Annotated in this window: 41 protein-coding genes, 1 tRNA gene and 1 pseudogene; 23 read left to right on the plus strand and 20 right to left on the minus strand. The window is 66.6% G+C overall.

The window, feature by feature from the left end; genetic code table 11:
* Both MTR62_RS07790 and rsmD read left to right on the plus strand, forming a co-directional pair.
* Positions 1–1,400: pseudouridine synthase (locus tag MTR62_RS07790; protein WP_244018681.1), on the plus strand; the 1,400-nt coding region annotated here is incomplete at its 5' end.
* Positions 1,397–1,966 carry a 16S rRNA (guanine(966)-N(2))-methyltransferase RsmD gene (gene rsmD / locus MTR62_RS07795; protein ID WP_244018683.1) on the plus strand — a complete coding sequence of 190 codons (570 nt, stop codon included), beginning with the start codon at positions 1,397–1,399 and terminating at the stop codon, positions 1,964–1,966. The genes MTR62_RS07790 and rsmD, both read left to right, overlap by 4 nt.
* An 855-nt stretch (positions 1,967–2,821) precedes the next feature.
* On the opposite strand, the gene MTR62_RS07800 is transcribed toward rsmD, so the two are convergent.
* Together MTR62_RS07800 and MTR62_RS07805 are read right to left on the minus strand one after the other, a co-directional pair.
* Positions 2,822–3,262 carry an ester cyclase gene (locus tag MTR62_RS07800; protein ID WP_244018685.1) on the minus strand — a complete coding sequence of 147 codons (441 nt, stop codon included), beginning with the start codon at positions 3,260–3,262 and terminating at the stop codon, positions 2,822–2,824.
* Positions 3,259–3,897, minus strand: a complete 639-nt coding sequence (locus MTR62_RS07805) for a DUF2239 family protein (RefSeq protein ID WP_327194389.1) — start codon at positions 3,895–3,897, stop codon at positions 3,259–3,261. Before MTR62_RS07805 ends, MTR62_RS07800 begins: the two co-directional genes overlap by 4 nt.
* An 87-nt stretch (positions 3,898–3,984) precedes the next feature.
* Here MTR62_RS07805 and MTR62_RS07810 point away from each other — a divergent pair, with 87 nt between their 5' ends.
* The gene (locus tag MTR62_RS07810) at positions 3,985–4,374 is read left to right on the plus strand and encodes a GIY-YIG nuclease family protein (RefSeq protein ID WP_244018689.1); all 390 of its coding nucleotides are present in this window, start codon (positions 3,985–3,987) and stop codon (positions 4,372–4,374) included.
* 252 nt (positions 4,375–4,626) lie between these two features.
* Here MTR62_RS07810 and MTR62_RS07815 read toward each other — a convergent pair whose 3' ends face one another.
* The 3 genes from MTR62_RS07815 to MTR62_RS07825 form a co-directional block, all read right to left on the minus strand.
* Positions 4,627–5,139, minus strand: a complete 513-nt coding sequence (locus MTR62_RS07815) for a hypothetical protein (protein WP_244018691.1) — start codon at positions 5,137–5,139, stop codon at positions 4,627–4,629.
* Between the two features lie 289 nt (positions 5,140–5,428).
* A complete protein-coding gene (locus MTR62_RS07820) occupies positions 5,429–6,397 on the minus strand; it encodes a caspase family protein (protein WP_244018692.1) in 969 nt (322 codons plus the stop codon).
* Positions 6,398–6,673: 276 nt separating this feature from the next.
* The gene (locus MTR62_RS07825) at positions 6,674–6,943 is read right to left on the minus strand and encodes a hypothetical protein (RefSeq protein WP_244018694.1); all 270 of its coding nucleotides are present in this window, start codon (positions 6,941–6,943) and stop codon (positions 6,674–6,676) included.
* 239 nt (positions 6,944–7,182) lie between these two features.
* On the opposite strand from MTR62_RS07825, the gene MTR62_RS07830 reads away from it, so the two are divergent.
* Both MTR62_RS07830 and MTR62_RS07835 read left to right on the plus strand, forming a co-directional pair.
* Positions 7,183–9,480 (plus strand): ATP-dependent helicase, encoded by a 2,298-nt coding sequence (locus MTR62_RS07830; RefSeq protein WP_244018696.1) that lies wholly within the window; start codon positions 7,183–7,185, stop codon positions 9,478–9,480.
* A gap of 171 nt (positions 9,481–9,651) precedes the next feature.
* Positions 9,652–10,122 (plus strand): MarR family winged helix-turn-helix transcriptional regulator, encoded by a 471-nt coding sequence (locus MTR62_RS07835; protein ID WP_244018698.1) that lies wholly within the window; start codon positions 9,652–9,654, stop codon positions 10,120–10,122.
* A gap of 62 nt (positions 10,123–10,184) precedes the next feature.
* On the opposite strand, the gene MTR62_RS07840 is transcribed toward MTR62_RS07835, so the two are convergent.
* Entirely contained in the window at positions 10,185–11,636 is a 1,452-nt protein-coding gene (locus MTR62_RS07840) for a DEAD/DEAH box helicase (protein WP_244018700.1), read from the minus strand.
* Between the two features lie 190 nt (positions 11,637–11,826).
* Positions 11,827–12,468 (minus strand): hypothetical protein, encoded by a 642-nt coding sequence (locus tag MTR62_RS07845; protein WP_244018701.1) that lies wholly within the window; start codon positions 12,466–12,468, stop codon positions 11,827–11,829.
* A gap of 268 nt (positions 12,469–12,736) precedes the next feature.
* Here MTR62_RS07845 and MTR62_RS07850 point away from each other — a divergent pair, with 268 nt between their 5' ends.
* Positions 12,737–14,179, plus strand: a complete 1,443-nt coding sequence (locus MTR62_RS07850; protein WP_244018703.1) for an FAD-binding oxidoreductase — start codon at positions 12,737–12,739, stop codon at positions 14,177–14,179.
* Between the two features lie 96 nt (positions 14,180–14,275).
* On the plus strand, positions 14,276–15,064 hold the full coding sequence (locus MTR62_RS07855) for a SapC family protein (RefSeq protein WP_244018705.1): 789 nt from the start codon (positions 14,276–14,278) through the stop codon (positions 15,062–15,064).
* 386 nt (positions 15,065–15,450) lie between these two features.
* On the opposite strand, the gene MTR62_RS07860 is transcribed toward MTR62_RS07855, so the two are convergent.
* Complete coding sequence (locus MTR62_RS07860) at positions 15,451–16,410, minus strand: N-formylglutamate amidohydrolase (protein ID WP_244018707.1); 960 nt, start codon at positions 16,408–16,410, stop codon at positions 15,451–15,453.
* Positions 16,411–16,568: 158 nt separating this feature from the next.
* Between MTR62_RS07860 and cpdR the strand changes: the two genes are divergently transcribed.
* From cpdR to MTR62_RS07900, 8 genes are all read left to right on the plus strand, one after another.
* On the plus strand, positions 16,569–16,943 hold the full coding sequence (gene cpdR / locus MTR62_RS07865; RefSeq protein WP_244018709.1) for a cell cycle two-component system response regulator CpdR: 375 nt from the start codon (positions 16,569–16,571) through the stop codon (positions 16,941–16,943).
* Positions 16,944–17,041: 98 nt separating this feature from the next.
* Positions 17,042–17,116, plus strand: a tRNA-Val gene (locus MTR62_RS07870).
* A 566-nt stretch (positions 17,117–17,682) separates the two neighbouring features.
* Positions 17,683–18,912: an NADP-dependent isocitrate dehydrogenase gene (locus tag MTR62_RS07875; protein WP_244018711.1), complete on the plus strand. Its 1,230-nt coding sequence runs from the start codon at positions 17,683–17,685 to the stop codon at positions 18,910–18,912.
* A 374-nt stretch (positions 18,913–19,286) separates the two neighbouring features.
* Positions 19,287–20,171 carry a PAS domain-containing protein gene (locus tag MTR62_RS07880; protein WP_244018713.1) on the plus strand — a complete coding sequence of 295 codons (885 nt, stop codon included), beginning with the start codon at positions 19,287–19,289 and terminating at the stop codon, positions 20,169–20,171.
* A gap of 294 nt (positions 20,172–20,465) precedes the next feature.
* Positions 20,466–20,957, plus strand: coding sequence for a TadE/TadG family type IV pilus assembly protein (locus MTR62_RS07885; protein ID WP_244018715.1), 492 nt, complete (start codon positions 20,466–20,468; stop codon positions 20,955–20,957).
* A gap of 19 nt (positions 20,958–20,976) precedes the next feature.
* The gene (locus MTR62_RS07890) at positions 20,977–22,644 is read left to right on the plus strand and encodes a pilus assembly protein TadG-related protein (RefSeq protein WP_244018717.1); all 1,668 of its coding nucleotides are present in this window, start codon (positions 20,977–20,979) and stop codon (positions 22,642–22,644) included.
* Positions 22,645–22,760: 116 nt separating this feature from the next.
* Complete coding sequence (locus tag MTR62_RS07895) at positions 22,761–23,831, plus strand: PA0069 family radical SAM protein (protein WP_244018719.1); 1,071 nt, start codon at positions 22,761–22,763, stop codon at positions 23,829–23,831.
* Between the two features lie 588 nt (positions 23,832–24,419).
* Positions 24,420–24,704 (plus strand): hypothetical protein, encoded by a 285-nt coding sequence (locus MTR62_RS07900; protein ID WP_244018721.1) that lies wholly within the window; start codon positions 24,420–24,422, stop codon positions 24,702–24,704.
* 89 nt (positions 24,705–24,793) lie between these two features.
* On the opposite strand, the gene dnaE is transcribed toward MTR62_RS07900, so the two are convergent.
* Positions 24,794–28,396, minus strand: coding sequence for a DNA polymerase III subunit alpha (gene dnaE / locus MTR62_RS07905; protein WP_244018722.1), 3,603 nt, complete (start codon positions 28,394–28,396; stop codon positions 24,794–24,796).
* A gap of 461 nt (positions 28,397–28,857) precedes the next feature.
* Here dnaE and MTR62_RS07910 point away from each other — a divergent pair, with 461 nt between their 5' ends.
* Positions 28,858–30,156 (plus strand): GGDEF domain-containing protein, encoded by a 1,299-nt coding sequence (locus MTR62_RS07910; protein WP_244018724.1) that lies wholly within the window; start codon positions 28,858–28,860, stop codon positions 30,154–30,156.
* A gap of 249 nt (positions 30,157–30,405) precedes the next feature.
* On the opposite strand, the gene MTR62_RS07915 is transcribed toward MTR62_RS07910, so the two are convergent.
* The 4 genes from MTR62_RS07915 to MTR62_RS07930 form a co-directional block, all read right to left on the minus strand.
* Positions 30,406–30,894, minus strand: a complete 489-nt coding sequence (locus tag MTR62_RS07915; RefSeq protein ID WP_244018726.1) for a glutathione peroxidase — start codon at positions 30,892–30,894, stop codon at positions 30,406–30,408.
* Positions 30,887–31,171 (minus strand): hypothetical protein, encoded by a 285-nt coding sequence (locus tag MTR62_RS07920; RefSeq protein WP_244018729.1) that lies wholly within the window; start codon positions 31,169–31,171, stop codon positions 30,887–30,889. Before MTR62_RS07920 ends, MTR62_RS07915 begins: the two co-directional genes overlap by 8 nt.
* 130 nt (positions 31,172–31,301) lie before the next feature.
* Positions 31,302–32,018, minus strand: a complete 717-nt coding sequence (locus tag MTR62_RS07925) for an ABC transporter ATP-binding protein (RefSeq protein WP_244018731.1) — start codon at positions 32,016–32,018, stop codon at positions 31,302–31,304.
* Positions 32,011–33,252: a lipoprotein-releasing ABC transporter permease subunit gene (locus MTR62_RS07930; protein WP_244018733.1), complete on the minus strand. Its 1,242-nt coding sequence runs from the start codon at positions 33,250–33,252 to the stop codon at positions 32,011–32,013. Before MTR62_RS07930 ends, MTR62_RS07925 begins: the two co-directional genes overlap by 8 nt.
* A 409-nt stretch (positions 33,253–33,661) precedes the next feature.
* Here MTR62_RS07930 and purF point away from each other — a divergent pair, with 409 nt between their 5' ends.
* From purF to MTR62_RS07945, 3 genes are all read left to right on the plus strand, one after another.
* On the plus strand, positions 33,662–35,110 hold the full coding sequence (gene purF / locus MTR62_RS07935; RefSeq protein WP_244018735.1) for an amidophosphoribosyltransferase: 1,449 nt from the start codon (positions 33,662–33,664) through the stop codon (positions 35,108–35,110).
* Positions 35,107–35,853, plus strand: coding sequence for an SDR family NAD(P)-dependent oxidoreductase (locus tag MTR62_RS07940; RefSeq protein WP_244018737.1), 747 nt, complete (start codon positions 35,107–35,109; stop codon positions 35,851–35,853). Before purF ends, MTR62_RS07940 begins: the two co-directional genes overlap by 4 nt.
* 93 nt (positions 35,854–35,946) lie before the next feature.
* Positions 35,947–36,297, plus strand: a complete 351-nt coding sequence (locus MTR62_RS07945) for a PilZ domain-containing protein (RefSeq protein WP_244018740.1) — start codon at positions 35,947–35,949, stop codon at positions 36,295–36,297.
* Here the strand turns inward: MTR62_RS07945 and MTR62_RS07950 are convergent, their stop codons facing one another.
* Complete coding sequence (locus MTR62_RS07950) at positions 36,298–37,695, minus strand: cryptochrome/photolyase family protein (RefSeq protein WP_244018742.1); 1,398 nt, start codon at positions 37,693–37,695, stop codon at positions 36,298–36,300.
* A gap of 42 nt (positions 37,696–37,737) precedes the next feature.
* On the opposite strand from MTR62_RS07950, the gene MTR62_RS07955 reads away from it, so the two are divergent.
* Positions 37,738–38,433 carry a phosphatase PAP2 family protein gene (locus tag MTR62_RS07955; RefSeq protein WP_244018744.1) on the plus strand — a complete coding sequence of 232 codons (696 nt, stop codon included), beginning with the start codon at positions 37,738–37,740 and terminating at the stop codon, positions 38,431–38,433.
* Here the strand turns inward: MTR62_RS07955 and MTR62_RS07960 are convergent.
* The gene (locus tag MTR62_RS07960; protein WP_244018746.1) at positions 38,387–39,364 is read right to left on the minus strand and encodes a metal-dependent hydrolase; all 978 of its coding nucleotides are present in this window, start codon (positions 39,362–39,364) and stop codon (positions 38,387–38,389) included. The two genes, MTR62_RS07955 and MTR62_RS07960, sit on opposite strands and share 47 nt — an antisense overlap.
* 254 nt (positions 39,365–39,618) lie before the next feature.
* On the opposite strand from MTR62_RS07960, the gene MTR62_RS07965 reads away from it, so the two are divergent.
* On the plus strand, positions 39,619–40,101 hold the full coding sequence (locus MTR62_RS07965) for an RNA pyrophosphohydrolase (protein ID WP_244018748.1): 483 nt from the start codon (positions 39,619–39,621) through the stop codon (positions 40,099–40,101).
* Between the two features lie 84 nt (positions 40,102–40,185).
* Here MTR62_RS07965 and MTR62_RS07970 read toward each other — a convergent pair whose 3' ends face one another.
* The 4 genes from MTR62_RS07970 to MTR62_RS07985 all read right to left on the minus strand — a co-directional run bounded on the left by MTR62_RS07970 (position 40,186) and on the right by MTR62_RS07985 (position 45,130).
* A complete protein-coding gene (locus MTR62_RS07970) occupies positions 40,186–40,695 on the minus strand; it encodes a tetratricopeptide repeat protein (protein ID WP_244018750.1) in 510 nt (169 codons plus the stop codon).
* Between the two features lie 49 nt (positions 40,696–40,744).
* On the minus strand, positions 40,745–41,917 hold the full coding sequence (locus MTR62_RS07975) for an RsmB/NOP family class I SAM-dependent RNA methyltransferase (protein WP_244018752.1): 1,173 nt from the start codon (positions 41,915–41,917) through the stop codon (positions 40,745–40,747).
* A 20-nt stretch (positions 41,918–41,937) separates the two neighbouring features.
* Positions 41,938–43,395, minus strand: a complete 1,458-nt coding sequence (guaB, locus tag MTR62_RS07980) for an IMP dehydrogenase (RefSeq protein ID WP_244018755.1) — start codon at positions 43,393–43,395, stop codon at positions 41,938–41,940.
* Positions 43,396–43,540: 145 nt separating this feature from the next.
* The gene (locus MTR62_RS07985) at positions 43,541–45,130 is read right to left on the minus strand and encodes a M28 family peptidase (protein WP_244018757.1); all 1,590 of its coding nucleotides are present in this window, start codon (positions 45,128–45,130) and stop codon (positions 43,541–43,543) included.
* A gap of 310 nt (positions 45,131–45,440) precedes the next feature.
* Here MTR62_RS07985 and ypfJ point away from each other — a divergent pair, with 310 nt between their 5' ends.
* The gene (ypfJ, locus tag MTR62_RS07990; protein ID WP_244018759.1) at positions 45,441–46,352 is read left to right on the plus strand and encodes a KPN_02809 family neutral zinc metallopeptidase; all 912 of its coding nucleotides are present in this window, start codon (positions 45,441–45,443) and stop codon (positions 46,350–46,352) included.
* 65 nt (positions 46,353–46,417) lie between these two features.
* On the plus strand, positions 46,418–47,140 hold the full coding sequence (locus MTR62_RS07995; protein ID WP_244018761.1) for a hypothetical protein: 723 nt from the start codon (positions 46,418–46,420) through the stop codon (positions 47,138–47,140).
* 96 nt (positions 47,141–47,236) lie between these two features.
* Here MTR62_RS07995 and MTR62_RS08000 read toward each other — a convergent pair.
* Positions 47,237–47,684, minus strand: a pseudogene (locus tag MTR62_RS08000) (M56 family metallopeptidase); the annotation flags it as partial.

Genomic DNA, 47,684 nt, shown 5'->3' on the forward strand with positions numbered 1-47,684 from the left:
GCTCGGCACACCGGCGCGACGATGCACGCCCTGACACCCGGCGCGATGGCCCGCGGTCAGGGCCGCGCCCGGACGAGCGCACCGGACAGGCCCGCCGCGACGAGACGCGCGGCAACTACCGCCCCGACGATCGGCGCAACAATCACCGCAACGATCACCGCCGAGACGATGCGCGCCCATCGCCCCGTGGTGATGAGCGACGCGAACGAGCGTTTGGCCGCGAGGACCGGCGCAGCGACCGACACAGCAACGACCGGCATCAGAACGCCCGACATCCCGACGACCGGCACCGGGACGCCAGGCCCTATGGCGACAGGCGCCGCGAGGATGCGCGCCCGGCTCCCCGCCGCGATGACGCCCGCCGTGAAGACACGCGCCGCGACGGTGTCCGAAGTGCCGAACGCCGCCCCGCACCGCGCCGCGACGAACGCCCCGCGCCTTCCTGGCGCAACGAACGCCCCGCGCCGTCCCGGCGTGACGAACCGCGTGGCGGTTCGGGCCCCTTCGCCGAACGTCGCGGCGGGGTCGGTTCGCGCCCGCGCAGCTTCGGCAAGCCCAAACCGTCCGGCCCCACGCCCAAGGACCCCACCCTGCCCGCACGCGAAGGCGAACGCATCGCCAAGCTGCTCGCCCGCGCGGGTGTCGCTAGCCGCCGCGAGGCCGAACGCCTGATCGCCGAAGGGCGCGTCAAGCAGGGCGAGACGGTGATCGACACCCCCTCGACCGTGCTGACCTCGCTCCAGGGCGTCACGGTTGACGGCAATCCGGTCAAGGAAGCCGAGGCCACCCGCCTGTTCGCCTTCCACAAGCCCGCCGGGCTCATCACCGCCGAGCGCGATCCAGCCGGTCGCCCGACGATCTACACCGCGCTGCGCAACGCCCTTCCGGCAAACGCGGGCCGCGTGATGCCGGTCGGCCGCCTCGACTTCAACACCGAGGGCCTGCTGCTGCTGACCAACGACGGCGAGTTCAAGCGCGCGCTCGAACTGCCCTCCTCTGGTATTCCGCGCACCTATCGCGCGCGCGCCTTCGGGGACATCACGCAAGAACAGCTCGAAAGCCTGATCGAGGGCGTCGAGATCGACGGCATCCGCTACGGCAAGATCAACGCCAACATGGAGCGCGGCGTCGGCCACAACCGCTGGATCGAAATGACGCTGAGCGAAGGCAAGAACCGCGAAGTGCGCCGCGTGCTCGAACACTTCGGGCTCAAGGTCAGCCGCCTGATCCGCATCGGCTACGGCCCCTTCGCGCTCGACGACCTGCCCAAGGGCGCCGCGATCGAGATCGAAACGCGCCATGTCGAGCATTTCCGCCGCGAGATCGAGCGTCAGAACAGCCGCAGCCAGCCCCGATCGGACGGGCGTGGCGAGGCCCGTCCGGACGGAAGCGAAGCATGAAGCCCGCGAATACCCGCACGGGCCTGCGCATCGTCGCGGGCGAATGGCGCGGGCGCAAGCTGCTCACGCCCGAGGGTGACGCGACCCGCCCCACCGCCGACCGCACGCGCGAGACGCTGTTCTCGATGCTGGCAAGCCGGCTCGGCTCGTTCGAGGGCCTGCGCGTTGCCGACCTGTTCGCAGGTTCGGGCGCGCTCGGGCTCGAGGCGCTCTCGCGCGGAGCGGCGCATTGCCTCTTCGTTGATCAGGACGCCAGCGCGATCCGCGCGATCCGGGGCAATATCGCCAACCTCAAGGCCCAGGATCGCTGCGACGTGCGCGCGGCCTCGGCGCTGGCGCTGGGCACCGCGCGCGAGGCGCTTGACCTGGTCATGCTCGACCCGCCCTACGAGACCGGCGCGGGCGCGGTCGCGGCGGACAAGCTGGCGCGGCTGGGCTGGATCAACGAGGCCACCTGGGTCTCGATCGAAACCGCGCGCAGCGAAGGCGTGAGCCTGCGTGGCTTCGAGCTCGAAGCCACGCGCGATGTCGGCAAGGCCCGCCTCCACATCCTGCGCCTCGCCTGACGGGACAGCACCCCGAACAGCGCCCTCGGCAGGGGACTGGCGAGCGATTGCCCGCCCCCCGCCCTCGGCAACGCCGCTGCACACAAGACCCGAGCCGTAGGGGAAGGCCAGCGCCATGACCTGCACCTCGCCCCTGTTTCCGTAACAGCAACCAAGCCGCCCGCACCGCGCACGGGAGAGCTTCGTCCATGGAACCGCAAACGCGCAGGCCGATCACACCCGGCGACGTGCTTATGCAGGACGGATGCGCAGAACAGCCGTCCTGCCTTTACTCTTCATCCTGTGCGGGTGCGTGACCGAACAACGCCGACCTGATTTGCGGTTCGGGTGTAGCGGCGATCTGGCGGTGGTCGGGCGCATCAGGACGCTCGACGAGGCGGTCGTTCAAACTCCGCCCCTCGCTGGAGCGGTCGACCAGTTTTCATCAGATCGATCGCTCCAGGCTTTTGTTTTAGCGCATTTTCTGAACCGTCAGGTGTTTCCACCTGACTGGAAAATGCTCATGTTTTAGCGCATTTTCTGAACCGTCAGGTGTTTCCACCTGACTGGAAAATGCTCTGGCTGGCGCAGCACCTTCCAGCTTGCGGTTCAGATCAAGCGGGTGGTTCGAGGTAGCGAACGCAGGCGCGTGGTCTGGGCCAGAGCCATCGCGCACGCGGGAATTCGGGACGATCGTGACTTTCTGATCGTTCTCACCCCCGATGGGAATGGCGGCTATTGGTTGGCGACCGCGTCTCCCCGGCGAAACCATCCCCCACGCAGCCGCTCCTGTTCGTAAAGCGCGCGCCGGCTCGAGGACAACAGCCGGCAGCCCGGTCCCGCGCGGCTTCGAGGCGAACAGGGCCGCCCGGCGGCCTATCCACCTTGCGCACCCGCCGCCCTCTGCAACTGCCGCAAGACGCCAAGCCGGTCCGCGATTTGCCAATGGCCGGTCAATCGGTCCCTCGCGTCGAACGCGTAAAGGCTGGCCCCCGTCATCGTTATGCGCGCGCCGCTTGACGCAAAACCGGCGATCGCGCCCGAGTGGGTCGCGCTCCAGCTCCAGAACAGCGCGACGCGGTCGTGTTCCTCACTCGCATGGAGGATGGTGAAACGCTGGTCGGGGCATGGTGCCCGCGAAGTCTCAAGCCGCTCGATGAAGCCGTGCACGTCCAGCGTTCGGCCTTCCCACGGATCGCCCGGATCGCTGTGGATGGTGTAGGCGGGAGCGAGGTAATCGTCCACGGCGGCGCTGTCGCCTTCGTTCCACACCCGTTCGATGAAGGCGCGCAGGCGCACGATTCGTGCGCTGGTCATGGCGCTGGCACCGCGGCATCGAGCAGGTTCAAAAGATAAGCGCGCACGTCGTGCGGCCAAGTGGAGATGGCCTGCTCCAGCCCCGCCCGGTTCCCCGCGAAAAGCTGGCGCGAGGCATCCTCGAAATGCGCGAAATCGCCCGCGATCGCAGCCATGAAGCGGTAGGCGCGCTCACGCACCGCCCGTTCGTCGGTGCGCCCGGCATCGGCCTTGCGCGCAGCAGCGACCAGGCGGCGCAGCGCCTGCGAGGCGCCGCCCGGCTGGCGGGCCAGCCACTCCCAATGATCGGGCAAAAGCGTCACCTCGCGCGCGATCACGCCAAGCCGTGGACGGCCTCTGCGGCGCGGCGCGGCGTCTTTTCCGGCGCGACCCGCCACCTCGCCCGCATGAGCGTCCCCCGCATGAGCCTCTATACTGCGACCCTCGACACCATGGATTTCGGCCAGGCCAAGCCGCCAGTCGAGATCGACCGGCCGCCCGCTCGCATCCTCGAACACGAGCACCCCCGCCTCGCGCCCGCGCAGCGCAGCAACCAATTCTTGGCGCGTTCCCCGTGCCACCCGGCGGGTTTCGAAAAAGGCGGTGCAGATAGCGGGGGCGCTCGAAGGCATGGTACGTTCAGTCCTGTTCGGCATATTTTTACCCGGATATATTGCATGTGACTCCAAGTCAATTTATCCGGGTAAAAATATGCAACCATCGCGACGCGAGGAGTCACGGACATGAACAAGGATGATCGCAAGGCCGCCCTGGCGCGCTATCGCGACAGCGCACCGGCGATCGGCATTTACGCCCTGCGCGCGGACCGCCAGCCCGACGACACGGCCAGCGCGCGCATGCCCCAGGACACAACTGCGGGCACTCCCCCCGCGATCTGGATCGGCCGTGCCCGCGATCTGCGGGCTATCGAGAACCGGGTGACATTCACCCTACGCCTTGGCAAGTGCCCCCATGCCTCGCTTCAGACGGCCTGGTTGAAGCTGGGAGCGGCGGCCATCCGCTTCGAGATCCTCGAAGAGCTCGACCGCGAAAAACTGGGCCCGGCGCTTGAGCGCACGCTCAAGGAGCGGCACGAATACTGGATTGCCCATCTCGGCGCAGTCCGCATCTGATCCGAAGGCCGTTCGCCAGACGACCATACGATTTACACAGCGTGCCATCGCCTGCGCGTACACCGTCAGATGCCTAATCGCGCCGTTCCAAAGCCCATCGAACCCGCCTCGGCACAACGCACGACACGACCGCAACCGCCCCCAGACTGTTTGAAAGTTCGGCTACGGCAAACCTTGCCCCACAGCCCCAGGCCCGGCAGCGATCCGGAGCGGGCCCTGGCAAGCCAAGCTATCGGGTTCCCTGGTTCAAGGTCAACAACCCGCCAGCCGACAGTATTCACCCTGAAGGTAAGTCCGATCGGACTGGTCGCGGCTTTCGGCCTCACGATAAGCGGCAAAGTGGTCCCCATCGGGATTCGAGGCGGCGTGTTCGGCGCGCATAGCCTGGAAAAATCCTTTCTGTTCTTGCGGCGTAAAGACCGGATTGCCACCGACCTGATCGGTATAGAGCCGCGACAGTTCCTGCTGGTGCGCAGCCATGGCGTGCCGGAATCCGAGCATCGTCCCGGCGTAGAAGGCATCGAGCGCACTGGTGCAGGCGTTGACCGCCTCGACCTGCTGAAGGGTATCGGGTTGCGTGCGAAAATCCTCGCGGCACGGCGGGTATGCGCTCGCCGAGAAACCGGGCGCGACCGGCATTTCGGGCAAGGCCGCCCCCTTGCGCAGACGGGTGAGTTCGTCCATCGAGAGCCCTCCGGTTGCGTTGGCCGTGCGCGCTGCGGCGAGAGCGGGCGCGGCGCGGTCCTCCGACGTAGCATCCGTCACTGCGGTCCATTCCGATCTCGCGGCCGGGGTCAGGCGCGGCAGCGACGTCGAAGCAAGGCTCGCCGAGCCAACGTCGTCCGCAATCGCCTCGTTCGCGGGATGGGCAGCCGGTTCCAGACCATTCCGAAGCGCGCCAGCGGGCCCCGCGCCAGGCGCCGGGGCACCCGATGAAGCCAATGGAAGCGGCCTTTCCGCGCCCCCGACTGCCATGGCGCTCGTCGGCCCCGACGAATTCACCAAGGGCGCCATAACCGTATCGGCCGGTTCGCGCTCGAGCGCGGCGATCGCGCTACGCGCCATGTTCGCAAAGAGACCATCGGGAAACTGGCGCAGGAAGGTGCGGTAGCCCGAAAGCGAGTTCGAGGCCGCAGCCCCCCTGCCAGGCGAGCGCTTCATAGGCCGTCCGGTCATTTCCGGCGCTCGCATTACCGCCCTCCTGCGCGCCGCGGGCCGCGCCAGCGCCCGATGCACCTGCGAGCCCATCGTCTTGGCGCGGCACCGCCACAGCCGGCTGCGGCGCGGCAAGGTAGACCGGGGTCCCGGTCATGCTTGCGCTCACGAAGGGGCGTTGCTTGCCTCCGGTGCTTGCCAGCACGTCATCGCGGATCGCCCCGCCCAGGAGTTGCAGCGCGAGCCCCGGTTCGACCAGACGCCGCGCCAGAGAGGCCGCGAACGGCGAATTGCCGTCGCGCCCGTCGAGCGCGACCTGACCCGGTTGCGCCGCGTAGATGATGAGGACATCGTCGACCTCGACTTGCGCCATGCCGCTGCCGACCGCGCGCACGCCGCGCCTCCAGGAGTTGCCGAAGGGGTTGTTGCGGCAGGAATCGAGCACCAGCATCCGCGTGCGTGCGCCGCTGAGCGCTTCGAGCAGGCGGTCGAAGCGGTCGAAATTGATCGCCTCGTAAGGCAGGTCGAATTCGGTTTCCAGCGTGGCGTCGATCGGGATCAGCCAGTTGCGCCCCTGCCCTTCGATCGCGTGACCGGCGTGGTAGATCATCGCGACTTGCGCCCCGTTGGCCTTGAGCCGAAACTCGCGCAGCGTCTTCTGGAATTCCTCGTTGGTCTGGTCGAGCGCCAGCGTCACCGCAAATCCCGCGTTCTGCGCCGAACGGGCGATCAGGCGCGAATCGTTGGCCGGATTGTCGAGCGCGGTCGTGTGCGCATAACGCGCGTTGCCGATGATCAGCGCCACCTTGCCCACCTGCGCCCGGGCCCCCTCGGGCAACGCGGCGAAGACAAGCATCGCAAGGGCCATAAAAACGTTCAGACCCGGCCCGCCCGACCGGCTTTCCTGCGCAGCGCGTTTTGCCATTCACCCCTGATGCAGCCGCCCGCCGCCCTGCTGTCATGCCCCCAAGTTTCTACGCAACTTTACGTCTGACTACCGCGCGAAGCGGATCGGGACCGGCCCAAACTCGCGCCATCTCCGTTCACTTTGGAACCACTGTCTGCCCGCCCGAAACGGCGAAAGGGGCGCCGCTCGCACGACGCCCCCTCCTCTCCTGCCTACAGACCATCCTCCAGGGCGGGCTCAGCGCCGGTGCATCTCGCTGGCCGGTTCACCCGGCCAGGTCTCCAGCGCACGGTTGCCCCAGTTCAGTCCGGCCGCACGCGGATTTATGCAATCGTCCATGCGATCACCGCGACACACATCGTAGACCCGGCCGTCCACACGCACCTTCTCGGCGTGGCCGCGCGCGTCCTTCTGGACCACGTCGGCGCGCGGCGCCTGTGCCATCGCGGGCGTGGCAAAGGGGGCGGCCATAACCGCGACGGAAATCGCAATTGCAATATTCTTCATGGGCTTACTCCATAGTTCTAACGTGTTCTCACAGGCGTGAGAACTTCGGATGCCCCACCAACGCAACCCGAGGGGATCGCGCCCAAAAGACACGCGCCGCACCGCCCGCCAGGACCGGATCGGGTCCTTTGGGCACAAGCGCCTCTTTCACCCCAACGACGCACAAGGTGGGGAAATTGTTCCGGGACGGATCGCGAGCCGCCTTGCACGATGCGCCCGCGTTCCCTAGATGTTCACGGGTGACCGATACCCGATCCCTCCCGTCCGACCTGGACTCAAACCCGCTCATCGCCGGCCTCAACGCGCCGCAGCGCGACGCCGTGCTGACGACCGAAGGCCCGGTCCTGATGCTGGCAGGCGCGGGAACCGGAAAGACCTCCGCGCTCACCCGGCGCCTCGCCTGGCTGGTCCATTCGCGGCGCGCCTGGCCAAGCGAAATCCTGTGCGTGACCTTCACCAACAAGGCCGCGCGCGAGATGCGCGAACGTGTCGCCCAGCTCATCGGCCCGGCGGTCGAGGGAATGCCCTGGCTCGGCACCTTCCACGCGATCGCCGCCAAGATGCTGCGCCGCCACGCCGAGCTGGTCGGGCTGGAAGCGAACTACACGATCATCGACACCGACGATCAGCTGCGCCTCATCAAGCAGCTGATCCAGGCCGAAGGGGTGGATGACAAGCGCTGGCCGGCCAAGCAGCTTGCCGGGTGCATCGACCGTTGGAAGAACCGCGGGCTCAACCCCGGCGATCTCGACGCGGGCGAGAACGAGGCTTACGCCAACGGCAAGGGGCGGCATTTCTACGCGCTCTACCAGGAACGGCTCAAAGCGGTGAACGCCTGCGATTTCGGCGATCTCCTCCTCCACATGCTCAACATCCTGCGCCAGCACCGCGACGTGCTCGAGCAGTACCAGCAGCGCTTCAAATACGTCATGGTGGACGAGTATCAGGACACCAACCAGGTCCAGTACCTGTGGCTGCGGTTGATCGCCCAAGCGCGCCGCAACATCTGCGTGGTGGGTGACGACGACCAGTCGATCTATTCCTGGCGCGGCGCCGAAGTCGCCAATATCCTCCGGTTCGAAAAGGACTTTCCCGGCGCCAAGGTGATCCGGCTCGAACAGAACTACCGCTCCACCCCGCAGATCCTCTCGGCCGCATCGGGGCTCATCAACGAGAATTCGCAGCGCCTTGGCAAGACCTTGTGGACCGAGCGCCACGCGGGCGACAAGGTTCACATCATCGGCGTGTGGGACGCCCCCGAGGAAGCGCGCCGGGTGAGCGACGAGATCGAACGGCTTGAACGCGAGGGCGCCCCGCTCGACCAGATCGCGATCCTCGTGCGCGCGCAGTACCAGACCCGCGAGTTCGAGGACCGCTTCATCTCGATCGGCATGAAATACCGCATCGTGGGCGGTTTCCGCTTCTACGAACGCGCCGAAATCCGCGACGCACTGGCCTATCTGCGGGTGATCGCCCAGCCCGCCGACGATCTGGCGTTCGAGCGGATCTACAACACCCCCAAGCGCGGCCTCGGCGCCAAGGCGCTCGAGAAGCTGCACCAGCTCGCCCGTCGGCAGGGCACCCCCCTGTCGAAAGCCGCGATCGAAATCGTCGACACCGACGAACTGCCCGCGCGCGCGCGCAACACCCTGCTCTCGCTGATGCGCGATTTTGCCCGCTGGCGCGACCTCGACCAGACCGAAGGCCCGGCCGAGCTGATGCGCACCGTGCTTGACGAAAGCGGCTACACCGACGCTCTCCAGGCCGAAAAGACGCCCGAAGCCAACGGGCGGCAGGAAAACCTCGTCGAACTCGCCCGCGCGATGGAGGAATACGCCAGCCTTGGCGATTTCCTCGAACACGTCAGCCTGGTGATGGACAACGACGCCGCCGACACCGAGGAAAAGGTCACCATCATGACCATGCACGCGGCCAAGGGGCTCGAATTCGACAATGTGTTCCTGCCCGGCTGGGAGGACGGCGTGTTCCCCTCGCAGCGTGCGCTCGACGAAGGCGGGCTCGCCAGCCTCGAGGAAGAGCGCCGTCTCGCCTACGTCGCGATCACCCGCGCCAAGCGCAAATGCACCATCCTGCACGCCGCCAACCGGCGGATATACGGGCAGTGGACCAGTTCGATCCCCTCGCGCTTCGTCGCCGAGCTGCCCGATGCCGACGTCGAGAGCGAGACCACGCTGACCGGCGGCGCCTCGCTGTGGCGCGCCCAGTGGTCCGAACACGCCGATCCCTTTGCCGACGCGGCGCGCAACCAGCCCTCGCGCATCGTAACCCGAGGTCCGGGCTGGCAACGCGCCGCCGCGCGCGAATTCGATGCCTCCCCGCGCCGGGTCGCCGAAAGCACGCGCAGCGCGGCCAGCTTTGCCAGCAAGCCGCGCACCGACCTTGCCGTGGGCGCGCGCGTTTTCCACGAGAAGTTCGGCTACGGCACCGTCGCGGCGCAGGAAGGCAACAAGCTTGAAATCGAATTCGAACAGGCTGGCGCGAAGCGCGTGCTCGACAGTTTCGTGAAGCCCGCCTGACGCTGAACCTGCGATAGAAGGGCGCGATTCAAGGGATTTGCCATCCCTTGACCCGGCATACTGTCGGCCTTTGCCCCTGCCGGCCACCGTGGGTCACGGCGGCAAGGGTGCGCAGTTAGGTAGGTTCACGGAATGACGGTCAGGCCTAACTTGCGCTAATCATAGCCTTCGATGGATATGGATAGCGGGCTATACACATCGCTCCAGCGTGGACGTACGGCCGGGTTTCTGACCAGTTGGGCCGCCCGGCTCTACACCCGTGAAATGGACGCCCATCTGGCGCAGGCCGGAATTGGTGCTGCGTGCCTGCCGGTCCTGCTCGCGCTGGCCCCGCGCGGGGAAGAACCGGCTCCGGCGCTGACCCAGCGCGATCTTGCGCGGATCGCCTGTGTCGAACAGCCCACCATGGCCAACACGCTGGGCCGCATGGAACGCGATGGCTGGATCACCCGCACGGCGCATCCCGGCGACAGGCGCGCCGCGCTCGTCCGACTGACCCCGCAGGCCTGCGCGCACGTCCCCGCGCTCGAACACGCCGCCTCGGCGATCAACGCGCGCGCGCTCGCCGGACTGACGATGACCGAGACCGTCCAGCTGCGCGACCTCATGCTGCGCGTGATCGCCAATCTCGACGCAAGCTAGCCCCAACGACAGACGGCCAGCGCTTGCACGCTGGCCGTTCGAATGTCTGCGATCGCGAGCGCTCAGGCGATGGCCGAAACGCTCAGGAATTCGGGGACCGGACCGTTCCAGCCCTGATCGCCGCCCGCCGTTTCGTAGCGATCGCTGGTTTCGCGGTGCGCCGTGCGGCCGCGCCCGGTACGCTCGGGTTCGCGGACTTCGGGGCGCGGCGCCTTGGGAGCGGGACGCTCAGCCTGGGTCGGCCTGGCGTCCACCGGCTTCTTCGCCTCGACCGGACGCGCGGCTTCGACCTTCCCGGTTTCCGAACGCGCCGGGCGCTTGCGCCGCTTGGCGGGAGCCGCAGCCTTTGCCGACACCGGCGCTTCCTCGCGCGTGTCGTCCAGCGCCTCGCCGCCGTCGCTTGCCAGGCGATAGACCGGGATCTTGCCGCCGGTCAGCTTTTCGACGTTCTCGATCGCCTCGGCATCCTCGGGCGTGATCAGCGTGAAGGCACGGCCGGTCGCGCCGCCACGGCCGGTACGGCCGATGCGGTGGACGTAATCGTCCGGGTGCCAGGGGGTATCGAAGTTGAAGACGTGGCTCACGCCCTTCACGTCGAGACCGCGCGCGGCGACGTCGGAGGCGACCAGGATGTTGATCGCACCGCTCTTGAAGCGCTCAAGCTCGGCAATGCGCGAGGACTGGTCCATGTCGCCGTGAATCTCGCCCGCCTTGAAATCGTAGCGCTTGAGGCTCTTGGCCAGTTCGCGCACGGTCGTCTTACGGTTGCAGAAGATGATCGCGGTCGACACGTTGTCGGTACGCAGCAGCTCACGCAGAGCCTCACGCTTCTTGCGCGCGGAAACCTGGAGCTTGAACTGCTCGATGTTGGTGTTGGTCGAGGCGGGACGCGCGACTTCGATGTACTTGGGGTTCGACAGGAAGCGATCCGCCAGCTTCTTGATGACCGGCGGCATCGTTGCCGAGAACAACAGAGTCTGGCGGTTGGTCGGCAGTTTCGAACAAATCGTCTCGATATCCGGGATGAAGCCCATGTCGAGCATCCGGTCCGCTTCGTCGATGACCAGCAGTTCGCAGCCCGTGAGCAGGATCTTGCCCCGCTCGAACAGGTCCATCAGGCGCCCCGGCGTCGCGATCAGCACGTCCACGCCTTCCTGCAGCGCCTTGACCTGATCGCCCATCTGCACGCCGCCGATCAGCAGCGCCATGCGCAGATCGTGGTTCTTGCCGTACTTTTCGAAGTTTTCGGCGACCTGGGCGGCCAGCTCGCGCGTCGGTTCGAGGATAAGCGAACGCGGCATGAGCGCGCGGCGGCGACCATGCGCCAGCACATCGATCATCGGGAGAACGAAGCTGGCGGTCTTGCCCGTTCCGGTCTGCGCGATGCCGATGAGGTCCTTCATCATGAGGACCGGGGGGATGGCCTGGGCCTGGATAGGTGTCGGCTCAGTGTAGCCCGCGGCCTCGACCGCTTGCAGCAATTCGTCAGACAGGCCGAGATCGGCAAAGCTCATAAACGCTCAGGTTTCCGGAAATTTTCGGGACAGTTACAAAGGCGAGTACGGCACGCCCCGAAATTTCGGGACTTCCCGCAGCATCGCGATAGCGGCCCCCTAGTCCCATAGCACCACAAAAGTCAAGGAAATCCGCAGATGTGCCCGAGCTGCCGCGCGATGATGCGCCCGCCAGCCGGGCACAGTGGCCCTAGCGATGGCCCTCAACCAGTTCGCGCAGGCGGGTGAGATGGCAACGCATACCGCTGCGCGATTGCAGGCGATCGCGATTCACGCAGACTTTTCCGTCGCTCGAATGCGACAGATAGAAGCCCGAATAGAAGTCGCGCGCCTGGCAGGCCCCCTCGAGTTCGGCGACTACGACCCGCCGGTCGCGCGTAAACAGCAAAAGGCGATTGCCCTGTCCGGGCTGGACCCCGGCGATCGCCTCGGCCGCGATGCAGCTCCCGAACGGGCGCTCCTTGAAATGAGCCGGTCCATCGCGGCCGGGCATGTCGGCGGGCATGTCACGCGGCATTTCCATCGGCGCGCGCGGAGTGATCCGGATCGTCATGCGCTGTTCGATGCGGATCTGCCAGGAATCCTGCGGCTCGGCCATCGAGAAGCGCATCGCGAGGAAGGGAGTATCGTCCCAGGCATCGTCGCCCGCATCGGGCCACAACCCCGGCGAGGCAGGCTGATCCGAGCCTGCATCGAGCGACAAGCCGTCCACCCCGTCATCGCCCTGCGCCACCAGTTGCCCACCCGCACCAACGCCTTGCCCCGGCTGCGCGGCCGGGACCGCTGGCATCAGAAGCACCAGCGGAAAGAGCAGGACGGAGGCTAAACTCATTGCAAGCAGTGTTCCCTGAACGCGGCTGGACCGCTGTCTTGACGCTAGCGGCGGCGCTTTAACGGCCGCTGAACCTCCTCCTTGGCGCATGTTTGCCACCGCCGTTGACGCTGTAAAGACCCTAAAACAGCATAACCGATGCAACCTTGCGCCGCCCGACCGAGCGGCCAGCCCTCGCCCCGCCCACACACAGTCGAGCCCCGCCTGCCCCGCCCCCCGCACTTGCCCGATGCATATGCCCGGCGCCTGTGCCATAGCCGGGCGCACGATGCGCTCCCCCGACCTTTTCCTCGACCACGCCCACACCCTGCTCGGCCGCCGTGGCCTGACCCGCGATGCGCAAGACCTTGCCCCGTGGAGCACCGACTGGCGCGGGCGCTTCCACGGCCGACCACTCGCGCTCGCCGCGCCGCCCGACACCGCCACGCTCAGCGCCCTCGTCGCGCTGTGCCACGAGCACCGCATCGCGCTTGTCCCGCAAGGCGGCAACAGCGGCATGTCGGGCGGCGCGACGCCCGATGCGAGCGGCGCCCAGCTCCTCCTCTCGCTGCGCCGGATGAACGCCATCCGCACGCTCGACCTCGCCGAGCGGCGCGTCACCTGCGAGGCCGGGGTCATCCTCCAGACACTGCACGAAGCGGCCGAGGCGCAAGGCCTGCGCTTCCCCCTGACACTGGGCGGCAAGGGCTCGGCCACGGTGGGCGGGCTGATCGCGACCAACGCCGGGGGAACGCAAGTGCTGCGCCACGGAACCATGCGCGCACTGGTCCTCGGGATCGAGGCGGTGCTGGCGGACGGGCGCATCTACAGCGCCCTCACGCCGCTGCGCAAAGACAACCGCGGCTTCGACCTCAAGCAACTGTTCATCGGCGCCGAGGGCGTAAACGGCATCGTCACGGCGGCCACACTCCAACTTGTCCCCGCCGTGGCCGAGCGTGTCGTTGCCTGGGTCGGTGTAACCTCACTGACCCAGGCGCGGCACCTGCTCCAGGCCTGCGAGGATGCGCTGGGGCCCGGCGTGGAAGGCTTCGAAGTCCTGCCCCAGTCCTGCCTCGACCATGTGCTCGAGCATCTGCCGGGATCGCGCGCGCCACTTGCCGATCGGCACGCCTGGCACGCGCTGATCGAATTCGCACGGCCTGCCACCGCGTCCAGCGCGCACGAAACGCCGCCCACGCCCTTGCGCGATGCGGTGGAGCAGGCGCTGGCAACCGCACTCGAAGACGGCCTGATCGAGGACGCCGTGCTGGCCGCCAGCGAGACCCAGGCCGAGGCGTTCTGGCGCCTTCGCGAATCGATCTCGCCCGCCGAGCGCGCCCGCGGCCCTGCCGTCCAGCACGACATTTCGGTTCCGGTCGAATCCATGCCCGCCTTCATCGCGCAAGCCGCGCCGCAGCTCGAACGCGAATGGCCCGGCACCCACGCACTGGCGTTCGGGCACCTGGGCGATGGCAACGTCCATTTCCACGTCGTAGCCCCGCCCGGCGTCGCCCCCGAGGCGTGGTATGCAAACGATGCCAAGGCGATCAGCCGGCGCGTTCACGATCTCGTAACCGAATGGGGCGGCTCCATTTCCGCCGAACACGGGATCGGCCAGCTCAAGCGCGACGAACTCGCCCGACTGGGCGATCCGGTCGCGCTCGACCTGCTGCGCGCGGTGAAGCACGCGCTCGACCCGCTAGGGCTGCTCAATCCGGGCAAATTGCTTTAACATTAACGAGCAGGTCCCATCGGCTTGCACCACTGCGCGCAAGCCACTAAAGCCACCGGCTGATCTGTTTTAACCTCGATCGCGGAGAGTAACGCAATGGCCACTGCGCCAAAGAATCCTTCCCTTCCCTTGTTTTACAAGGACCTTGTTCCGCTCAATTCGCAGCAGCATGCAGCTTGGAAGACGCGTTCGACCGACAAGGCAACCTGGCTTGCCGGGGTCAATTCGATCCCCCTGACCGTCGAGGAATTCCCCCAGGCCCAGCGCCACTTCCCGATCATCTTCACCAGTGGCGACAAGCCGATCCCGCTTGCGCTGATGGGCATGAACGAGGGCGTGAACGTCTTCGTCGAGGACGATGGCACGGTGACCAACCCGGTTTACATCCCCGCCTACGCGCGCCGCTACCCCTTCATGCTCGCGCGCCTGCGCCCCGACAGCGAAGAGCTCTCGCTCTGCGTCGATCCGAGCAGCGAGCTGGTCGGTGAGATCGAGGAAGGCGAGAACCTGTTCGACGGCACCGAGCCGAGCGAAACCACCAAGAACATGCTCAAGTTCTGCGAGAACTTCGAGATGGCCGGCACCAAGACCGGCAACTTCATGGAAGAGCTCAAGAAGCACAACCTGCTGATGGACGGCGAACTGAACATCGACATCGGTGGCGGCCAGCCGTTCAACTACCGCGGCTTCCAGATGGTCGACGAGAGCAAGCTGCGCGAAGTGCGCGGTGACGTCCTGCGCCAGTGGAACCAGAACGGCCTGCTCGCTCTGATCTACGCCCACTTGTTCTCGCTTGAACTCGTGCGCGACATTTTCGGGCGCCAGATGGCGCAGGGCAAGGGTCCGCAGGCCCCGGCCATGCAGCCCGCCGCCGGAAACGCCTGACCGGCCTTTCCCGTCCCCCGCGCGGTCCGCGAGAGAATCGCCGCGCCGGGGACGGGGCATCGGCCCCGCGGGCCCGCTTTTGCTGCACACGTTCATGACAAAAATGTCACACGGATGAACGATAGCGAAACAAACCGCGTTTTTGGCTGGACAACAGCCATATTTTTTGCCCAGAATAATCGCTTGCACTTGGCTCAAGGTTCGCTATCTTAGAGAAGCAAGGTCGGCGCTGCCCTCATGGCCCAACCTTGCTGGTGCGCTTATAGCGCACCTCCTCCCTGAACCTTGGCCACCTCGCGCATCGCGCGAGGTGGTTTTTTTAGGCCCAGCGGCGCCAGGCACCCGCCATCCGTTTGAATTGGGACGCTTTACCCCAAAGCGCAGGACTACTGCGCGGCGAGCGGCCAGTCGCCACCCCGGCGCGCATCGGCCAGCTCGGCGACCACGCCAGCCAAAGACCGCACCAGCCCGGCGAGATCCTCCACCAGCGGCTCCAGCCCCTCCCCCGGCTCACGCAAGTGCGAATCGAGATAGCAGGTGCGATCAATCTCGATCTGCATCGCGTGCACCCCGTCGCGCGGGCGGGCGTGACGGTCGAGCCCGTAACCCCCGGCATAAGGCCGATTGTGCGACGCCTCACGCCCCATCCGGGCAAGCTGCACGAATGTCGCGCCCACGACGCTGCCATGGCAGCTTGCCCCGAAACGATCCCCCACCACGATCTGCACCGGCTCACGCCCCACCCGCGCGCCGAGCGGCGGCATCGAATGCAGGTCGATCAGCAGGGCCGCCCCCCAGCGCGCGCGCAGGACCTCGAGCCGGTGCGCAAGCGCGGCGTGATACGGCGCATGAATACCCTCGATCCGCGCCTCGACCTCGTGCGCCTCGTAGCGCCGGCGCCACAGCTCCCCAACGCCGGGAAGCCGGCGCGGGATGAGCCCCAGACCCGACCGCGCGCGCGGCGAAAGCCCCTGGCGCGCCGCCGCCTCGAGCGGACGGCCCTCGCGCACGACCATGCCCCAGTCGACATCCTCGGGCGCGCGGTTGAGATCGATCATCGCGCGCGGCGCATGGGCAACCAGCAGATCGGCCCCGGTGGCGCGGGCCAGGCCGCGCCCGACGAGATCGACGAAGCGATCCTCGAGCCGAACGCTCGATTCCGCGCAGGCGCGAAGATCCTCCAGCACGGCACCGGGATAGGCGCGCCCCGCATGGGGGACGGCAATCAGGATCGGCAGCGCCGACGGCTCCCGAACGGTCATCGTGAAAGCTGGCTGCCCCGGCGCGCCGGGAATGCTCCCGCCCGAGAACGAAGACGAATCGGACAGGTCTGGAGAAGGAACCATGGATCGTACGCTGCCGCCTTCACGCAGCCGTGTCAAAGCGTCCCGATCCTGGTCAGCGCGCAATGCGGGCAAGAATGTTAACCCGAGCCGCGCTATGGCGATTCACCCGGTCACCGCGAAGCGGTCAAATGCAAACTAGAGCTGGAAAATAGAAGGCGATGATCCGCATCCTCCTTGCCGAAGACGATTCTGCCATGCGCACCTACCTCGCCCGCGCCCTCGAGCGCGCGGGATACGAAGTGGTTGCCGTCGATCGCGGAACCGAGGCGCTCCCACACCTCAAGACCGAAACGTTCGACCTGCTCCTCTCGGACATCGTCATGCCCGAAATGGACGGCATCGAGCTGGCGCAGCGCTGCGCTGAAGTGGCCCCCTCGACCAAGGTCATGTTCATCACCGGCTTCGCCGCCGTCTCCTTGCGCGCCAGCCGTGAGGCGCCGCACGCCAAGGTCCTCTCCAAGCCCTTCCATCTGCGTGATATCGTTATGGAAGTTCAGCGTCTTTTTGGCCTTAGCGAGCACATTCAACTTTAATGTGCGATTTTTGAAAAAAGCCTCTTGCGCACAATCCCGACCGAGGCTAGAGGGCCAGTCCTCCGGACGGGAAGCCGCTTCGGAGGCTCGAATGGAATGGGCGTATAGCTCAGTGGTAGAGCACTATGTTGACATCGTAGGGGTCGCAAGTTCAATCCTTGCTACGCCCACCATTCCGAAAAACCCGCTGGTCTTCGACCGGCGGGTTTTTTCCTTTTGGGCCACCGCCATTGCCCTGCCCACCGCGTGATCCGCATGCAATCACGGCACTTCACGATGCTTGCACCGCAAGGAAAGTGGCGCGCCCCGAATACCAGCCCCGCGCCTGCCCGACGGGATGCACCGCAGGACAGGCACGGCGCAGCGCAGCGCCCCGTACCGCCCCGCCCCGCCCCGACAGGCTCGCAGGCGTGCCGCGACCGACAGGCCTCCCGCGCGGTTTTCCGCTGCGCCGCGCACCCTTGGCGGCAAACCCCGCCCCGCGCCGCAACCATGCGCCCCGAACCTCGCGTGCCGCGCCAGTCCCGGCGAACAGCGCCGCTCCCGCACGCACCGATGCGAATGCGATGACACCGATGGCAGCGACAGGCACCAAAGTCTTTTCAATAACGCTTCGCATTAGCTTTCCATTACTCGGAGTAAAGGAAAGCCGCGCAAACCCGCCTTGCTATGCGTCCCCTCTCTGCCTAAGAGACGGCCAAATTCTCACCCACCTTCACCCCAGGGGAGCTTTTCTCGAATGGCAAAAATCAAGGTAACGAACCCCATCGTCGAGATGGACGGCGATGAAATGACCCGGATCATCTGGGAGTGGATCCGCGAGCGCCTGATCCTCCCCTACCTCGACATTGATCTGAAGTACTACGACCTGTCGGTCACCAAGCGTGACGAGACCAACGACCAGATCACCGTCGACGCCGCCAACGCGACCAAGCAGTACGGCGTGGCCGTCAAGTGCGCGACGATCACCCCCGACGAAGCGCGCGTCGAGGAATTCAGCCTCAAGAAGATGTGGAAGTCGCCCAACGGCACGATCCGCAACATCCTGGGCGGCGTGGTGTTCCGTGAGCCGATCGTCATCAGCAACGTCCCCCGCCTGGTTCCGGGCTGGACCGATCCGATCGTGGTCGGCCGTCACGCCTTCGGCGACCAGTACAAGGCGACCGACACGCTGATCCCTGGCCCCGGCAAGCTGCGCCTGGTGTTCGACGGCGACAACGGCGAGAAGATCGATCTCGACGTGTTCGACTTCCCGGCGCCCGGCGTCGCGATGGCGATGTACAACCTCGACGAATCGATCCGCGACTTCGCGCGCGCCTCGTTCAACTATGGCCTCAACCTGGGCTGGCCGGTGTTCCTGTCGACCAAGAACACCATCCTGAAGGCCTATGACGGCCGCTTCAAGGACCTGTTCCAGGAAGTCTACGACACCGAAGGCTTCGCCGAGAAGTTCAAGGCTGCGGGCATCCACTACGAACACCGCCTGATCGACGACATGGTCGCCTCGGCGCTCAAGTGGTCGGGCAAGTTCGTCTGGGCCTGCAAGAACTACGACGGTGACGTGCAGTCCGACACCGTGGCCCAGGGCTACGGCTCGCTCGGCCTGATGACCTCGGTCCTGCTCGCGCCCGACGGCAAGACCGTCGAGGCCGAAGCCGCCCACGGCACGGTGACCCGTCACTACCGCCAGCACCAGCAGGGCAAGGCAACCTCGACCAACCCGATCGCCTCGATCTTCGCCTGGACGCGTGGCCTCGCCTACCGCGGTAAGTTCGACAACACCCCCGACGTCGTGGCCTTCGCCGAAACGCTCGAGAAGGTGTGCATCGAGACCGTCGAGAGCGGCAAGATGACCAAGGACCTCGCGCTGCTCATCGGCCCGGAACAGAGCTGGATGACCACCGAGCAGTTCTTCGAGGCGATCGTCGAGAACCTGGAATCCAAGATGAAGGAACAGGGCCTCGGCTAAGCCGTAGCCCGGTCTTCGATCGGATCAGAAACGGGGCGGACTGGAGCACCAGTCCGCCCCGTTTTGCTGTCACGCGCCCGTGCCCGCACCTGCGAATCCCCCCTTAAGTATACAAACGGCAAATCCGGGCGACCTGTTGGACCTTGGTCGCAGAGCACCCCGGCACGCAGATTTTCGTCCACACCGCCGCACTAATCTGTTATGCTCACTATGAAGAACATCTCTTCGGGCCCGCAAAAAAGACAGCGATAGCCGCACTGCACCGCAACAATCGACGCGGTCGGAAATCGGAATACAGGTGTGGACCACGCAGGGGCCTGGGCGATCGCGCGGATTGTTCCAGCCCCTCCGGAAGGAAGAGAGGGCATGCGCAAATGGGATACGTCTCCGCTGCCGAGTTCGTGCGCAAGTTTGCGCGCTTTCGTGACGAGGCACACGATTCGCCGGTCTTCATCACCCACCACGGTCGCGAGACGCACGTCCTGTGCCCGATCGACGTGTGGAACAACATAGGGTCGGGACAGCCCGGCAAGGCCGCAGGAAAACGCAACGATTCGGCCAACTTCGCCCTCGCGGACTGGATCGATGACGGCATCATCGCGTGCGACGAGGCGATGAACGTCGTCTTTGCCAACCGCAACGCCCACGCGCTGGTGCGGGCCAAGCCCGGATCGCTGGTCGGCCTTGCGCTGACCGAAGCGCTGCCCGCGGTCGCCGGGAGCCTGCTCGAGGTCCAGGCCCGCCAGAGCCTCGTCCACGGGCACCCCAACATGGCCGACATTCCCTCGCCCTTCATCGACGGAGCCTGGCTGCGCTTCCAGTCCTTCCTGCTCGACGACCGGCTGGTGATCCGCCTCCACGACATCACCCAGGAAGTCGAGCGGCACTTCAAGGCCAACGTCAAGGAAGCGATTCTCCAGGCGCTCGACGCGCATGGCGGCATTTCCTACGTGCGCGTCTCGCTGCGCGGTACGATCGACCGGGTCGATACGCCGTTCTGCCGCCTGCTCGACCTGCCCGAGGAACGCCTCATCGGCGTCACCCTGACCGACCTTATCGCGGTTTCCGACAAGGTGGCGTTCCGCGATACGCTCGAACGCGTCCTGCGCGGCGAGGACGCGCAGCCGGTCTCGACCCACTTCCTGACCAACCGGGGCGATTTCGTCGGCGTGCGCATGGCGCTGGTCCGCCTCCAGGGCGTCTATGGCTGTGAAGGTGCGATAGCGGTGCTGACCGAAGAGCGCTCGGCTTCGGCCTGACATCCCCTGCGGCCCACGCGTTCGGCCTTCGCACCGAGAACGCCCCTGTCCGGCCATGCCCCCACTGGCGCAGGCTCCGCGCGCAAGAACCTTGCGCAAAAGTTACCCTTCACCCCCGCATGTCTGCGATACCAGGCTTTAATCGACATTAACCACCACAACAAAATTATGTTTTAAAAGAATTTTCTCAAATTCGCCCGCTGGGGGAATTGCGTAATTGCGTGCACGAGGCGTGCAGAATTTCCTTTGCTCCGGACTGCCATCCTTCTGACAAGGAAGGGAGAACCGGAAATCATGAGCACACAAGGAAACGCGACGGCCACCATCCAGGCCCCGCAGCAGGGCGCGGTCCAGACCCGAGCGCGCGGCGCATGGTGCGTCCTGCGCACACTTGCCGGCAACCGCAGCGGAGCGGTCCTCGTCGAAGCCGCGCTGGCCTTGCCCGTCCTCATTTCGCTGCTGCTCGGCGTCGTCACCTACGGTGCCTGGTTCATGTCCGCGCATTCGCTGCAACAGGTCGCCAACGAAGCCGCGCGCGCCTCGGTCGCCGGGCTCGACGCAACCGAGCGGCGCCAGATCGTCGACGCCACGATTGCCAAGAGCGTGCTGAGCGCCGGCACCATCGAGCCCGACCTCCTGAACGTCGAGACCGGCATTGATGGAGCGTACTACCGCGTCACGCTGTCATACGACGTCGCCCATTCGACGATGTTCGCCAATTCTCTGGTGCCGCTGCCCGGAGACACGATCACCCGCGAGGCAACCGTCCAGCTCCCCGCTCTCTGACCCGAAAGGGCAAGCCGCCATGCGCGTCTTAACGCCATTTCCCATTGCAGCGATCCTTCACCGGCTCGATCGTGACACGCGCGGCGCGGTGACGGTCCTGCTCGCCGGGTCGCTGCTCATGCTGATGGGCATCGCCACCGTCTCGGTCGACCTGGGCTCGATCTACCTCGCCCAGCGCAAGCTTCAGGGCATCGCCGATGCGGCCGCCATGGCCGCAGCCCAGCAGAACACGCTCCAGCTGCGCCGCGCCGCCGCACAAGGGATCATCGACGAGAACGCCGTTGCGGATGTCTCGATCGCCGCGCTCGAAAACGGAACCTACACCCAGGACAAGGCCATCGCGGTCGACCAGCGCTTCCAGCCCGGTGGCGACGAAAGCGCGGCGCGGGTCGACCTGGTCCAGACCGTGCCGATGTTCTTCGGCCGCGCGCTGGGTTTCGAACACGCCACGGTGCGCGCGCAGGCCACCGCCGCCAAGATCGACATGGCCGCCTATTCGCTGGGCACGAGCCTTGCCTCGCTGTCGGGCGGCATCCCCAACGCGCTGCTGTCCGCGCTGATCGGCACGCAGCTCAACCTTTCCGTGCTCGACACCCAGAACCTCGCCAGCGCCCAGGTCGACCTGCTCGGCTTTGCCGACGCGGTGAAAGCCGAGGTCAACGCCAAGGACGTGACCTACGCCGAGCTGTTCGACACCCCCATCGCGCTGGGCGACGCGCTGCGCGCGCTGGCCGCCAGCGCGGGCAGCAGCCAGGCCGCCGCGGTCCTTGCCGACATGGCCGACCAGGCGCCGCTCGTCGACGTGACGCTGGGCCAGATGATCGAACTTGGCCCCTATGGCCGGCTCGACTATTCGCCGGGCAAGACCGGGGTCGAGGTGGACGCCTTCTCGCTCGCCCGGACGCTGCTCGAACTCTCGCACGGCGACAGCTTCGACATCACTTTCGCGCTCTCGGTCAGCGGCCTGTCGAACGTGACGGTCCATCTGGTGCGCGGCTATGGCGTCGCCAGGAGCCCCTGGCTGACGATCACCAGCGCACGCGATTACGTGCTGCGCACCGCGCAGGCCCGCCTCCTCGTCGCCGCGAGCGCCTCCACCGGAAACCCCTTGCTTCCCTCGCTCACGCTGCCGCTCTACGCCGAACTTGCGCAAGGCCAGGCCACCCTCGACGATATCCAGTGCACCGGCGATGCCGATAGCGACGGCGTGACACTGGGGGTTTCCCCGGCGCTGGGCACGGTGGGTATCGGCACGGCCAGCGCGGCCGACATGGCCGACCTCACCGAGCCGGTGACGCTGAGCACCGCCACGCTCGTCCAGGTCCCGCTGATCGCCAAGGTGACCGCACTTTCCCAGGTCTCGCTGGGCGGAACCACCGATCCCCAAGAGGTCCTCTTCACGCTCGCCGAGATTCGCGCCGGCACGACCAAGACGGTGGGCACCAACGACCTGACCCAGTCGCTGGCAACCTCGCTCATCAAGCAGACCAACCTTCAGGCCCAGACGCTCGGCCTCACGCTCAGCCTGAGTTCGGTGACCGCAATCGTTGGCAACACGCTCGCGGTGATTGCCCCCACGCTCGACCAGACGGTGACCAGCCTGACCCAGGCGCTGGGCATCCGCCTGGGCGCGGCCGACGTCACGGTCAACCAGGTGCGCTGCGGTATCCCGATGGTCACCGCCTGACCGCACCAGCCTTGCACGGAGCGGCGCGGTTTTACGGTTCTCCCGCGCCGCTCCATCCTCGGCCCGCGGCATCGCCCTCTTGCCGCGGGCCACTTGTTCATGTTATGTTCCAAACCATGAACGCGATCAAGGGCCGTGGATCGGTCAGCAACCAGACCAGCACCCGCTTTGCCCTGCCGTCCAGCCAGAGCGATGGCGACTGGCTGGACGAGCGCGAGCGGATCGATGGAGCGCCTCCGCGCCTGTCCACCCAGGTCACCGAACTGCACCCCAGGACCATCCTCTCCTTCAACCGATCGCCCGACATTTCCTTCGATCGCTCGATCAACGCCTACAACGGGTGCGAGCACGGCTGCATCTACTGCTTCGCGCGGCCAAGCCACGCCTGGCACGACCTGTCACCCGGACTCGATTTCGAGACCCGCCTCTTCGCCAAGCCCGATGCGCCGCGCCTGCTACGCGAAACGCTCGCCCGGCGCAGCTACCACCCCGCCCCCATCGCCATGGGCACCAACACCGACCCCTACCAGCCGATCGAGGGGCGCTACCGCATCACCCGCCAGATCCTCGAGCTGTGCCTGGAAGTGCGCCACCCGGTCACGCTGGTAACCAAGTCGGACCGCATTCTGGCCGACCTCGACCTGATCGAAGCGCTGGCACGGGACAATCTGGTGAGCGTCGGGCTGTCGATCACCAGTCTTGACCCGCGGCTTTCGCGCCTCCTCGAACCACGCGCAGCTTCACCATCCAAACGGCTGGACGCACTGGAAAAACTGTGCACCGCCGGGGTCCCCGCCCACGCCATGATCGCCCCTGTCATTCCCGCCCTCACCGATGGCGAGCTGGAGGCGATCATCGCCGCCTGCGCCGCCAGGGGCGCACGCCACGCGCAGTGGATCATGATCCGCCTGCCCCACGAAGTCGCTCCACTGTTTCGCGAATGGCTCGAAACCCACTTCCCCGAACGCGCCGGCAAGGTCATGGGCGTGATCCGCGAAATGCGCGGCGGCAAGGACAACGACCCGCGCTTCAACGAACGCTTCCGCCCGCAAAGCGCCTGGGCCGACGTCCTGCGCGCGCGCTTTCGGGTCGCCATGAAGCGGCACGCAATGGAGCCACCCTCGATCCGGCTCGACACCACCAAATTTCGCAAGCCCGCGCCCGACGGGCAGCTTTCGCTGCTTTAGATGTCTGCCTCCAGCATGGAATGGCCGGGTTTGGCAATGAAGGCGGCCGGTTTTGGTTTCCAGAGCGGATCGATGGCATCGCAGGACCTTGCCAACTTCCGCGCCTTGAGCGGCCTGGCGAAGCTGTCCTCGATCAGAGTCCGTTTGGGAAATGCCCGCAACGGGCATTTTCGTGGCGGCACCGGCCCACGCCCCCACCCACCACCTGACGGCAGTATTCTAAGGGTGGTGGGTGGGGGCGTGGGCCGGTGCCGCAAAATTCGCGTCTACGCGAATTTCCAAACAGCGCTCTCAGCGCAAAAATAGTACCGGACAATCAAGCGAGTATCGACAGACAAAGTCCATTCAGAATAAGGACTTTTTACAAGATATAGCCCCCTCCCGTCCGGTTTTTACACGGGCCGCGCGGCGAACGGCACGGCGTCAATCCAAGTCAACCGCGCACCGTCCTTGTCCCGTTCACTCCTGTCGCCTTCCCTTTGCACTTTGCCGTCCAAGGGAACCGAAGGCGTTGCTGTCCCGTTAAAAGCCCCAACACAGCAATTCGAAGGCCGCATCGAACGGCCGAGAGAGAAAGGATGCGAACCCATGGCAGACGAATACGTGACCCGCGCGCCGCAGACTGACCCCGCGAGCCAGCCCACCCACACCACCGTGATCCATGAACGCGGCTCATCCTCGGGCGGCGGCATTGCCATTGCCGTGGTCCTGCTGGTGGCGGTGCTGGGCGGCTTTTACCTGTTCAGCCAGACCACTTCGAGCGAGACGGCCAAGAACAACGCCATCGCCCGCGCGGCGGACAGCGTGGGCAGCGCGGCAAGCGATGTCGGCGACGCGGCCAAGGACGCGGCCGACAATGTGGGCAGCAACTGACCCCAAGCGATTGGCGTACCCAACGAAGAGGGGCCGGACCCGAGCGCAGGTCCGGCCCCTCTTTTCATGGCCCTGCCGCGCGCCTTTGATCAGGCCGCGCGCCGCATTCCTTCGGGTCCGCGATGGGCGTTGAGCGAAATGTTCGACAGCCCCTCGACGCTCGCCAGCTGTTCGACGAAATCACCGTCAAGCGCGAAGTCGCGGCCCAGCCGCACCTTCTGCTCCTGCCCGTTGCCCAGCTTGAGCGTCGCGATCACCTCGCCGCTGCCCTTGGCGCCTTCGCGCATGAGCAGCGCCAGTTCCTGGACCGCTTCCACCCGATCGACGTCGAGCCGCAGCAACATGCGCGCCGCTGCCGTCACTTCGGCGAGCGGGCGCGCGCCGCGCACGGTAATGCGCGGGGGCTCGTCCTCGCTCGGACTGTCGAGTTCGACGTTGAGCAGCAGGCAGGTGCTGTCCTTGCCCCACTGTACGAAGGAATCGACCATCCCCTCCTCGAAGCAGCAGGCTGAAAAGTTGCCCGACGCGTCCGAATAGTCGACCATCACGAAGTCCTTGCCGCGCTTGGTCTTTCGCTTCTGCACATTCTCGACCATCGCGGCCATGACCGCGCCGGTCTTGCCGCCACCACCGCCGCCCGCCATCAGGCTGGCGTGGGTGCGCGCGCCGTTCGACGAGGCCACCGCGCGGAATTGCTCGACCGGATGCGCGGCGAAGTAGAAGCCGAAGACCTCGCGCTCCTTGGCCATCTGGTCCATCCGGCTCCACGGCGCGACATCGACAAGGCGCAGGCCCTGCACGGCGTGGGAATCGTCCCCGAACAGGCCGCCCTGGGTCGAATTGCGCTCACGCGCGGCCATGTCCGCTTCGGCCAGCAGGGTATCGGCGTTGGCGATGACCTTGGCCCGGTTGGGCTCCAGACTGTCGAGCCCGCCCGCAGCCCCCAGGCTTTCGAGCAGGCGCCGGTTCATCGATCCGCTCGGCGCACGGCGAAACAGATCATCGAGGCTGGCGAAGGCCCCGTTGGCCTGCCGTTCGTGGACCACCGCGTCCATCGCCTTTTCGCCCACGTTGCGAATGCCCGCCAACGCGTAGCGCACCGCGAGGCTGTCGTGCGTTTCCTCGACGATGAATTCGGCTTCCGACCTGTTGATGTCGGGCGGCGCCAGCTCGATGCCGTTGCGGCGCATGTCGTCGACGAAGATCGCCAGCTTTTCGGACTGATGCATGTCGAAGCACATCGCCGCAGCGTAGAATTCGTGCGGGTAATGCGCCTTGAACCAGGCGGTGTGATAGGCCAGCAAGGCGTAAGCGGCGGCGTGCGACTTGTTGAAGCCGTAGCCGGCGAACTTGTCGATCAAGTCGAACAGCTCGTTGGCCTTGGCCGCGTCGATGTCCGACACTTCCTTGCAGCCCGCCACGAAGCGCTTGCGCTGCTGGTCCATCTCGGCCTGGACCTTCTTGCCCATCGCGCGGCGCAGAAGGTCTGCATCGCCCAGCGAGTACCCCGCGAGGATCTGCGCGGCCTGCATGACCTGTTCCTGATAGACGAAGATGCCGTACGTCTCGCCCAGGATGCCCGCCAGCTTGTCGTGCGGGTACATGATCTTTTCCAGCCCGTTCTTGCGTCGGCCGAACAGCGGGATATTGTCCATCGGGCCCGGACGGTAAAGCGAGACGAGCGCGATGATGTCGCCGAAATTGGTCGGCTTCACCGCCGCCAGCGTGCGGCGCATACCTTCCGATTCCAGCTGGAACACGCCCACCGTGTCACCACGCTTGAGCAATTCGTAGGTCGCTGCATCGTCCCAGCGCAGGCTCGACAGGTCGATCGTGATGCCACGACGCTCAAGCAGGTCGCAGGCCCGGCGCAGCACCGAAAGCGTCTTGAGGCCCAGAAAGTCGAACTTGATGAGGCCCGTGTTCTCGACATGCTTCATGTCGAACTGGGTCACCGGCATGTCCGAACGCGGATCGCGGTAGAGCGGCACCAGCTTTTCGAGCGGGCGGTCGCCGATCACCACGCCCGCCGCGTGGGTCGAGGAGTTGCGCGGCATGCCCTCAAGCTGGATCGCCAGGTCGACCAGCCGCTTCACTTCGGGGTCGGTGTCGTACTCGGCGCGAAATTCCTCGACCGCAGGCGTGAGACTGCCGTCCTTTTCCTTCTTGCCGTTGAGCGCCTGGTCGAGCGTCCACGGGTCGGTCGGGTGGTTGGGCACCATCTTGCACAGGCTGTCGACCCGGCCGTAGCCCATCTGCAGGATGCGCCCGCAGTCGCGCAGCACCGCGCGCGCCTTCATCTTACCAAAGGTGATGATCTGCGCGACGTGATCGTGGCCGTACTTCTTCTGCACGTAGCGGATCGTCTCGCCACGCCGGGTTTCGCAAAAGTCGATGTCGAAGTCAGGCATCGAGACGCGTTCGGGGTTGAGGAAGCGTTCGAACAGCAGCCCGAGCTTGAGCGGGTCGAGGTCGGTGATCGTCAAGGCCCAGGCGACCAGCGAGCCAGCGCCCGAACCACGGCCCGGCCCGACCGGAATGCCGTTGTCCTTCGACCACTTGATGAAGTCGGCAACGATCAGGAAGTAGCCGGGAAAGCCCATCCCCACGATGATGTCGACTTCGAACTTCAGCCGCTTGGCGTAATCGATGAAATCTTCGGTGACGCCCTTTTCGCGCAAGGTCTCCCACGCCGCGGTCAGTTCATCGCCTTCAAAGGCCAGCGCCTCGTCGAGTTCCTGCTCGCTGGCATCGGGCCAGTAGGGTGCAAGCCGGCGGGCCAGGCCGCGGCGCGAATCGCGCGCGAGCATCCGCGCCTCGCCTTCCTTGTCGCCCGCGAGGCTGGGCAGCAGCGGCGCACGGCGGGGCGGCACGTAGGCGCAGCGCTGCGCGACAACGAGCGTGTTGGCCATCGCCTCGGGCAAGTCGGAGAACATCTCCTCCATCACCTCGATCGGCTTGACCCAGCGCTCGGTCGAAGAGCGCGGGCGTTCCTCGGCATCGACCTGGGTCGCGTTGGCGATGCACAGCATGGCATCGTGGGCTGGGTGGAAGGTGCTTTCCGAATACTGCGCCGGGTTCGAGGCCACGAGCGGAATGGCGCGCGCATAGGCCAGTTCGATCAGCGCCTCCTCGCCCGCATCCTCGACCGGATCGCCGGTGCGGCTGATCTCGATGTAGAGGCGGTCCCCGAAGCATTCCTGCAGCACGTCGCAGTATTCGCCCGCCGCCGCGTCGCGCCCCTCGGCCAGCAGGCGCGTCAACGCGCCCTCGCCGCCACCCGACAGACAGATCAGGCCGTCGGTGTAACCGCGCAGCGAATCGAGTTCGACGTGGGGTTCGCGGTCGAGCGGACGATCGAGGTGCGAGCGACTGACGTGGCGGCACAGGTTTTCCCAGCCCGCCTCGTTCTGCGCGAACAGCGCAAGCCAGTCGATCACTCGCTCCTGCCCTTGCGCCACGGCGCCCGGCCGGATCACCGCGAGGAACGTGCCGACGACCGGCTGGATGCCCATTCCCATGCAGGCCTGCGCGAAGGTCGGCGCGCCGTAAAGACCGTTGCGATCGCAAATCGCCATGGCCGGGAACCCGCGTGACTTGGCCAGCTTGGCGGCTGCCTTGGGGTCGATCGAACCGTCCAGCATCGTGTAGCTGGAAAAAATGCGCAAAGGGACAAAAGGTGCAAAGGCCATCTCCCGGATTTAGGCACTGCGCCAAGACCGGATCAAGGGGTAGCCGCCATTCGGCAGGGGATAGCGCAGGGCCTGGCGCCCGGCGATGAGGACGCCGAACCGCCGCCTGCCTCGCCCCCCCCGGCGCGTTGCGGCGCGGTCAGCCCCAAGTGGCCGGAATTGTTGCGATAGCCGGCTCGCCATGAAATTTTTGTCGCAGCGCGCTTCACAAACGAACCGTTAAGGATCTTTGCCTAGATTCCTCCTCAAGGACGCGCGCCTGCCAGAACGCGGCATGCACTTTTGGTTAACCTGTGCTAACGACCAGAACCCAGCGAGCGCGTCCCACGACGATGCGTCTCGCCGCATCGCCTTTCGAGGGAACGAGACGACCATGCCCAAGCCCGACGTCCGCCTCGCCCTGCTCCACGTCGCTGCCGCCACCCTGGCCGCGCTGACACCATACAGGGGCTGAACCGCCGATGCCCGATATCACGACCATTGCCCTTTGCAGCACGAGCGCGGGTGCGATCCTGCTGCTCGCCATGGTCGTGTCCTGGCTCAAGGACGGGCGCCCCCGGCGCAGCTTCTGGCTGTTCATGCCCTTTGCGCTGGCCCTGCCCGCCGGGATCCTGCTGTCCTATCCCGAAGCCTTCGGCGAGGCGCCTGCGCTCGCAATCGGCTGGTTCCTGCTCACGCTGGCTTACGGCGCGGCCTGGCAGAGCGCGCGCTACGCGGCCCAGCGCCGCATCGTGATCCTGCCCACGCTGATCGCCTGCCTTGCCGGGCTGGCCATCTCGCTCACCCTGCGCAGCGCGGCGCTCCATCCCGAATGGCGCATGGCGCCGCGGGCGCTGCTGATGGCGGGCTTCTGTCTGCTGAGCGCGCGCGAATACCGCTCGATCGGCAACCGCCACTTGCCCTCGGCACAGACACTGGCCTGGATTTTCGCCGGTTTCGGCCTGTTCCACGCCCTGCGCACGCCGCTTTCGGCCGTGATCCCGGCCCCGCTGGGCTCGCTCGAACCGCAAGTCTGGTCCATTGCCGCGTTCAATTTCCAGATCGTCCTCAATGGCCTGCTGGCGAGCGTGTTCATGATGACGCTCAGCCGCGAGCGGGTTGCCATGCACCATTTCCACCTGGCGATGGTCGACCCGCTGACCGGCATCGGCAACCGTCGCGCGCTTGACCGCAGGCTTGCAGAAATCGCGCACGAACGGCAATCGGCGCGCTTTCCCGTGCCCGAGAACCTGGCCCTGGCCATTCTCGACATCGACCGGTTCAAGGCCATAAACGATCGCTACGGGCATGGCTTTGGCGACGTGGTGATTGCCGGAACCGCGAACCTGGCCTGCGATGCTGTGGGCTACCGCAACGCCTTTCGCCTGGGCGGCGAGGAATTCGCGCTGCTGATCGAAGCCGAAAGCAGCAAGGCGATCGAGTCTATCGCCGAGCGTATCCGTGCCGATTTCGCCGCGCGCACGCACACCGCGCACGACCAGTCGCATCGGGCCACGCTGAGCATCGGGCTGGCGCTGTTCGACGCCGGAACGCCAAGCGAGGACCTGCTCAAGGAAGCCGACCGCGCGCTCTATCTCGCCAAGGCGCTGGGCCGTGACCGGGTGATCCTTGCCGACGAAAGCATGATCGCGCGCCTGATGAAAACCGCACTGCACGAAATGGTGCCGCCCCCGCACGAGCCTGCGCAGCGGGCCGCCCTGTCGATCGATCCCGGCGCGCGGGACCACGCCGAGCCGCTGATCAAGCGCCGCAGCGCCTGACGCGCGCCATGACCGCCCTGCGGCGGCCGGACGCTTTCGCTCCGTTTCCCTTTAGAGCATTTTCCAGTCAGGTGGAATCACCTGACGGTTCAGAAAATGCGTTAAAACAAAAGGCTAGAGCGGTCGATCTGATGCAATCCGATCGAAAACCGCTCTAAAGAAGCTTTTCGATATCGCGCGCCAGCGCCTCGGGCTTGTCCGTCGGTGCGTAACGGCGCACGACCTTGCCGTCNCCGATCGAAAACCGCTCTAAAGAAGCTTTTCGATATCGCGCGCCAGCGCCTCGGGCTTGTCCGTCGGTGCGTAACGGCGCACGACCTTGCCGTCGCGATCGATCAGGAACTTGGTGAAGTTCCATTTGATCGCCTTGCTGCCCAGCAACCCCGGCGCCTCGGCCTTGAGCCAGGCGAACAGCGGATCGGCGTTCGCGCCGTTGACCTCAACCTTGCCCATGAGCGGGAAGGACAGGCCGAAATTGACCTCGCAGAACTGCGCGATCTCGTCGGCCGAGCCGGGCTCCTGACCGCCGAACTGGTTGCAGGGGAAGGCGATGACCTCGAACCCGCGATCGCGGTAGTCGCGCCAGAGCGCCTCGAGCCCCTTGTACTGCGGGGTGAACCCGCACTGGCTGGCCGTATTGACGACCAGCACCACCTTGCCGAGACGGTCAGCCAGGCTCACCGTCTCGCCATTGGGCAGCCTCGCCGAAAAATCGGCGATGGTGGCTGGCTCAGTCATCGGCGCGGGGGAAATCCGCACGACGGTAGAGCGCCAGGATCTCGGCGTACTTGAACTGACGGTCGCCATCCTTCTGGACCGCGTAGTCGCCACGCTTTTCCTCGGGCAGGTCCATGACGAACTCGATCAGTTCGGCCACGGTCCCCCGGCGCAGCGTCTTGAAGCGGTGGAACAGGCCACCGCCATCCTCGCAGCGGTGCAGTTCTGCCGAATCGTTCCAGGCAAAACCGGCCGGAGTGCCGTCACCGCCATGAATGGTGGAAGGAATATCGCTCATCGCGCGGGCCTTTCGTGTTCTCTCTACTGGGATTCACCGGAGATTTACGGTGCTCCGGCGTTTTGTTGTCATTTGGCGACGTCGCGCGCCAAAATCAACGCGCGAAACGATGAAAATCGCGAGTACCCGTTCACCGGGCCAGCACGCCTTCCTGCAAACGCACCACGCGGTCCATCGCGGCGGCCAGACGCTCGTTGTGGGTGGCGACGAGCGCCGCGCTGCCCTGCCCGCGCACGAGCTCCAGAAATTGGGCAAAGACCGTATCCGCCGTGGCCTCGTCGAGATTGCCGGTCGGCTCGTCGGCAAGCACCAGGCGCGGCTTGTTGGCCAGCGCGCGGGCGACCGCGACGCGTTGCTGTTCACCACCCGAAAGCTTGGAAGGGCGGTGTTCGAGCCGCTGCCCGAGCCCGAGCGCGGTGAGCAGCTCGCGCGCGCGCGCCTCGCATTCGGCGCGCGGGCGCCCGGTGATGAGCTGGGGCAGCACGACATTCTCGATCGCGTTGAAATCGGGCAGCAGGTGGTGGAACTGGTAGACGAAACCGATGTGGTCGCGGCGCACCGCGGCCCGGCGGTCCTTGCCCAGGTTGCTGGCATCGATCCCGGCGATCTCGATGCGGCCGCCGAAACCGCCTTCGAGCAGGCCGATCGCCTGCAGCATGGTCGACTTGCCGGAGCCCGATGGACCCAGCAGCGCGACGATCTCGCCCGGCTGGACGGCCAGGTCCACGCCGCGCAGCACGTCGATACGCACCCCGCCCTGTTCGAAACTGCGGGTAACGCCGCTCAGGCGCACGACCGGATCGCGCCCCGGATCGGCGGGCGCGGGAACGACGATGGGATCACTCATAACGAAGAACCTGCACGGGATCGGTGCTCGCCGCCTTGAAGGCCGGGTAGAGCGTGGCGAGGAAGCTGAGAACGAGCGAGAGCACGACGATCGAGACGATCTCGACCGGGTCGGCGCGCGCGGGCAGTTCGGTCAGGAAGCGCACCGAGGGGTCCCACAGGTTCTGCCCCGTGATCCGTTCGACCAGATGCACCATCGGCTGGCGGAAGTAGAGGAACACGAAGCCCAGCGCGAGCCCGGCCACGGTGCCCGCCGCGCCGATACAGAAGCCGGCAGTGACGAAGACCTTGAGCAGCGATTTGCGCGTCGCGCCCATGGTGCGCAGGATAGCGATGTCGCGCGTCTTGGCCCGCACCAGCATGATGAGCGAGGACAGGATGTTGAACACCGCGACCAGCACGATGATCGAGAGCACGACGAACATCGCCACCCGCTCCACCGCGAGAGCCTGGAACAGCGAGGAGTTCATCTCCTGCCAGGTGGTCACCACCGCGCGTCCTTGGAGCGCGCGCTTGAGCGGGGCGAGGATTTCGCTCACCCGGTCGGGATTGGTGGTCGTCAGTTCGATCATGCCGATCGTGTCGCCGCTCAGAAGCAGCGTCTGCGCATCGGGAATGGGCATCACCACGTAGCGTTCATCAAGGTCGTAGACGCCGATCTCGAAGATCGCCGAGACATGGTAGGCAATCTCGCGCGGGACGGTGCCGAACGGGGTCGAGCGGCCGAGCGGATTGAAGATGGTGATCGTGTCGCCCACCTGCGCCCCCAGGTTCTTGGCCAGTTCCGAGCCGAGCGCGACGTTGCGTGCGCCCGGCTTCAGCTCGGACAAGTCGCCCGACTGCACCTTGGGCGCCAGGCGCTGGATGTCCTTCTGGGTGTTGCCGCGCGCCAGGATCAGCTCGACCCGGCCGTTGAACGTGGTCGCCAGCGGCTGCTCGATCAGCGGCGAGGCGCGGGTGACTCCCGGCGTCTTCTCGATCTCCTTGAGCACCTCCTGCCAGTTGTCGAAGCGCGAGCCGTAGGCCTGAACAATGGCGTGGCCATTGAGGCTGACGATCTTGTCGAACAGCTCGGCACGAAAGCCGTTCATGACGCTCATCACGATGACCAGCGCGGCCACGCCCAGCATGACCGCGACAAGGCTGATACCGGCCACCAGCGCGATGAAGCGCTCGCCCTTGCCGGGAAGCATGTAGCGCTTGGCGATGGTCCATTCGAAAGGGGAAAGCAGCAAGCGAAGGCCCGCCTCTGGCTGAAAGTTGCACACACGACCGCCGAGACGGATCGAAACGATGCCCGGTCTAGCGTTGCCGGCCTGAACGCCGGGCAACGCCAAGCCGCGGTATGGGGAATGCCGCGCCCGGCCTTACGGGCAAGCCGCAGGGCTGGCAAGCCGGTGCACAAGCGCACACAGGGCCGCCAGGTTCCCGGCTTGCCCCAAGTCCTTGCCAGCGAGCCAGTCCACCGCCTCCCTTGCCGCGCCCCAAGCGCGTCCCAAGCGTGCCACAAGCGCCCGTCATCGCATCGTCATCTGCCCCTTTCATGGGAACAATGCGCCGGGTTCGCCGTTTGCCCCCCTTGCTTTTCGGGCCAATCCCTGCAAATGCGCGGCCAAATTGACGCTGGCGCGGGTCCAAAATTCCATGAACCTTACTCATCCCTTTCGTGACGCCGACGGGGACAAACTGCGCGAAGAGTGCGGTGTGTTTGGCGTAATCGGAGCACAGGAGGCGGCCAACATCACCGCCGCCGGGCTTCACTCCCTCCAACATCGTGGACAGGAAGCGGTCGGGATCACCTCGTTTTCGGGCAGTGAGTTCCACACGCACCGTGGCCTGGGCCATGTCGCGCAGGTGTTCAACGCCCGCACGCTGGAAACCCTGCCCGGCACCATGGCGTCTGGCCACGTGCGCTACTCGACCACCGGCGGTTCGGGCCTGCGCAACGTCCAGCCGTTGTTCGCCGATCTGGCCGCGGGCGGGTTCTCGATCGCCCACAACGGCAACATCTCGAACGCGATGACCCTGAAGCGCGACCTCGTCGCCAAGGGTTCGATCTTCCAGTCCACCTCGGACACCGAAGTCATCATCCACCTCGTCGCGACCAGCCGCTACCCCACGCTGCTCGACAAGTTCATCGATGCGCTGCGCATGGTCGAAGGCGGCTACGCGCTGATCTGCTCGACCAACGAGGGCATGATGGCCTGCCGCGACCCGCTGGGCATCCGCCCGCTGGTCATGGGCCGCCTGGGCGATGCGATTGTCTTCGCGTCCGAAACGGTCGCCTTCGATGTGATCGGGGCCGAATTCATCCGCGCGGTCGAACCGGGCGAGCTGGTGCAGGTCGACTTCAAGGGCACGGTCTCGAGCCACCGCCCGTTCGGCAGCCCCTCGCCGCGCCCGTGCATCTTCGAGCACGTCTACTTCAGCCGCCCCGATTCGGTGATGGACGGCATCTCGGTCTACGCCGCGCGCAAGCAGATCGGCGTCGAGCTGGCCAAAGAATCGCCCGCGATGGCCGACATCGTGGTTCCCGTGCCCGACAGCGGCGTTCCCGCCGCGATCGGCTACGCGCAGGAATCGGGCATCCCCTTCGAGCTGGGCATCATCCGCTCGCACTACGTGGGCCGCACCTTCATCCAGCCCGGTGATGCCGCGCGCCACGCCGACGTCAAGCGCAAGCACAACGCCAACCGCGCGCTGGTCGAAGGCAAGAAGATCATCCTCATCGACGATTCGATCGTGCGCGGCACGACCTCGATGAAGATCGTCGAGATGATGCGCGATGCGGGCGCCGCCGAAGTGCACATGCGCATCGCCAGCCCGCCGACCGAATATTCGTGCTTCTACGGCGTCGACACCCCCGAACGCTCCAAGCTGCTCGCCGCCAAGATGGACATCGCGGCGATGGCCCGGTTCATCAAGGCCGACAGCCTGGCCTTCGTCTCGATCGACGGGCTCTACCGCGCGGTGGGCGAGCCCAAGCGCAACAAGAAGTGCCCGCAGTTCTGCGACGCCTGCTTCACCGGGGACTACCCGACCAAGCTGACCGACTTCGAGCAGACGGCCTCGGGCCAGCTGAGCGCGGCGTGAGCGGCGCGGTGGACGCCAGCGCGCCCGTAGCCCGGCCTTTCGAGGGGCAGATCGCGCTCGTCACGGGTTCGAGCCGGGGCATCGGCGCGGCCACCGCAAACGCGCTTGCCGCGCAAGGCGCGCACGTCGTGCTGACCGGGCGCGACACCAAGGCGCTCGAAGCGGTCGAGGAAGCCATCTTCGAGGCCGGCGGCTCGGCCACCATCGCCCCCGTCGACCTCGTCGAGCCCGACGGCATCGCCCGGCTCGCCAGCGCGGTCTCGCAGCGCTGGGGCAAGCTCGACATCCTGGTCATCAACGCCGCCGTGCTGCCCGAGCTGACCAGCGTCGCCGACATCGACCAGCGCGTGTTCAACAAGGCGCTGACCACCAACGTGCTGGCCCCGCAGGCGCTGATCGCCAATTTCGATCCGCTGCTGCGCAAGAGCGCCGACGCCCGCGTGATCGGCCTGACGACTACCGTCGCCGCGGCCCCGCGCGCGTTCTGGGGCGCGTACGGCGCAACCAAGGCCGCGCTCGAGGTCCTGCTCGCGTGTTACGCCCAGGAAACCGAAAAAACCTCGAAGATCCGGGTGGCTATCGTTAACCCTGGCGCGACCCGCACGGCGATGCGCGCGCGCGCCTATCCCGGCGAGGATCCGGCCACGGTCAAGCCCGCCGAGGATGTCGCGACGCGCTTGGTGGCGCTGCTTGGCGAGCCTTTCGCGACTGGGCACCGCGAATCTCTTAACCAAACCCGGTAAGACGTCGCAAACCGCTCTCTGGGATTGTTTGCCTCGAATAGGCGGTCGCATGGGCCGCATTTCGTATTGCCAGCAGACCCAGGAGACCCCCAGATGACCGACACGGGGAACAAACTCTACGAGAACGCCGCTCAGGAAGATCGCAGCGCCCGGCGTGAAAAGATCTCCATTCCGGCTTCGCTGCGCGCCTCAGGCGGCAAGGGCTACCAGACGGTGGTGCGCGACATCTCGCTTTCGGGCTTTTCGGCCACCGCGATGAGCCGCATCCACCCCGGCACCTATTGCTGGCTGACGCTGCCGGGCCTGGAATCGCTGACCGCCAAGGTCATCTGGTGGGACGAGGGCCTCGTCGGCTGCGCTTTCGAAAGCCTGATCGCCCCGATCATCTTCGAGGACCTGCTCGAACGCTGGCGGATGCGCGGCTACATCGGCCCGGCAAGCTGATTACCCTTCCCCTTTGAAACGCTCCCACGCGCCCAGCGCCCGTTCACGCCCGGCGCGGTGTTCGATCAGGCGCGCGGGATAGGCCCTGGGCCGGATCATCGGCGCGGGATCGTGGATCTCACCCGAGGGCAGATCAGCCAGTTCGGGCACCCATTCGCGGATGTAGCGCGCCGCATCGAACTTCTCCGACTGGCTGAGCGGCGCCATGATCCGCACGAACATGTTCGCATCGACGCCCGATCCGGCACTCCACTGCCAGTTGACCGCGTTCGAGCCGTAATCGGCATCGACCAGCGTGTCCCAGAACCACTGCTCACCGCGCCGCCAGTCGATCAGCAGGTGCTTCACGAGGAAGCTCGCCGCGATCATCCGCACCCGGTTGTGCATCCAGCCGGTGTGCCAAAGCTGGCGCATTCCGGCATCGACAATGGGATAGCCGGTGCGCCCCTGCTGCCAGGCGACAAGGTCCGCCTCGGCCTGCGCACCGCTGCGCCAGGGAAAATCGTCAAAGCCCTCCTTGGCCGATGTCGCGCCATAGTCGGGGAACTGGAGGATGACGTTCTGCGCATAGTCGCGCCAGCCGATTTCGGAGAGGAACGTGGCGACACTGCCCCCGGCATCGGCCACCGCGTGCCACACCTGCGCGGGCGAGATCTCACCGAAATGCAGGTGCGGCGAGAGGAACGAAGTGCCCTCGATCGCGGGCAGGTTGCGCTGCCCTTCGTAGCGCGCGGCCGCCTCGACGAAGGCGGCCAGGCGCCCGGCCGCGCCCTCCTCGCCCGGCTCCCAGAAATCGCGCATCCCGCCCGCCCAGTCGGGCTTGGCGGGCAGCAGCTTCCAGTCACCAAGCGCGTCGCTCTCGGGCCAGCGTTCAGGTGCTGCCAGGGTGTGCGGGCGGCGCAGCGGCTCTGCGGGCGGCATCCGTTCGTTGAGCGCGCGCCAGAACGGGGTGAAGATCTTGTAGGCCCCGCCCGTGCCGGTCGTCACCGATCCCGGCGGCGCGAGGTAGTTGCCATGGTGAAGGTGGAGCGTCAGCGCCTTGCCGACGGCCTTTTGCGCGTTGCGCCACCACGGCTCGTAATGGTGCAGCGCGTGGACCGCGCTCGCCCCGGTCTCCCGCGCGAGCTGGGCCAGCACCTCCTCGCAGCGGCCCCGGCGCAGGATCAGCCGCGAACCCTTTTTGCGCAAGGCCGCATCCAGCGCCTCGAGCGAATGGTGCAGCCACCAGCGTGAAGCGCCGCCCATCCGGCGGTGCTTCGCGCATTCGTCGTCGAGCACATAGACCGGGATAACCGGTCCCGCGCTCGCCGCAGCGCTGAGCGCCGCCTGATCGCGCAGGCGCAGGTCGCGCCGAAACCAGACAATAACCGGGGATTGTGCAGCCAGAGAAGAGGTCATGGATTTCGCAACCGCGTTTGCTTCGTTACGTTCCCTAACCCAATGATTATTCCCGCCCAACCCGTTTCGACAGCGCCGCGCGCGATCACCATCGCCACCCTGCTGGCCTGGCTCGCACTGCTCCTTTCGGCCCTTGCGGTTCTCACCGGGGCCAGCGCCGCGTTCGACTGGAGCGCGCTGCTCGCGCTGCGCACCGCGGATGGGGGCCCACCCGGCCCGCACTGGCTCACGCCAGCCATCGCCGGCGTCACGCTGCTCGGCGCGGTGGCGGTGCGCATCGCCGTCTGGATCGGCGCCGGCCTGATCCTGCTGCGCCTGTCCCGCACGCGCGAGGCGGTCCGGCTTTCGCTGACCTTTCTCTCCGGCTGGCTACTGGTCGCACTGGTCAAGGCCAGTGTCGCCCGCCCGCGCCCGCCGGTCGACCTTCATCTCTCCCCGGCCCACGGCTTCAGCTTTCCCAGCGGGCACAGCTTCAGCGCAGCGATGATCTTCCTCAGCCTCGCGCTCACGTTCGCCCCGCTCGTTTCGCAGCCGCGCCTGCGCCGCATCCTTGTCCCGGCCGCGGTGCTGGTGAGCGCGGCCGTCGCCGCCAGTCGGATCTGGCTTGGCGTCCACTGGGCCAGCGACGCGCTGACCGGATGGCTTGCGGGTCTGGCCTGGGCGCTGACCTCGGCGCTGCTGTTCGCCCGGTTCAGCGCGCCCGGCAGCCTGCACCGGGCAGCGGCACCTCGGCCGTGACCGTAAAGCCGCGCGCCACCGGGCCTTTTGCATAACGCGCATCGCCGATCGTCACCTCAGCCGCGCAAGGCGCACGCCGCACCCGCGCGAAAGGAAGCTGCGACCAGGCGAGAAAATCGCGCAGGGCCGCCGAACTTGCCACCGCCCGGCGCACCAGCGGATCATCCATCGCATCGGCCACCGGCTCGCCATAGGAGCGCAGCGCGAAGGGATCGTGCATGGGGTCGAACACGCCCCGCGCGATCCGCCCGTCCTTGCGCCAGATCACCTCGCGCTGCCAGAACGCAAAGGGTGGCGGGCTGGCGAAGGCCCGGTCGGGATGCGCATAGGGCGGCCCAGCCTCCAGCGCCGCGAAGGCCAGCTGCGAAATCGCGATGTTGAGCGCGATGAACAGCCCACTGGCCAGCAGCGCCAGACCGGCCGGCGTCCCCACCTGCACCTTCCTGCGTGACGCCCGGCGGCGCGACAGGGTAACGCCCAGTCCGAGAAAAGCGAGCAGCCAGGGCGAGACGATGAACAGCCCATCGGTATGAAACCAGCGCGCGCTGACCGGGGAGAAAAGCTGGATCGCGTAAATGTTCTGCAAATCGAGCAAGGGATGCGTCAGCGCACCAAGATAGCACAGCGCCAGCAGCCATCCCGCGTGCATCCCAGGCATCCCTGCAAAATCACGCCCCTGGCGCCGCTGCCAGGCATCGAGCAGCCACAGCAGCCCGGCGAGCAAGGGGGGCAGCACCAGCACGCCTCCGATCAGACTATGGGTGAAACCGCGGTGCATCGCCAGCGGCGCCCAGGGCACCGCGTGCAGGAACACGTCGATGTCGGGCATGTTCGCGGCCAGGATGCACGCCGCCAGTCCCTTGCGGGTCTTGCCCTTGAGCCCGGTCTCAGCCAGCGCCCAGCCGACCAGACTGTGGGTAACGTTATCCATGGTCACCTTGGACTTAGTGGTTCGAACGGCTCCCTTATCACGGCCTGGCGCATCACGGGCAAGCCCGCAGGCCGGGCCGCCCATGCACCACGCCATCCCCGCTTGCCGATCGCTCCCTTGCGTAAAATCGGTAAATCGCACTGGCAAAGTCCGCCCGCTTGGGCCATTCTCCCCGCGATGCCCAACGCGCACGCCTTTCATGAGCCATTCCCGCGCCCGGGCCTTTTCTCATTTTACCGGAATCCAACGAGGCAATGACCGACTTTTCGAATCTTCCCTACCGCCCCTGCGTCGGGGTGATGCTGGTGAACGCCCATGGCAAGGTGTTCGTCGGCAAGCGTATCGACAACCGCGAGGGCGATTTCTGGCAGATGCCCCAAGGCGGCGTCGATGACGGCGAGGATCTCAAGGAAGCCGCCTACCGCGAACTGTGGGAGGAAACCGGCGTGGCGCAGGACAAGGTCATCCTGCTTTCGCGCACCAAGGAAGAACTTCTCTACGACCTGCCCGACGAGCTGCTGGGCAAACTGTGGAAAGGCAAGTACCGCGGCCAGCGCCAGCACTGGTTCCTCGGCCGGTTCGAGGGAGAGGATGGCGACATCGACCTCAACGCCCACGCCCCGGCCGAATTCTGCGAGTGGAAGTGGATCGATGCCGACCAGCTGCCCGAACTGATCGTGCCCTTCAAGAAGCGCGTCTACCGCTCGGTGCTCGAGGAATTCCGCGCGCTTATCTGACCGCGCTCGGCGCCTTCCAAAACGCCAAACGCCGCGCTTTCCCGAAAGGAAAAGCGCGGCGTTTGGCGTTTTGGAAGGGCCCGCTCAGTTTTCCGAAACGGCGGGCTTGGTCTTGACCGTATCGGCCGCGACCATCTGCGGCATTTCGGGACCCTTGGCGATCGCCGCCGCGACTTGCCTGGCCTGCGCGCAGTCGGCCCCGCACAGCGTCTTCAACCGGCTGAGATTGAGCCCGGCCTTCTCGGTCGCGCCCTTCTGTGCGAGCGCCACGCCTTCACCCGCAAGGGCAGAGAGATTGCGCGGATCATCCTTGAGCGCGACACGGTAGTAATGGATCGCCTTGCCCTGAAGCCCCTTGTCCCGCTCGGCATCGGCCAGCGCGACGAGCACTTCGGTGCTGCCCGGCGCCACCGCCAGCGCGGCCTCGAACGCGTCGAGCGCCTCGCTCGGGCGGCCGGCGGCAAGGCTCGCCTTGCCTTCCCCCAGCAGCGTTACCGCGCGCGGATCGAGCGGGGTGGACACTTGCGAATGCAACATGCTCGACGAGACGGCAACGGCAAGACAGACAGCAAGCGCGGCAGGCGAATAACGCATCAAGAGGTCCTTGGCTGAGGTGTGTTTCCCCGACATGCCCCGAACGCTATCACAGGCGTTGGAAGCGCGCGACGAAAAACCCGTCGGTTCCGTCATCGAACGGAGACAGGCGCCGTCCCAGGCCGCGCGGTGTTCCGGCGGGAAGATCGACCGCTTCGGCCCGCCACTCAGGGTGACGCGCAAGAAAAGCCTCCGCCTGGCTTGCCCCTTCGGCATCGAGCAGCGAGCAGGTCACGAAGACCAGCCGTCCGCCCGGGGCCACGAGGTCGACCGCGATATCGAGCAGGCGCGCCTGCGTTGCCGCGTAGCGCAGGACCTGCTTGTCGGTAAGCCGCCAGCGCGCCTCGGGGTTGCGCCGCCAGGTGCCCGTGCCCGAACACGGCGCATCGATCAGCACCGCATCGGCGGCGGCGCGAAAAGCCCCCAGAGCCTCGATCTCCCTGCCCGGATCGAGCAGCACGGTCTCGATCGGCAAGGCCCCGGCCCGCTCGGCGCGCGGAGCGAGGCGCGAGAGGCGCGCGCGATCGGTATCGCAGGCGACCAACCGCCCGCGATTGTCCATCGCCGCGGCCAGCGCCAGTGTCTTGCCGCCCGCGCCCGCGCACAGATCGATCACGGTTTCACCCGGCTGCGCGGCGACCACCTCGCAGGTGAGCTGCGATCCGGCGTCCTGCACCTCGATCGCACCGCTCTCGTAAGCCGCCGTCGCCTCGATGCGGGTGTCGGGCGGATAGCGCCAGCCATTGCGGGCAGCGACCTTTTCGCCCCCTTCGGGCAGGTCGGCTTCGCTGCCCTTGAGCGTGTTGAGGCGAATGTCGAGCGGCGCGCGCCCGAGCAGGCTGAGCGCCTGATCCGCGCCGACCCCGCTCTTGGCAAGGCGCTGCATCAGCCAATCGGGCGCGGCGCCGCCATCGGCCACCGGCTCGCCTTGTGCAATGACCGCCGGCGAATGGCGCGTACCATCGAACAGCGCGCGCAGCTCCACATCATCGCAGGCCACGCGCAACATCGCGGCGCGCCCCGAGACCGGCACCTCCCCGCAACTGCGCACCGCGCGGTAGACCAGTTCGCGCACCGCGCGGCGGTCCTTGCTGCCAGCGAACCGGCGGGCCCGAAACCAGTCCGAGACGATGCGGTCGGCCGGAGCGCCATTGGCGCGCGCGGCCGCGATGACGAGATCGAGGATCTCGATCGCGGCCTGAACACGGGCAGACGGGGTCATCGGACGGCTTCGCCCAGCCCTCAGCGCGTCGGGTAGTTGGGCGCCTCGCGGGTGATCGTCACGTCGTGGACATGGCTCTCGCGCAGGCCCGCACCGGTGATGCGGATGAACCTGGAGTTCTTGCGCAGATCCTCAATCGTGGCCGAGCCAGTGTAGCCCATCGCCGCCTTGATGCCGCCCACGAGCTGGTGGATGACGTCCTTGGCCGGCCCCTTGAACGCGACCTGACCCTCGATGCCCTCGGGCACCAGCTTCATCTGGTCCTTGATGTCGCCCTGGAAGTAGCGGTCGGCCGAACCCCGGCCCATCGCGCCCACCGAACCCATGCCGCGGTACGATTTGTAGGCGCGGCCCTGGTAGAGGAAGGTTTCGCCCGGCGCTTCGGCGGTGCCCGCCAGCATCGAGCCGACCATCACGGTCGAGGCACCCGCGGCAAGCGCCTTGGCGGCATCGCCTGAGGTGCGCAGACCGCCGTCAGCGATCACCGGCACGCCGAGCTTCTCGGCCGCTTCGGCCGCTTCCATTACCGCGGTCAGCTGAGGCACGCCCACGCCCGCGACGATGCGCGTGGTGCAGATCGAGCCCGGCCCGATGCCCACCTTGATGCAGTCGGCCCCGGCCTCGGCCAGCGCCTTGGCGGCTTCGCCGGTGGCGACGTTGCCCGCGATGACCTGAACCGCGTTCGACAGCTTCTTGACCCGCTCGACGGCGCGCGCGACATCGGCGTTGTGTCCGTGCGCGGTGTCGATCACCACCACGTCGCACTCGGCATCGATCAGCGCCTCGGTACGGGCAAAGCCCTTGTCACCCACCGTCGTCGCTGCCGCGACGCGCAGGCGCCCGGCGATGTCCTTGGTGGCATCAGGATAGGTCACCGCCTTCTCGATGTCCTTCACGGTGATGAGGCCCACGCAGCGGAACGCATCGTCGACCACCAGCAGCTTCTCGATCCGGCGGGCGTGGAGCAGGCGGCGCGCCTCGTCCTGGCTGACACCGATGGTGACGGTTGCCAGGTTCTCGTGCGTCATCAGCTCGCGCACCGGCTGCGCCGCGTTGTCGGCAAAGCGCACGTCGCGGTTGGTGAGGATGCCGACCAGCTTGCCCGAAGCCTCGACCACCGGGATGCCGCTGATCTTGTGCGCCTGCATCAGCGCCTGCGCATCGCCCAGCGTGGCATCGGGGGTGATGGTGATCGGGTTGACCACCATGCCGCTCTCGAAGCGCTTGACCTGGCGAACCGCCGCGCACTGCTCCTCGACCGTGAGGTTGCGGTGCAGCACGCCCATGCCGCCGAGCTGGGCCATGACGATCGCCATGTCCGCTTCGGTCACCGTGTCCATCGCCGAGGAGATGACGGGGATGTTGAGGCTGATCTCGCGCGTCAGCTTGGTGCGGGTATCGGCCTGGGTGGGGACGATGTCGGACTTGGCAGGACGCAGAAGTACGTCGTCGAAAGTGAGTCCGAGCTGGATATCCATGTGCGCCACCGTTGTCTTAGGGAGAATCGTGGCGGCCCATGTAACCAAGTGGTGCGCGTTGGGCTAGTGGGCTTTTCACCCTCTTTCCTGTGAGAAACGCATCATCCGGGGACAAATGCCCCCGATACCCCCCATATGTGCGATGTCACGGCGCTCCTGCAGCCGCTGCATCGTGCCTGCCTTGCGCGCCGCGCGTCTCGTCCCCCGCGTTGCGGGCATCGCCGAACCAGCGTCCGAGCGCGGTCAGCAGGTGCACGTCGTCGATCTCGCCCCCCAGTTCGAGCGGACGCGAGAGATCATCGCTCGGGCGGTGGTAGTCGGTGTCGTAAAACGCCTTCATGCGCGCCAGGTCGCCATAGGCCGTGGTCACCATGAGCGCGGGCACATCGTGCTGGAGCAAGGCCCAGCCATCCTGGCGGCGCAGGTACGCGTCGGCCTCGGGATTGTCGCGCAGGCGCAGGCGCTGCTTGCGCGCCACCGCCGCGATGTCCGCGTCGAGCCCGGTCATACCCTTGCCCAGGATCACGAACGGCGTGCCGCGCGGCGCGATCGCGTCGGAATCGATGTTGAACGCCGCGACGATCTGGTCGAGCGGGATCGGCGGGCTTTCGGCGAAGGCCTGCGCGCCGAGCAGGCCGTACTCCTCCGCCGTGGTCGACAGGAAATAGACGTCGCGATCGAGCGGCGGCCCCTTGGCCAGCGCGCGGGCGATCTCGGTCAGCGCGGCCACCCCGCTCGCGTTGTCGACCGCGCCGTTGCAGATGGTGTCCTCGGCAGGCGGTTCGGCGCAGACCCCGAAGTGATCCCAGTGTGCCACGAACAGCACCGCCCCAGCCTCGGGATGCAGGCCTGGCAACTTGCCGATGAGGTTGTGGGTGTGGATCGTCGTCGCCTTGGTCGTCGCCTCGAGCGAGACGGTGAGCGCGAGCGGCATGGGCTGGAAATCCGAAGCCGCCGCCGCGGCCTCGAGCGCGGGAAGCGAATCGGGCGTGCCCTTGAGCAGCGCGGACATGGCCTCGCGGCTGATGAAGGCCTCAAGGTCGCCGCCGGTCGAATCCTGCGCCAGAGCATAGCCCGGACGGTTGCGCCGGGCGACCACGGCCGCAAAACTGCGCGATCCGTCGAGCACGGTCAGCACCGCCGAGGCGCCCATCGCCAGCAAGTCGCTCTGCCGCTTGCCCTCGGCGGGCGCATCGCCCTTTGCGTCCTGCGCGCTCTCTTCCGCGCCATCCTGAAGCGTGTCGAGCACGACCACGACGCGGCCCGCCAGTTGCGTGCGCGACAGCGCCTCGGGGGCGAGATCGCCCACGAACAGCAGCGGCGCGTTGCGCACCAGCGCGCGCTTGCCCGACGTCAGGACGAGCACTTCGGCCAGATTGACCGCCTTTCGCGACGTGGACCGGTAAAACGTGACCGAAGAGGTTGCCGGCGCGCGCGCCAGCACCGTCACCGGGGCGAACCAGTCGTGCGCCGGATCGTTGGTGCCCGACACCAGGCCGATGTCGAACCACTGGCGACCAAGGTAGCGCAGGGTCTTGGCTTCGCCCGCCGTGCCCGGCTCGCGCCCCTCGAAATCGTCGCTGGCGAGCACCTCTATATGGTGGCGCAGCCGCGCCTCGAGCGCGGCATCGGCCTTGCGCGAGGCGGCCGCGACAGGCGTGGAACCGCCCGCCGCGCCAAGCACGACGAAGGCCGTCGCCAATCCCGGCAAGGCGCACCGAAGGGTACGGCGCATCACCGCCGCGCGCCACGCGCGCCCGCTTGCCGCTTCGTCAAACCTGCTGCCCCGGCACCGCGCGGGCACCGTCTCGACCGAATGTACCGACAATGGCGTATCAACTGCTTTCGATGTGGCTCATCCCCCGTCCGCAACGCCTCATGGCACAAGCCGTTGCCCTGTCGCAACGCCAGACTGCGCGCTGGGCGAAACTAGCCCGGCGCCCTTTCCCTTGGCGAACCAAATGGTCTACCCCTGCCCCTTGACCCGGTTCGGGTCGCACCTGGCGTGCAGCGCCATCGAAATAAAGACAAAGGGCAACGGGTACATGCGGCTCAACCGGTTCGATCCCAACAACATTCGCGTGCAGCGTGGTGGCGCTGCGGGGGGCGGTGGCGGCCTCGGCGGTGGCGGCAAGCTGGGCTGCGGCGCGATCGTGATCGTGCTGGTAGGCGCGCTGGTCTTCGGGATCGATCCTTCGCAGATGCTCGGTGTGCTGGAGAACGTGCAGCAACAGCAGGTCCCCGCCACCCAGCCAGGCCAGTCGCAGGCCGGTCAGTCCCCGGCCGGATCGAGCGACGCGGCGCAGGTCTGCAACGAGAACGCCTATTCGCTCGAGGCGTGCAACGCGCTTTCCTCGCTCAACACGACCTGGGAGCCGGTGATGCAGCAGGCGGGCATCGACTTCGAACAGCCCACGCTCAATTTCTTCACCAACCAGACCCGTTCGGGCTGCGGCGCGGCGCAAAGCGCGATGGGGCCGTTCTACTGCCCGGCCGACGAGGGCATCTACATCGACACCAGCTTCTACGACCAGCTCGCCAGGGACCTCGGCGCCAAGGGCGATTTCGCGCGCTACTACGTCATCGCGCACGAATACGGCCACCACATCCAGAACCTGATCGGCACCGAACAGCAACTGCGCAAGGCACAGGCCGCCAATCCGTCCCAAGCGAACGCCCTGCAGGTCAAGCTCGAGCTTCAGGCGGACTGCTTCGCGGGCGTCTGGGCGGGCAAGAACCGCAACCTCATCGAGCCGGGCGACATGGAGGAAGGCATGACCGCCGCCAGCGCGATCGGCGACGATACGCTGCTGCGCAACGCCGGGCAGAGCGTCAATCCCGAGAAATTCACCCACGGCACCAGCGCCCAGCGCATGGCCTGGCTCAAGCGCGGTATCGAAAGCGGGAACGCGGACGCCTGCGACACGTTCAATTCCAAGATCCGGGCAACGTCCTGACATTCGCGCGAGACCTCTGGCGGGCACGCGCCAGGCGTTGCCCGCAATTGGTAAAGGGTGTTGGAATGCAAGCTGGACTTCGCCAATCGCAGGCGCTGGGCGCGCTCGCCATCGCGGGGGCCGCGCTGCTGCTCGCGCCCCCCGCCCAGGCGCGCCAGAGCGAGCGTCCGATCACCGACAGCGACCCTTCGGCGATGGACGTTGCGAAAACCCCGGTGACCGACCTCAACCTTGCCAAGGACGACATTCCCGAGGTTCTCATCCGCGCCACGCAAAAACCCTATGACCTCACTGGGCTCGCTACCTGCCGCCGGATCGGCGCGGCGGTGAGCGAACTCGACGCGATCCTCGGGCCCGATCTCGACATCCCGCAAAAGGAGCGCGACCGCATCAGCGCCGGGCGCGTTGCCAAGTGGGTGATTTCCTCGTTCATTCCCTTCCGCGGGCTGATCCGCGAGATCTCCGGGGCCAACGATCACCAGCGCAAGGTGCGCGCGGCGATCCAGGCTGGCATGGCCCGGCGCGGGTTCCTCAAGGGGGTGGGTGCGATGCGCCACTGCTCTTACCCGGCCGCCCCCGCCACCGACGCCGACGTCGCGCGCATCCGCGCCGAACTCGACCGGGTCGAGGCCGCCGAGAAGACCAAGGGCAAGGACGACAGCAAAGCAGCGGCTGACGATCGGGCGCGGAACGAAGCCAGCCCCGACGCGAGTGGCGAAACCGGCGAAACGCACACCGCAAACGGTGTGCCCATCGTCAACCAGCCGGTGGTCCAGCGTATTCCCTGAGCCGCGCCAGCCCAAGCCGCTCGGCCCGAGCAGGCACGAAAAAGGCCGAATGGGCTGTTCCCCATCCGGCCTCTTTCACGTCAGGCGGCGCCGGCGTCAATCGCGCGTGATGCTCTGACGCGCGTGTTCGATTTCGCGGTCGACATCGGCCAACGCCGCCCGGCGCGCCTCGTCCGAAAGGCCGCTTTGCGCCGCAAGGCTCGCCCGCGCGCCCTGCAGCGCCTGAAGCGTGATCCGTGCGGTATGGCGCGGTTCGCCGGTGCAGATCACCGTGCGGCCTGCCCCGGCCGGGCTCTTCGCGCCATCGACCGGGCAGCGGCTGTCGATCACCATTTCGTGCGTGACGGACGCGCCCCCCTTGCCCGTGCGCTGGACGATGCGGATGGTCTGCACCCTGCCATCGCGTGAGACGCTCTCCTCGACCTGCGGCGCCTGCGCCATGGCGCGTGCCACCATGCGCTCGATGTCGGCGCGATCGTAACCTGCGTGCTGCACAGCCTCGGCGCGCAGCCGCGCCGCTTCGGCGCGGGCACGCACGGCTTCG

This window comes from Novosphingobium organovorum (assembly GCF_022832435.1).
GTDB lineage: Bacteria > Pseudomonadota > Alphaproteobacteria > Sphingomonadales > Sphingomonadaceae > Novosphingobium > Novosphingobium organovorum.

Excerpts from the sequence above, each read along its gene's own strand:
- rsmD (WP_244018683.1), top strand. The coding sequence starts at position 1,397 with ATGAAGCCCGCGAATACCCGCACGGGCCTGCGCATCGTCGCGGGCGAA.
- MTR62_RS07800 (WP_244018685.1), bottom strand. The coding sequence starts at position 3,262 with ATGACCAGCGCACGAATCGTGCGCCTGCGCGCCTTCATCGAACGGGTG.
- MTR62_RS07805 (WP_327194389.1), bottom strand. The coding sequence starts at position 3,897 with ATGCCGAACAGGACTGAACGTACCATGCCTTCGAGCGCCCCCGCTATC.
- MTR62_RS07810 (WP_244018689.1), top strand. The coding sequence starts at position 3,985 with ATGAACAAGGATGATCGCAAGGCCGCCCTGGCGCGCTATCGCGACAGC.
- MTR62_RS07820 (WP_244018692.1), bottom strand. The coding sequence starts at position 6,397 with ATGGCCCTTGCGATGCTTGTCTTCGCCGCGTTGCCCGAGGGGGCCCGG.
- MTR62_RS07825 (WP_244018694.1), bottom strand. The coding sequence starts at position 6,943 with ATGAAGAATATTGCAATTGCGATTTCCGTCGCGGTTATGGCCGCCCCC.
- MTR62_RS07835 (WP_244018698.1), top strand. The coding sequence starts at position 9,652 with ATGGATATGGATAGCGGGCTATACACATCGCTCCAGCGTGGACGTACG.
- MTR62_RS07840 (WP_244018700.1), bottom strand. The coding sequence starts at position 11,636 with ATGAGCTTTGCCGATCTCGGCCTGTCTGACGAATTGCTGCAAGCGGTC.
- MTR62_RS07845 (WP_244018701.1), bottom strand. The coding sequence starts at position 12,468 with ATGAGTTTAGCCTCCGTCCTGCTCTTTCCGCTGGTGCTTCTGATGCCA.
- MTR62_RS07850 (WP_244018703.1), top strand. The coding sequence starts at position 12,737 with ATGCGCTCCCCCGACCTTTTCCTCGACCACGCCCACACCCTGCTCGGC.
- MTR62_RS07855 (WP_244018705.1), top strand. The coding sequence starts at position 14,276 with ATGGCCACTGCGCCAAAGAATCCTTCCCTTCCCTTGTTTTACAAGGAC.
- MTR62_RS07860 (WP_244018707.1), bottom strand. The coding sequence starts at position 16,410 with ATGGTTCCTTCTCCAGACCTGTCCGATTCGTCTTCGTTCTCGGGCGGG.
- cpdR (WP_244018709.1), top strand. The coding sequence starts at position 16,569 with ATGATCCGCATCCTCCTTGCCGAAGACGATTCTGCCATGCGCACCTAC.
- MTR62_RS07875 (WP_244018711.1), top strand. The coding sequence starts at position 17,683 with ATGGCAAAAATCAAGGTAACGAACCCCATCGTCGAGATGGACGGCGAT.
- MTR62_RS07880 (WP_244018713.1), top strand. The coding sequence starts at position 19,287 with ATGGGATACGTCTCCGCTGCCGAGTTCGTGCGCAAGTTTGCGCGCTTT.
- MTR62_RS07885 (WP_244018715.1), top strand. The coding sequence starts at position 20,466 with ATGAGCACACAAGGAAACGCGACGGCCACCATCCAGGCCCCGCAGCAG.
- MTR62_RS07890 (WP_244018717.1), top strand. The coding sequence starts at position 20,977 with ATGCGCGTCTTAACGCCATTTCCCATTGCAGCGATCCTTCACCGGCTC.
- MTR62_RS07895 (WP_244018719.1), top strand. The coding sequence starts at position 22,761 with ATGAACGCGATCAAGGGCCGTGGATCGGTCAGCAACCAGACCAGCACC.
- MTR62_RS07900 (WP_244018721.1), top strand. The coding sequence starts at position 24,420 with ATGGCAGACGAATACGTGACCCGCGCGCCGCAGACTGACCCCGCGAGC.
- dnaE (WP_244018722.1), bottom strand. The coding sequence starts at position 28,396 with ATGGCCTTTGCACCTTTTGTCCCTTTGCGCATTTTTTCCAGCTACACG.
- MTR62_RS07910 (WP_244018724.1), top strand. The coding sequence starts at position 28,858 with ATGCCCGATATCACGACCATTGCCCTTTGCAGCACGAGCGCGGGTGCG.
- MTR62_RS07915 (WP_244018726.1), bottom strand. The coding sequence starts at position 30,894 with ATGACTGAGCCAGCCACCATCGCCGATTTTTCGGCGAGGCTGCCCAAT.
- MTR62_RS07920 (WP_244018729.1), bottom strand. The coding sequence starts at position 31,171 with ATGAGCGATATTCCTTCCACCATTCATGGCGGTGACGGCACTCCGGCC.
- MTR62_RS07925 (WP_244018731.1), bottom strand. The coding sequence starts at position 32,018 with ATGAGTGATCCCATCGTCGTTCCCGCGCCCGCCGATCCGGGGCGCGAT.
- purF (WP_244018735.1), top strand. The coding sequence starts at position 33,662 with ATGAACCTTACTCATCCCTTTCGTGACGCCGACGGGGACAAACTGCGC.
- MTR62_RS07945 (WP_244018740.1), top strand. The coding sequence starts at position 35,947 with ATGACCGACACGGGGAACAAACTCTACGAGAACGCCGCTCAGGAAGAT.
- MTR62_RS07950 (WP_244018742.1), bottom strand. The coding sequence starts at position 37,695 with ATGACCTCTTCTCTGGCTGCACAATCCCCGGTTATTGTCTGGTTTCGG.
- MTR62_RS07955 (WP_244018744.1), top strand. The coding sequence starts at position 37,738 with ATGATTATTCCCGCCCAACCCGTTTCGACAGCGCCGCGCGCGATCACC.
- MTR62_RS07960 (WP_244018746.1), bottom strand. The coding sequence starts at position 39,364 with ATGGATAACGTTACCCACAGTCTGGTCGGCTGGGCGCTGGCTGAGACC.
- MTR62_RS07965 (WP_244018748.1), top strand. The coding sequence starts at position 39,619 with ATGACCGACTTTTCGAATCTTCCCTACCGCCCCTGCGTCGGGGTGATG.
- MTR62_RS07970 (WP_244018750.1), bottom strand. The coding sequence starts at position 40,695 with ATGCGTTATTCGCCTGCCGCGCTTGCTGTCTGTCTTGCCGTTGCCGTC.
- MTR62_RS07975 (WP_244018752.1), bottom strand. The coding sequence starts at position 41,917 with ATGACCCCGTCTGCCCGTGTTCAGGCCGCGATCGAGATCCTCGATCTC.
- guaB (WP_244018755.1), bottom strand. The coding sequence starts at position 43,395 with ATGGATATCCAGCTCGGACTCACTTTCGACGACGTACTTCTGCGTCCT.
- MTR62_RS07985 (WP_244018757.1), bottom strand. The coding sequence starts at position 45,130 with ATGCGCCGTACCCTTCGGTGCGCCTTGCCGGGATTGGCGACGGCCTTC.
- ypfJ (WP_244018759.1), top strand. The coding sequence starts at position 45,441 with ATGCGGCTCAACCGGTTCGATCCCAACAACATTCGCGTGCAGCGTGGT.
- MTR62_RS07995 (WP_244018761.1), top strand. The coding sequence starts at position 46,418 with ATGCAAGCTGGACTTCGCCAATCGCAGGCGCTGGGCGCGCTCGCCATC.